General features: G+C 62.6%; 48 protein-coding genes, 1 tRNA gene and 1 pseudogene (2 of these 50 cut by a window edge). 11 read left to right on the top strand and 39 right to left on the bottom strand.

Annotated elements, in window-relative coordinates; genetic code table 11:
- Positions 1 to 104 carry the final stretch of a type II secretion system protein gene (locus MAIT1_RS06740; protein WP_085441530.1) on the top strand. It extends 550 nt beyond the left edge of the window, so 104 of the gene's 654 nt are visible here — the last part of the coding sequence; the start codon falls outside the window, past its left edge; it ends in the stop codon at positions 102 to 104.
- A 373-nt stretch (positions 105 to 477) separates the two neighbouring features.
- Here the strand turns inward: MAIT1_RS06740 and MAIT1_RS06735 are convergent, their stop codons facing one another.
- A complete protein-coding gene (locus MAIT1_RS06735) occupies positions 478 to 2,382 on the bottom strand; it encodes a lysophospholipid acyltransferase family protein (protein WP_085441529.1) in 1,905 nt (634 codons plus the stop codon).
- A 757-nt stretch (positions 2,383 to 3,139) separates the two neighbouring features.
- On the opposite strand from MAIT1_RS06735, the gene MAIT1_RS06730 reads away from it, so the two are divergent.
- Complete coding sequence (locus tag MAIT1_RS06730) at positions 3,140 to 3,661, top strand: helix-turn-helix domain-containing protein (RefSeq protein ID WP_085441528.1); 522 nt, start codon at positions 3,140 to 3,142, stop codon at positions 3,659 to 3,661.
- 26 nt (positions 3,662 to 3,687) lie between these two features.
- On the opposite strand, the gene MAIT1_RS06725 is transcribed toward MAIT1_RS06730, so the two are convergent.
- Positions 3,688 to 4,740: an RluA family pseudouridine synthase gene (locus tag MAIT1_RS06725; RefSeq protein WP_085441527.1), complete on the bottom strand. Its 1,053-nt coding sequence runs from the start codon at positions 4,738 to 4,740 to the stop codon at positions 3,688 to 3,690.
- Between MAIT1_RS06725 and MAIT1_RS06720 the strand changes: the two genes are divergently transcribed.
- Positions 4,741 to 5,049 (top strand): hypothetical protein, encoded by a 309-nt coding sequence (locus tag MAIT1_RS06720; RefSeq protein ID WP_085441526.1) that lies wholly within the window; start codon positions 4,741 to 4,743, stop codon positions 5,047 to 5,049.
- A 30-nt stretch (positions 5,050 to 5,079) separates the two neighbouring features.
- On the opposite strand, the gene ubiG is transcribed toward MAIT1_RS06720, so the two are convergent.
- Entirely contained in the window at positions 5,080 to 5,802 is a 723-nt protein-coding gene (gene ubiG / locus MAIT1_RS06715; RefSeq protein WP_085441525.1) for a bifunctional 2-polyprenyl-6-hydroxyphenol methylase/3-demethylubiquinol 3-O-methyltransferase UbiG, read from the bottom strand.
- 194 nt (positions 5,803 to 5,996) lie between these two features.
- On the opposite strand from ubiG, the gene MAIT1_RS06710 reads away from it, so the two are divergent.
- Complete coding sequence (locus MAIT1_RS06710) at positions 5,997 to 7,238, top strand: N-acetylmuramoyl-L-alanine amidase (protein WP_158089352.1); 1,242 nt, start codon at positions 5,997 to 5,999, stop codon at positions 7,236 to 7,238.
- 90 nt (positions 7,239 to 7,328) lie between these two features.
- On the opposite strand, the gene cobA is transcribed toward MAIT1_RS06710, so the two are convergent.
- From cobA to MAIT1_RS06690, 4 genes are all read right to left on the bottom strand, one after another.
- Positions 7,329 to 8,150 (bottom strand): uroporphyrinogen-III C-methyltransferase, encoded by an 822-nt coding sequence (gene cobA / locus MAIT1_RS06705; protein WP_241893427.1) that lies wholly within the window; start codon positions 8,148 to 8,150, stop codon positions 7,329 to 7,331.
- A gap of 139 nt (positions 8,151 to 8,289) precedes the next feature.
- Positions 8,290 to 9,255 carry an arginase family protein gene (locus MAIT1_RS06700; RefSeq protein WP_085441522.1) on the bottom strand — a complete coding sequence of 322 codons (966 nt, stop codon included), beginning with the start codon at positions 9,253 to 9,255 and terminating at the stop codon, positions 8,290 to 8,292.
- A 3-nt stretch (positions 9,256 to 9,258) separates the two neighbouring features.
- The gene (gene rquA / locus MAIT1_RS06695) at positions 9,259 to 10,023 is read right to left on the bottom strand and encodes a rhodoquinone biosynthesis methyltransferase RquA (RefSeq protein WP_085442012.1); all 765 of its coding nucleotides are present in this window, start codon (positions 10,021 to 10,023) and stop codon (positions 9,259 to 9,261) included.
- Between the two features lie 166 nt (positions 10,024 to 10,189).
- Entirely contained in the window at positions 10,190 to 10,666 is a 477-nt protein-coding gene (locus MAIT1_RS06690) for a cyclic nucleotide-binding domain-containing protein (RefSeq protein ID WP_085441521.1), read from the bottom strand.
- A 168-nt stretch (positions 10,667 to 10,834) separates the two neighbouring features.
- Here MAIT1_RS06690 and pgi point away from each other — a divergent pair, with 168 nt between their 5' ends.
- On the top strand, positions 10,835 to 12,511 hold the full coding sequence (gene pgi / locus MAIT1_RS06685; RefSeq protein WP_085441520.1) for a glucose-6-phosphate isomerase: 1,677 nt from the start codon (positions 10,835 to 10,837) through the stop codon (positions 12,509 to 12,511).
- A 73-nt stretch (positions 12,512 to 12,584) separates the two neighbouring features.
- Here pgi and MAIT1_RS06680 read toward each other — a convergent pair whose 3' ends face one another.
- Positions 12,585 to 12,794, bottom strand: a complete 210-nt coding sequence (locus MAIT1_RS06680; protein WP_085441519.1) for a cold-shock protein — start codon at positions 12,792 to 12,794, stop codon at positions 12,585 to 12,587.
- Between the two features lie 308 nt (positions 12,795 to 13,102).
- Here MAIT1_RS06680 and MAIT1_RS06675 point away from each other — a divergent pair, with 308 nt between their 5' ends.
- A complete protein-coding gene (locus MAIT1_RS06675) occupies positions 13,103 to 14,461 on the top strand; it encodes a GGDEF domain-containing protein (protein ID WP_085441518.1) in 1,359 nt (452 codons plus the stop codon).
- Between the two features lie 118 nt (positions 14,462 to 14,579).
- Complete coding sequence (locus tag MAIT1_RS06670; RefSeq protein WP_085441517.1) at positions 14,580 to 15,392, top strand: hypothetical protein; 813 nt, start codon at positions 14,580 to 14,582, stop codon at positions 15,390 to 15,392.
- A 101-nt stretch (positions 15,393 to 15,493) separates the two neighbouring features.
- Here the strand turns inward: MAIT1_RS06670 and rpsU are convergent.
- From rpsU to rpoE, 5 genes and pseudogenes are all read right to left on the bottom strand, one after another.
- Positions 15,494 to 15,691 (bottom strand): annotated as a pseudogene (gene rpsU, locus MAIT1_RS06665) (30S ribosomal protein S21); the annotation flags it as partial.
- 123 nt (positions 15,692 to 15,814) lie between these two features.
- A complete protein-coding gene (locus MAIT1_RS06660; RefSeq protein ID WP_085441516.1) occupies positions 15,815 to 17,248 on the bottom strand; it encodes a DegQ family serine endoprotease in 1,434 nt (477 codons plus the stop codon).
- Positions 17,249 to 17,311: 63 nt separating this feature from the next.
- Positions 17,312 to 17,791, bottom strand: coding sequence for a SoxR reducing system RseC family protein (locus MAIT1_RS06655; protein ID WP_085441515.1), 480 nt, complete (start codon positions 17,789 to 17,791; stop codon positions 17,312 to 17,314).
- Between the two features lie 6 nt (positions 17,792 to 17,797).
- Positions 17,798 to 18,196, bottom strand: a complete 399-nt coding sequence (locus MAIT1_RS06650) for an anti-sigma factor family protein (protein ID WP_158089351.1) — start codon at positions 18,194 to 18,196, stop codon at positions 17,798 to 17,800.
- Between the two features lie 105 nt (positions 18,197 to 18,301).
- Complete coding sequence (rpoE, locus tag MAIT1_RS06645) at positions 18,302 to 18,892, bottom strand: RNA polymerase sigma factor RpoE (RefSeq protein ID WP_085441513.1); 591 nt, start codon at positions 18,890 to 18,892, stop codon at positions 18,302 to 18,304.
- 273 nt (positions 18,893 to 19,165) lie between these two features.
- Between rpoE and nadB the strand changes: the two genes are divergently transcribed.
- Complete coding sequence (gene nadB / locus MAIT1_RS06640; RefSeq protein ID WP_085441512.1) at positions 19,166 to 20,794, top strand: L-aspartate oxidase; 1,629 nt, start codon at positions 19,166 to 19,168, stop codon at positions 20,792 to 20,794.
- 265 nt (positions 20,795 to 21,059) lie between these two features.
- Here the strand turns inward: nadB and MAIT1_RS06635 are convergent, their stop codons facing one another.
- The 12 genes from MAIT1_RS06635 to MAIT1_RS06580 form a co-directional block, all read right to left on the bottom strand.
- The gene (locus MAIT1_RS06635; RefSeq protein ID WP_085441511.1) at positions 21,060 to 21,938 is read right to left on the bottom strand and encodes a mechanosensitive ion channel family protein; all 879 of its coding nucleotides are present in this window, start codon (positions 21,936 to 21,938) and stop codon (positions 21,060 to 21,062) included.
- Positions 21,939 to 22,433: 495 nt separating this feature from the next.
- A tRNA-Met gene (locus MAIT1_RS06630) sits at positions 22,434 to 22,510 on the bottom strand.
- A 61-nt stretch (positions 22,511 to 22,571) separates the two neighbouring features.
- On the bottom strand, positions 22,572 to 23,402 hold the full coding sequence (locus MAIT1_RS06625; protein ID WP_158089350.1) for an SPOR domain-containing protein: 831 nt from the start codon (positions 23,400 to 23,402) through the stop codon (positions 22,572 to 22,574).
- A 68-nt stretch (positions 23,403 to 23,470) separates the two neighbouring features.
- The gene (locus MAIT1_RS06620) at positions 23,471 to 24,238 is read right to left on the bottom strand and encodes a type III pantothenate kinase (protein WP_085441509.1); all 768 of its coding nucleotides are present in this window, start codon (positions 24,236 to 24,238) and stop codon (positions 23,471 to 23,473) included.
- Positions 24,239 to 24,246: 8 nt separating this feature from the next.
- On the bottom strand, positions 24,247 to 25,236 hold the full coding sequence (locus MAIT1_RS06615; protein ID WP_085441508.1) for a biotin--[acetyl-CoA-carboxylase] ligase: 990 nt from the start codon (positions 25,234 to 25,236) through the stop codon (positions 24,247 to 24,249).
- Complete coding sequence (nadC, locus tag MAIT1_RS06610) at positions 25,223 to 26,053, bottom strand: carboxylating nicotinate-nucleotide diphosphorylase (RefSeq protein WP_143814755.1); 831 nt, start codon at positions 26,051 to 26,053, stop codon at positions 25,223 to 25,225. The genes MAIT1_RS06615 and nadC overlap by 14 nt, the downstream gene beginning before the upstream one ends.
- A 261-nt stretch (positions 26,054 to 26,314) precedes the next feature.
- On the bottom strand, positions 26,315 to 29,092 hold the full coding sequence (locus MAIT1_RS06605; protein WP_085442010.1) for a valine--tRNA ligase: 2,778 nt from the start codon (positions 29,090 to 29,092) through the stop codon (positions 26,315 to 26,317).
- A gap of 129 nt (positions 29,093 to 29,221) precedes the next feature.
- Positions 29,222 to 30,688 (bottom strand): hypothetical protein, encoded by a 1,467-nt coding sequence (locus MAIT1_RS06600; protein ID WP_085441506.1) that lies wholly within the window; start codon positions 30,686 to 30,688, stop codon positions 29,222 to 29,224.
- 93 nt (positions 30,689 to 30,781) lie between these two features.
- Complete coding sequence (bcp, locus tag MAIT1_RS06595) at positions 30,782 to 31,243, bottom strand: thioredoxin-dependent thiol peroxidase (protein ID WP_085441505.1); 462 nt, start codon at positions 31,241 to 31,243, stop codon at positions 30,782 to 30,784.
- A gap of 53 nt (positions 31,244 to 31,296) precedes the next feature.
- Complete coding sequence (locus MAIT1_RS06590; protein ID WP_158089349.1) at positions 31,297 to 32,430, bottom strand: D-alanyl-D-alanine carboxypeptidase family protein; 1,134 nt, start codon at positions 32,428 to 32,430, stop codon at positions 31,297 to 31,299.
- An 82-nt stretch (positions 32,431 to 32,512) separates the two neighbouring features.
- A complete protein-coding gene (locus tag MAIT1_RS22440) occupies positions 32,513 to 33,472 on the bottom strand; it encodes a septal ring lytic transglycosylase RlpA family protein (RefSeq protein ID WP_085441503.1) in 960 nt (319 codons plus the stop codon).
- Positions 33,473 to 33,570: 98 nt separating this feature from the next.
- Positions 33,571 to 34,563, bottom strand: coding sequence for a lytic murein transglycosylase (locus tag MAIT1_RS06580; RefSeq protein ID WP_085441502.1), 993 nt, complete (start codon positions 34,561 to 34,563; stop codon positions 33,571 to 33,573).
- Positions 34,564 to 34,691: 128 nt separating this feature from the next.
- Between MAIT1_RS06580 and MAIT1_RS06575 the strand changes: the two genes are divergently transcribed.
- The gene (locus tag MAIT1_RS06575) at positions 34,692 to 36,512 is read left to right on the top strand and encodes an ABC transporter ATP-binding protein (protein ID WP_085441501.1); all 1,821 of its coding nucleotides are present in this window, start codon (positions 34,692 to 34,694) and stop codon (positions 36,510 to 36,512) included.
- Positions 36,509 to 38,320 (top strand): ABC transporter ATP-binding protein, encoded by a 1,812-nt coding sequence (locus MAIT1_RS06570; protein WP_085441500.1) that lies wholly within the window; start codon positions 36,509 to 36,511, stop codon positions 38,318 to 38,320. The genes MAIT1_RS06575 and MAIT1_RS06570 overlap by 4 nt, the downstream gene beginning before the upstream one ends.
- A gap of 313 nt (positions 38,321 to 38,633) precedes the next feature.
- Here the strand turns inward: MAIT1_RS06570 and MAIT1_RS06565 are convergent, their stop codons facing one another.
- The 4 genes from MAIT1_RS06565 to MAIT1_RS06550 form a co-directional block, all read right to left on the bottom strand.
- Complete coding sequence (locus MAIT1_RS06565) at positions 38,634 to 40,619, bottom strand: bifunctional serine/threonine-protein kinase/formylglycine-generating enzyme family protein (protein ID WP_085441499.1); 1,986 nt, start codon at positions 40,617 to 40,619, stop codon at positions 38,634 to 38,636.
- A gap of 160 nt (positions 40,620 to 40,779) precedes the next feature.
- Positions 40,780 to 41,412 carry a hypothetical protein gene (locus MAIT1_RS06560; RefSeq protein WP_143814699.1) on the bottom strand — a complete coding sequence of 211 codons (633 nt, stop codon included), beginning with the start codon at positions 41,410 to 41,412 and terminating at the stop codon, positions 40,780 to 40,782.
- Positions 41,413 to 41,585: 173 nt separating this feature from the next.
- Positions 41,586 to 41,822: a hypothetical protein gene (locus tag MAIT1_RS06555; RefSeq protein ID WP_085441497.1), complete on the bottom strand. Its 237-nt coding sequence runs from the start codon at positions 41,820 to 41,822 to the stop codon at positions 41,586 to 41,588.
- 126 nt (positions 41,823 to 41,948) lie between these two features.
- Entirely contained in the window at positions 41,949 to 42,620 is a 672-nt protein-coding gene (locus MAIT1_RS06550; RefSeq protein ID WP_085441496.1) for a fumarylacetoacetate hydrolase family protein, read from the bottom strand.
- Between the two features lie 95 nt (positions 42,621 to 42,715).
- Here MAIT1_RS06550 and MAIT1_RS06545 point away from each other — a divergent pair, with 95 nt between their 5' ends.
- The gene (locus MAIT1_RS06545; protein ID WP_085441495.1) at positions 42,716 to 43,591 is read left to right on the top strand and encodes a tetratricopeptide repeat protein; all 876 of its coding nucleotides are present in this window, start codon (positions 42,716 to 42,718) and stop codon (positions 43,589 to 43,591) included.
- A gap of 22 nt (positions 43,592 to 43,613) precedes the next feature.
- Here MAIT1_RS06545 and MAIT1_RS06540 read toward each other — a convergent pair whose 3' ends face one another.
- The 10 genes from MAIT1_RS06540 to miaB all read right to left on the bottom strand — a co-directional run.
- The gene (locus tag MAIT1_RS06540; protein WP_158089348.1) at positions 43,614 to 44,759 is read right to left on the bottom strand and encodes a M14 family metallopeptidase; all 1,146 of its coding nucleotides are present in this window, start codon (positions 44,757 to 44,759) and stop codon (positions 43,614 to 43,616) included.
- Complete coding sequence (locus tag MAIT1_RS06535) at positions 44,752 to 46,245, bottom strand: RimK family protein (protein ID WP_085441493.1); 1,494 nt, start codon at positions 46,243 to 46,245, stop codon at positions 44,752 to 44,754. Before MAIT1_RS06535 ends, MAIT1_RS06540 begins: the two co-directional genes overlap by 8 nt.
- A 77-nt stretch (positions 46,246 to 46,322) precedes the next feature.
- Positions 46,323 to 47,444 carry a GNAT family N-acetyltransferase/peptidase C39 family protein gene (locus MAIT1_RS06530; RefSeq protein ID WP_085441492.1) on the bottom strand — a complete coding sequence of 374 codons (1,122 nt, stop codon included), beginning with the start codon at positions 47,442 to 47,444 and terminating at the stop codon, positions 46,323 to 46,325.
- A gap of 233 nt (positions 47,445 to 47,677) precedes the next feature.
- Entirely contained in the window at positions 47,678 to 49,774 is a 2,097-nt protein-coding gene (gene glyS / locus MAIT1_RS06525; protein WP_085441491.1) for a glycine--tRNA ligase subunit beta, read from the bottom strand.
- Between the two features lie 2 nt (positions 49,775 to 49,776).
- On the bottom strand, positions 49,777 to 50,664 hold the full coding sequence (locus MAIT1_RS06520) for a glycine--tRNA ligase subunit alpha (RefSeq protein ID WP_085441490.1): 888 nt from the start codon (positions 50,662 to 50,664) through the stop codon (positions 49,777 to 49,779).
- Between the two features lie 326 nt (positions 50,665 to 50,990).
- Positions 50,991 to 52,583 carry an apolipoprotein N-acyltransferase gene (gene lnt / locus MAIT1_RS06515; protein ID WP_085441489.1) on the bottom strand — a complete coding sequence of 531 codons (1,593 nt, stop codon included), beginning with the start codon at positions 52,581 to 52,583 and terminating at the stop codon, positions 50,991 to 50,993.
- Complete coding sequence (ybeY, locus tag MAIT1_RS06510; protein ID WP_085441488.1) at positions 52,576 to 53,094, bottom strand: rRNA maturation RNase YbeY; 519 nt, start codon at positions 53,092 to 53,094, stop codon at positions 52,576 to 52,578. Before ybeY ends, lnt begins: the two co-directional genes overlap by 8 nt.
- Positions 53,048 to 55,501 carry an HD family phosphohydrolase gene (locus tag MAIT1_RS06505; protein WP_158089347.1) on the bottom strand — a complete coding sequence of 818 codons (2,454 nt, stop codon included), beginning with the start codon at positions 55,499 to 55,501 and terminating at the stop codon, positions 53,048 to 53,050. The genes ybeY and MAIT1_RS06505 overlap by 47 nt, the downstream gene beginning before the upstream one ends.
- Positions 55,502 to 55,548: 47 nt before the next feature.
- The gene (locus MAIT1_RS06500; protein WP_241893426.1) at positions 55,549 to 56,556 is read right to left on the bottom strand and encodes a PhoH family protein; all 1,008 of its coding nucleotides are present in this window, start codon (positions 56,554 to 56,556) and stop codon (positions 55,549 to 55,551) included.
- Positions 56,553 to 57,671: the 3' portion of a tRNA (N6-isopentenyl adenosine(37)-C2)-methylthiotransferase MiaB gene (gene miaB, locus MAIT1_RS06495; protein ID WP_085441485.1), read on the bottom strand. It continues 213 nt past the right edge of the window; only the last 1,119 of its 1,332 coding nucleotides appear in the window; its start codon lies beyond the right edge, outside the window; the stop codon is at positions 56,553 to 56,555. The genes MAIT1_RS06500 and miaB overlap by 4 nt, the downstream gene beginning before the upstream one ends.

Here is a 57,671-nt window from a genome sequence, read left to right as displayed (position 1 = left end):
ACGCTGGCTCCACCGGCAACAACCAAACCGCCACCGACACCGGGCAAGGCGATGAAGCCGACGACGTGTCCACCACCACCTGCTGGTGGAAAATGCAGCAGTAATCTGACTGACCTGATCAGTTAGACGCAACACAAGAAGGGCCCCAGAATTTTCTGGGGCCCTTCTCTTTTGTTCAGCCTCAATCACACACTCTGACGCCTCCACACACCGCTGCGCGCATCTCCGTCGCGCCAACGCCTCGCCACTTAACTCTCTCTCCCAAAACCACGACTGACAGAGACGCGCAGAGGACGCCAAAGACCGCGTCTGCAAGAGAGATTTTTGCGCCGATGCGCTCTTTCTCAGTTCACTCAAGCAGTGACGTCGCGCTTGCCATACGTTGAATTCTGACAAAAAAAATCCCGCTCCAGTTTGCTGGAGCGTGATCAGAAATCGCTGTTGGCAGGTTCGTTGAACGCAGCCTAGCCAACCGGGTTAATGCATCACCTCACGCGAGGAGTCGACACCATGCTCCAGGGAGCCTTCTGCGCTGACCACCGGGGCATAGGCGTTACGCTGATGATAGGCGCGGAATTTCTCCGCCTCTTGCGCGCCCATATACTTAATCAACGTTTTCGGCTCGGTCTCCAACAGATCGACAAAGATCAAGCCGTCCAGAACATTGCTGAAAGCCGGGTCGATGTTGAACCCGGCCAGTTTGCCGCCCAGTTTCAGATATTGACGCAACAACACGGGAATCCCTTTGCCATCCTGCTCAATGGCGGTGACCACGCCGGACAGATCATCCAGATCACCCAACACACTGATGGCGGCGGGATCCACAATCCCTTTCACCCCTTTCAAGCGAAACGGCTTACGCGCCTTGATTAAACTGCGCGGCTGACCCAGGGTGCTGTTCCACTGCAGATAGTTAACGATCAACTCCCGCGACATGGGTGCGTACTCTGTGGTGATGCTCACCGGGCCAAACAGATAGCGATACTGCGGGTGTGCGGCCACATAGCGGCCGATCCCCTTCCACAACAGCATTAGCGGCGCATAGCTGCGTTGATACTCCGGACGCACGAAAGAGCGCCCCATCTCCAACGCAGGCCCCAAGGATTTCAGGAACCGTTTTTTGAATTTGAACAGCGTGCTGGTGTAGAGACGGCGCTTGCCGCCGCGCACGGCAATCAGTTCATCCAGCCGCCCCATGCGATAGGCCCCGACCACCTCACGCTTGTCGTCATTCCACACAAACAGATGCACGTAGTCGGCGTCAAAGCGGTCCAGATCAATGGAGAGTCCCGTGCCTTCCCCGACCTGGCGGAAGGTGACCTCGCGCAAGCGACCAATCTCTTGCAACAGCATCGGAATCTGTGCGGCATCAGCAAAGACCACACGCTGCGCGCCATTGCGAATCAGAGTGTTCTCTTCTGGCAGAGCGTTCACCTCATGCAGCAGAATCTCCGGATCCACCGCGGCGATGATGGGCTCGTGGGCCACATTCGCCTTACGCCCTTTTTTCAGCGCGCCCAGGTATTTTGGCTCCGCCACCCCGCGCTCATCGGCATCCAGCAAATAGGTGCGCAAACGCAGATAGCGGGTCGCCTCATCGTCATTGGCGTAGCGCGCCAAGCGCGTCGCCGGGATGGGCGCGCCAATGCGCAACGGAATCTCTTTATCGCCTTTATTGAGCATTTCGCGCGGCAGCAGCGCAGTGCGCAAACGGGGGTGAACCAACCCAGCCAACTGGAACAGTGGACCATTGGCGCCTTGGATCAAAATCGGCAGCACAGCAGCCCCGGTTTTGCGCGCCAAGCGCGCGGCGCCCACATCCCATTGCGGGTCGGAAACGCGCAGCGGTTTGAGCTGTAGATGGGAGACCTCCCCAGCCGGGAAGATCACCAGCATACCGCCCCCCTTAAGCCAACGCAGCGCCTCTTTGACCCCCTTTGTATTCTGTTTGACCGCCTCTTTGCCGCCAAATGGATTCACGGAGATCAGATAGTCCTGAAATTCAGGCAGGGCATTGAGAAACGAGTTGGCGAGAAACTTCACATCGGGACGCACGGCGCGCAGCAATACGGTCAGCAACAGCCCCTCAATGCCCCCGTAAGGGTGGTTGGCCACCACCACCACCGCGCCTTCACGCGGGATGCGCGCCAACTCCCCCTCACGTGTTTTGACCGATTTGGTCAACGCCTTGAGCGCCTTTTCCAGAAACTCTTCCGGCTGCGCGCTCTTGAGCAACTCGTGCCGTTTACGCTCGAACTTATTGATGGCCAGAATCGGCCCCAATGTTTTGGCCAGCCCCTTTGCCAGGGGTTTGGCCATCTTCTTACTCAATAGAGTATCCAGCGCGGTCAAGTCGCTCCCTTGCCCACTCTCCTCGTGCATTGTTCTTCTCCTGGTTATCTTTATGGCTGACAAAGGAGACGCAGCGCTGGAGGATTCTTACGATCCTCACGGCGCGCAATCCCAGCAGCATGTTGATAGCCCAGAGAGATGAATATGTGGTTGCGGGTTTTCGCATGATTTATGACAAGGTGGCAAACATCCTGTCTTGGTCCGCTCGCCGACCGACATCGACAGCATAAATATTCGCATATCCCAATCGCCAAATCTCTTCGTATTTGAGTTCGAATAAGTGTGACCACAGCTCCTTCAATGGCGATCCACTCTACGAACAAATGGGCGGATGATCATCCCATCATTGCTTCTTTTGCGCTCATCATGGCATTTCTTCGATCCCTATCAGAAAAGTGTCCTCTGTGCGAAAAAAGCACAGCACAGACAGAAACCCGACATCTTTATACTCTAACACCAGCTTTACTGAATAACATTTTAATACATACTTTCAATTGCTTGAGTGATTTATATCGCGCATTTTCGCGGCTTTGACGTTTTTTTTCATTTGCACGCAACAAGCGCTAAATATGTTCAACAGGCCACTGCCAGAGCGGCAATCCACGCACAGCGCAAGAATTTATTGCACATTTCTCCCAATATCATGTATATTTCTGTGCGAACCCGATTCTTGCGCACCACGCCGTATGAAGGTTTCGCCAGCAACCGGGACAAAACATAATAATATATTTCTGCGCGCATACTGCGCAGTAAATTCGACCACAGCACACACTCAAGACCGATCTTTATGAGTCTGGAAATCAAAGATATTTCGCAACTGCCAGAGCAGTATGCGAACCCGCTTCGCCAGTTCGCCGAGCGCCTCCGCGAGGCCATTGGCAACGAGAGCGTGCGCGGATTTGCACGCGAGTGCGGACTTTCTGAGGGCGTTCTGCGCAACTATCTTCGTGGCAGCACCTACCCCACTTTGGACCGCCTCGCCGCCATCGCCGCCGCCGCCAACGTGGATCTCTCCTGGCTCGCCACCGGAATTGGCGACTCCAGCCCACAAGCGGTCATCAGCGCGCCAGGCGGCGGCCTGCCGGACTATCCGGAGATCAATGCGGTGATGACGTTCCAAGCTTTGGCGGAACTGGAGAGCTATCTGGTGGAGAACGGCCTGGAGTTGGCGGCGGAGAAGAAGGCCGACACCCTGCGTCTGATGCTGGAGATGAACGTGGATCGCACCCGCGGCCAGGAGAACAAAGAGCCCAACGCCCCCGCCCTGGACCCGGCCATTATCAAACGGGTGCTCAAGCTGGTGTCGTAACCCTTCGCCGTATCACGCCCCTCTCTTCAGAGATTATCCAGCGCGCGAATGAGTGCGAGGAAATCGGCGGGCGGCGGCGTTTCAAAACGCAGCGCCTCCCTGCTTATGGGGTGGGTGAAACCCAGAACAGCGGCGTGCAGCGCTTGATGCGCAAACGCCTCAAGCGCCTCACGACTTGCATCGGGCCACGCTTTGGGCGCATGAAACGGACGCCCATAGAGCGAGTCGCCCAGCAGCGGATGGCCAATATGCGCCATGTGCACGCGAATCTGATGGGTGCGCCCGCTCTCCAGCTTGCACTGAATCAAACTCAGCCGCTCCCATGCTTTCAGGGTTTTATAGCGCGTGGCGGCGAACTTCCCCCCCGCCACCACCGCCATTTTCTTGCGCTGTACCGGGTGCCGTCCGATGGGCGCCTCCACCCGACCGCGCGCCGGTTGCGGCGCCCCCTGCACAATCGCCACATAAAAGCGCGTGAGCGTGCGCTGCTCGAACTGCTTGGCCAACCCCACATGGGCGGCGTCGTGCTTGGCCGCCACCATCACGCCGCTGGTCTCTTTATCCAAGCGGTGGACGATGCCCGGACGCACCGTACCGCCTATTCCCGATAGCCCACCATAGGGGTTATCCGGCGCGCCGCAGTGATGCAATAGCGCATTGACCAACGTTCCCTGGTTGATCCCCGCACCCGGATGCGTCACCATGCCGACGGGTTTGTTGATGACGATCAAATCATCATCTTCATACAGCACATCCAGAGGGATCGCTTCGGGCTCGAAGCGGCAGGGTTCCGGCGGCGGCAGTTCGACGCGCGCGTGCTGTCCGGCTTGGACTTTATGCGAGGCGGAAGTGATGGTCTGACCATTCAGAGCCACCCGCCCTTGTGTGATCAAGCGCTGTAAAGCGGCGCGACTGAGCTCCAGCGGCAACAGCAGCAGCGCCTTGTCCAGGCGCAGCCCTTGCGCCGCTGGCGGCAACGGCGCGGACACAACACGCACATCAGACGACTCCGCCGACTGCGCGTCGTCTTCATCGGCCTCCCACGGCGGGAGATCATCGGCGTCTGAGGAGCCGCTCATATGGATCTGAAGTTCATCAAGGGGTTTGTCATCATCGGCGGCATGGCGTTGATCATCGGCTCCACCCTGTTGATTATCAAAATGACCAACAAGGCGCGCTCCTCGGCTCCGCCCACCCAAAGCGCCGCGCCGCTGCCCACCGCTGATGTGGCGGTCTCCCTGCCGCATCAAGCCGAAGTGACGCAGATCGCCAGCCATGCGGGCGGCATCGACCTACTGGTGCGCCTGCCAGACGGCGAACGCTATGTGCAGCGGCTCAACGCCGCCGGACAGCCAGTGGGACGCCTGCGCTTCGTCTCCCAGCCCTGAAACGGAGCGCCCCAACTCGCACGGCGCAGATTACTCCGCCTGCGCTTTAACCGCGTAGCCCAGGTAGTTCACCGAGGTGTCCGCACACAGCTCCCAGTCATCACGCAGCATGGCGTAGCGCATGCCGCACACATCGCGCACCGGCGTGCGCAGCGCGCGCAGCGACTCCGACAGCTCCGATGGCTTGATGAATTTATCAAACTCATGGGTGCCCCGCGGCAGCCAGCGCAGAATGTTCTCCGCGCCGAAGATGGCCAACGCCCACGCCTTGGGGGTGCGGTTCAAGGTGGCGAAGAAGAGCGTTCCGCCCGGTTTCAGCAGGGTCACGCAGGCGCTGAGGAAATCGGTGACGTCAGGCACATGCTCGAGCACCTCCATCGCCATCACCACGTCATAGCTCTCCGGCGCATGCACCGCCAGATCCTGCGCCGACTGCACCCGGTAATCCACGCTCGAGCCGCTGTCGGCCTGATGCGCCCGCGCCACGCCGATGATCTTCTCCGAACGATCCAATCCCGTCACCTCGGCGCCCGCATCATGCAGCTCCTCTGACAGGATTCCGCCGCCGCAGCCGATATCGACAATTTTCAAACCCTCCAGAGAGGCGTACTCATCGCCGCGCAGCACCCGGCGCGCATACCCGGCGCGCAACGGATTGATCTGATGCAGCAGCTTGAACTTGCCGCTGGGATCCCACCATTCATGGGCCATGGACTCGAATTTGGCGATCTCTTGCTGGTCCACGTCGGACATGGGCGCCCCTCACTTCATGCATTCGATTGGTAAACGAAACGATCCCCGGCACGGCTCTTGCTCATTTCCAGGCAAAGCGCGAGCACATCATCGAATTTTTGACGATGCGCCCCCGCAATGACCCGGCTCACTATAGCGCCGATGGTCAGTGGAGAACACGGTTCATATCACAGAATCCAGCGATCCGAGCAGCCATGGACTTCGACCAACTGGACAATTTTGACCCTCAGGGCCACATGCAACCGATCAGCCGCCGCCTGCTATTGGGCGCCATGGCGATGACCGCCAGCGGATTGATCGTGCCAGCGCGCATGGCTGAGGCCAAACCGCGACCCAACCGCATCACCGATATTCGCATGTGGACCGCGCCAGACCATTCACGCATTGTGTTCGACCTGGAAAAACCGGTCAAACACACGCTGTTCCGGCTGAAAAATCCGGATCGCGTGGTGCTGGATATCCGCAACGCCAAACTGGCCCACGGCAACTCCGTGCTGCGCATCAGCGATCCGGTGGTCAAAGCGTTCCGCACCGGCATCCCCAAAGCCGGGGTGACGCGGGCGGTGTTCGAACTCAATCAAAGCGTGCGCCCGCGCTCGTTTGTGCTGCCCGCCTCGGGCAACAAGGGGCCGCGCCTGGTGGTGGATCTGTTCCGCAAGGAGTCGTTGGACGTCGCCGTGGCGCGGCAGACGCCGGAGCGTCCCATTGGGAGCAAGAAACCCAACCGCGGCAAGAGCGTGGTGGTGATCGATCCCGGCCATGGCGGCGAAGATCCCGGCGCCGTGGGCAAACAGGGCACCAGAGAGAAGGATGTCGCCCTCTCGGTCTCCCGTCGCTTGGCGGACCTGATCAATGGTCAAAAGGGGATGGAAGCGCACCTGACCCGCACCGGCGACTACTACGTGTCGCTGAAGAATCGGGTCTCCATCGCCCGCTCCCATGACGCCGACCTATTCATCAGCCTGCACGCCGACGCCTTCCGTCTGCGCAGCGCCCGCGGCATGTCGGTCTACGCCCTCTCCGAGAAGGGCAAACCCTCGCCGGACCGCGCCATTCGCTACCTGGAAGAGCGCGAGAACGACGCCGACCTCATCGGCGGCGTCAGCCTCGACAAGGTGGTGGACCGCGAAGTGGCGGGCATTCTCATGGATCTGAGCCAGCGCGACAGCATCAATCGCGGCCTCTCCCTGGGGCAGAATCTGCTCAGCTCGCTCAAACAGGTGCCCGGCGGCAAGCTGCACTACAAGAACGTCAAACAGGCGGGCTTTGCGGTGCTCAAAGCGCCAGACATCCCCTCGGTGCTGGTGGAGATGGCGTTCCTCTCCAACCCGCGTGAGGAGTGGATGCTGCGCAAACGCTCCTATCAGCACGCCATCGCGTCACAACTGTTTAAAGGCGCCAACCGCTTTGTCGAGTCTTCCCGCTACTTGGCGTAATCGCCATCTCAATACAGAAAAACGCCCGTTCGGCCCCAGCCGAGCGGGCGTTTTCTTTTTCATACCGCATATGACGCAGCCATCAGAGCGTTACTCTTCCAACGCGCACTGAATGCTCTTGTCATCGAACCACGCCAACTCCTGACGCATGCGCGCCACTTCGCCAATGACGATGATGGCGGGCGGACGCAGATCGCACTGGGCGATCTGCTTGGGCGCGTTCTCCAGGGTGGTGAGCAGAGTCTGCTGATTGGCGCGAGTGGCCCAGCGGATCACCGCCACCGGGGTCTCCGGCGAGCGCCCGCCCGCGATCAAACGTTGCGAAATGACGCCGAAATTCTTGATCGCCATATACAGCACGATCACCGGGAACGCGCCGCCCACCGCCTCCCAATCCACCGTAGAGGGGATGGAGTTGCCCTGGGTGCGATGGGGATCCTCATGGCCGGTGAGAAACGCCACATTGGCGTTGACGCCGCGATGGGTGATGGGAATGCCCGCATAGGCCGGCCCCGCCACCCCGGCGGTAATGCCCGGGGCCACGCGGAACGGCACCCCTTCGCTCACCAGCCGTAGCGCCTCTTCACCACCGCGGCCAAACACAAACGGATCGCCACCCTTCAGGCGCACCACCCGTTTGCCCTCTTTGGCCAAGCGCACCAACAGATCGTTGATCTCATCCTGCGGGGTGGAGGGTTTGCCGCCGCGCTTGCCGACAAAATGGCGCTCACACGAGGCGGGCGCCATCTCCAAAATCTCGTCGGAGACCAGGGCGTCATACACCAGCGCATCCGCCGCCAGGATGGCGCGCAGCGCGCCAACCGTCAGCAGGTCCGGATTACCCGGGCCTGCGCCCACCAAATAGACGGTTCCAGCAGGGATATCCGCCTTCTCCACCAACATCTCTCTCATTGGCGCATCCACTCCACAAATCCACGCCGCAACACGCGGTCGCGCACGCAACACGTTTATCAGGGAAGGCTGATATTAGGCGAAAAGCACGCAGGAGGGAAGGATTGTACGCAATCAGGCCGTCACAGAGTGGGCGGGCCTACTCGCCCAGCGCCGTCATGGGGGTCTCGATGAAGGCGCGCAGCACCGCACACCAGCCCTGGGCGATATTGCGCGGATTGTAGCCGCCGCCACCCAACCCCAGTACGCGGCCATGGCCCAACTCTTCGGCGATCTCACAAATGCGTCGGGCGCTGTAGGCGTGGGGCGAGACCGAGAAGTTCAGGCGGGTGATGGGATCATCGGCGATGCAGTCGGCGCCGGTCTGGAACAGGATGAACTCGGGCTTGTACTCGCGCAGCATCGCCTCCACTTGCGGCCACGCCTCGAAGAAAGCGTTGTCATCGGCGTGGGGCGGCAGCGGGATGTTCAGTTTACGCCCCTCGGCCTCCCCCTTGCCGGTCTCATCGGCGTGGCCGGTGCCCGGGAAGATGAAACGGCCATCTTCGTGCAGATCGGCGAAGATCACCTCGGGGTCGCTCTCATAGGCGTAGAACACGCCGTCGCCATGGTGGGCGTCGATATCCACATAGGCCACCCGCGTCACCCCGTGCGCGGCGCGCAGATGTTCAATCACCACCCCGGCGTCGTTGAACACACAGAAGCCGCTGGCGGTGTGGGGGTGGGCGTGGTGTAGCCCGGCGATGGGGATAAAGATGCGCCGTAATTCCGCCTTCATGATGCGGTCGGCGGCCTCAATGGCGGAGCCGCACACGTGCGCCGCCGCCTCATACACCCCGGCATAGGCCGGAGTGTCGCCGCGATCCAGAAAGCCTTCGCCGCTGACGGAGAGATCGCGCACTTTGCGCACATAGTCGGGCGAATGGAAGGCGTTGAGCTGCGCTTCCGAGGCCATCACCGGGTCCAGGTGCGAAACAAACAGCGACAGCGTCAAACGCTGCGCCTCGTCCCAGAAGTAGTCCTGACGCTTGTTGCTGAACGGGTGGTCATCGCCGAACCCGTAGCGCGCCAACTCCTCACCGTGATAGACGCCGACCTGACTCATGGCTCACCGCTCGCACACGACCAGTTGATACAGGCCGCCAAAGAAGGTTTGTTTGGTCACGCGCGCCGGTTGCAGATCCGCCGGGATCCAGTCGACGATCTCATGGCGCCACATATCCAGCGCAAACGGCTCCAGCCACGCCAGCAGCGGACGCATAAAGTAGCGCAACGGATGCCAAGGGCGCGGCAGATGATAGTCCACAAACACCACGCGCCCACCCGGCTTAGTCACCCGCAGCGCCTCGGCGATGGTCTGCTTGCGCGTCGCCTCCGGCTGCTCATGCAGCAGGAAGAACAGCAGCGTATTGTCCATCACCCCATCGGCGTAACCCAACTGGGTGGAGTCCTGCTGACGGATGGTCAGATTCTCCGGGGTCGCGCCCAGCTTCTGCCGCAAATTGCGCAACTGCACCGGCGCCACATCGATCACGTCCAGCGCGCCGGAGTCGGGCAGCATCGCCAGCAAACGTTGGGTAAAATCGCCATACACGCAGGCGATCTGCAGGCTGCGGCCATCCATGTGCGGCGCCATCACCGCCAGCGCCAGATCGCGCAAACGGGTGAAGTTGCCCCACAGGATCAGATTGACCAACCACTGACGTTCAAAGAACGTGACGGCGCGCGGATCGACGTAGGCCCACCAGTAGGTCTCTTGCAGATAGTCCGGAATCGGCAACTCTTTAGGCCCAGATGAAGAGGCGGAGTCCGAGGAGCGGGACGCGGCGGGGGCGGAAGCGGAGAGACGTGCGGAGACCTGCCCTTTTTGCATGAGACACCCAATTTTCAACCCGTGGCGGCCTATCAGACCGCGCATGGTAGCGCCTTGTCGCCGCGCCCCGACACAGGGCGCGGCGACATTTTGTATTTAAAATATTATTGATTGATAAAGCGCGATGACGCAAGGCGCGGCGTGGCTTTTGACGCCCTTGGCGCTCTTAGAACGAGAAGGAGAAGGCGTCTTTGGTCACCAACTGCTCGGTCAGATTGCAGGTGCGCTTGGCCAGCACCGAAGCGATCCGTTCCATGAGCATAAAGCCCAACTGGGGGTTCTCAGCGCAAAAGGAGTAGAATTTCTCACCATCGACGATCAAAAACCGACTGCGTCCTTTGCTCACCAGGCCGGCGGAGGGCTTGGTGCTGAGCAGCCAGGAGATCTCGCCATACAGCTCGGAGCCGATGGCGGAGATACCCACTTCACTGGCCCCCGGGGTCGGCAGCGCTTTTTTGCCCACCGCCACTTCGCCACTGATAATCAGGCGCAGATCCAGCCGCTTGGCCCCACCATTCTCCTCTAACACCCGCTCGCCGTCGGCGTAATCCTTGATCTCGCAGAACTCGGCGATTTGGCGACACTCCGTCTCCGACAGGCCCTCAAAAAACTTGGCGCGCTGCACCAGCGTCACGTTGACCATGATTGACGTCCTGATAATGAATGAATGGAAAGTGGATACCCACAGGCACAACCCGGAAAGGGGATGGCGTTCCGAGTTGTGTTAGCCTACCATCATCCCCGATGCGGACGCCATGGAGATTTCGCGCCGCAAAACGCCTCCTCCCACCGCCCACAAGCGAGACGATTGATGAGTGAGCAGACACACCCCATAGCGCCACTGGCTTCGCAATGCCCCACGTGGAGCGCGCTGCAGCGGCATGCACAGACGTTGGCCGACGTGCATATGCGCACCCTGTTTGAGGAGGATCCGCAGCGATTCGGCTTCTTCAGTCGCCGCCACGGCCCCATGCTATTGGACTTCTCCAAAAACCGCATAACCCGCGAAACGCTGCATCTGCTGGTGGGCCTGGCGCGGGCGCGCGGTTTGGATGCGGCGCGCGCCGCCATGTTCAACGGCGAGCACATCAATGTAACCGAAGGGCGCGCCGTGCTGCACACCGCCCTGCGCAATCGCTCCGATCGTCCGGTGATGGTCAAAGGCAAGGATGTGATGCCCGAAGTGCGCGCCGTGCTGGAGCGCATGCGCCGCTTCTCTGACGCGGTGCGCTCCGGCGACTGGACTGGCGCCAACGGCACCCCCATTCGCGATGTGGTCAACATCGGCATCGGCGGCTCGGACCTGGGCCCGGTGATGGTGTGCGAGGCGCTCAAACCCTTCGCGGGCAAAGGCCCGGCGGTGCACTTTGTCTCCAATGTGGACGCCACGCATATCACCGAGACACTGAAGAATCTGGATCCGGCCACGACTCTATTCCTGGTCGCCTCCAAAACTTTCACCACCCAGGAGACGCTGACCAACGCCCACACCGCCCGCGCCTGGCTGGTGGAGGAGCTGGGCGAACAGGCGGTGAGCCTGCACTTCGCCGCCCTCTCCACCAATGCCGACGCGGTGAGTCAATTCGGCATCGACCTGGAGAATATGTTCCCGTTCTGGGATTGGGTCGGCGGACGCTACAGCCTGTGGTCGGCCATCGGCCTCTCCATCGCCGTGGCCATCGGCTTTGAAAACTTTGAAACGCTGCTGGATGGCGCCCACGATATGGACGAGCACTATCGCACCGAGCCGCTGGAGGAGAATCTTCCCGTGCTCAAAGCGCTGGTGGGGATCTGGAACCAAAACTTCCTTGGCGCCCGCGCGTTGGCGGTGCTGCCGTATGATCAATACCTGCATCGCCTGCCCGCCTACCTGCAACAGGCGGATATGGAGTCCAACGGCAAGTCGGTCACCCTGGACGGCATGCCCGTGGATTACGCCACCGGCCCGCTGCTGTTCGGCGAGCCTGGCACCAATGGTCAGCACTCCTTCTATCAACTGCTGCACCAGGGGCCGGAGACCATTCCCGCCGACTTCATCGCCATCGCCCAGAGCCATAACGAGAGCGGCGAACATCACGACATTCTGCTCTCCAACGTGCTGGCCCAGGCCGAAGCGCTGATGCGCGGCAAGACCGCTGAGGAGGCGCGCGGCGAACTGGTCGCCCAGGGTCTGGAGGGCGAAGCGCTGGAAGCGTTGGTCCCGCACAAAGTCTTCCCCGGCAACCGCCCCTCCAATACGCTGGTGATCGAACGACTGGATCCGCGCGCGCTGGGAATGCTCATCGCGCTGTATGAACACGTTATTCACGCCCAAGGGGTGATCTGGGGAGTCAACAGCTACGACCAGTGGGGCGTGGAGCTGGGCAAGCAACTGGCGAAAAAGATTCTGCCGGAACTCACCGCCCCCGGCGCCGTGGCCGCACACGACTGCTCCACCAACGGCTTGATCAACCACTGCAAAACCCTGCGCGGCCGCACCGCCGAGTAAACGCAGGCGCAAAAAAATCCGCCCGGGCCAATGGCCCGGGCGGATCGTCAAGCTCAAAAACTTTAGCCAGGAATCAGACCGGCGTCACATTCTCGGCTTGAGGGCCTTTTTGACCTTGAGCGATGGTGAATTCCACCTGTTGGCCTTCAGCCAGGGTCTTGAAGCCGGGCATTTGGATCGCGCTGAAATGCACGAACACATCCGGGCCCTGCTCCTGGGTGATGAACCCGAAGCCTTTTTGCTCATTGAAGAATTTGACAGTACCGACAACACGTTCCGACATTCTAAGCACTCACTTTTCATAGAGAAAACGGATGGACTTTCCAGCCCTAATGAGCCTTCAGGAAAATCCATAAGACGCGACATAGTAGCACACTCTTTTGCGCCCTTGGCAAGCTTTTCTTGCATACAGGTCAAAATCTTATAAAAAAATCACCTCGATGTCACACCACCGCCAGGGATTGACCACCGCCGTGCGCGCGCTCATCATCTCCATGCCATTATATAATGTTCGGGAATAGTTTATATTGTTGGGTGAATGCTTTGCGCGTTCATCTCCCTGTGCACAAAATAGAATAGAGATTACGCCCCATGGCCAAAATTGACGAAGAGCGATTAGGACAGATCTACCTCGGCGACGAAAGCGCGCGCATCGCTCAGGTGGGCGCGCTGCTGCGCAGCCACTACCCGAATATCGTTGAAGCATTCTATAACACGCTCTCCCACCGGGAGGAGGCCAACCTGTTCCTCGATAGCGCCATGGTGGAGCAACGCCTGAAAGCCTCGCTGGAGAAGTGGCTGGACTCCCTGTTCCACACCCACGACGCCACCAGCCTCACACAGCTGTTCGCCACCCTGATCCAAGTGGGCCAAACCCACGCCCGCATCAATATCCCCCTGCACCTAGTGCTGGAGGGCGTACGCATCATTCGGCGCGAGATCAGCACCCTGCTCTCCCATTCCCAGGTCGAACGACTGGAGCTGGTCTCACTGGTGGTGATCGCCAACGAAGTGCTCGATCACGCCATGTCGATGATCAACGAGAGCTACGTGGCGCACTCTGTGGCCAATGAGCGCAACGTGCAGAGCCTGCGTCTGCAGATGCAACCCCACCTGCAGGCGCTGGAGTGCGAACGCATGAAGAGCGTGCTGCTGCGCTGGTTCGGCGAGTTATGGCGCGCTCGCGCCGATGAAGATCACTGCCGCGTCTCCAGCTTGCGTCGCTCCGAGTTTGGCCTGTGGGCGTTCCACAAAGCGCCGCTACTGTTCGCCAACCGCGATATGGTGCAGCGCCTGCTGGCGCAGTGCGAAACCGTGGATGCGCTGTTGGGTTCCGGCCATGACGGCATCACCGACCCCAAGGCGCTCAGTGAGCGCCGCCTGGAGGAGGTGGATAAAGCCAGCAAACGCCTGGAGGTGACCCTTAGCCTGATGCGCGAAGAGGCGCTGGATATGGAGATGGGGCGCGACCCCCTCACCCGTGTGTTCAACCGGCGTTTTCTGGCTACGGTGGTCAATCATGAGATGGGCATCAGCCTCAAGCATGAGATCCCCTTCGCCTTCCTGCTGTGCGACATCGACCACTTCAAATCCATCAATGACACCCACGGCCACGACGCCGGCGATGCGGTGCTGCGTCAATTCTCCGAACGCCTGCTGGGCCGGGTGCGCGCCAACGACTACATCTTCCGCTTTGGCGGCGAAGAGTTCCTCATCCTGCTGGGCGATATGAACAAGGCGCGTTTGGCTTCTCTGGCGGAGGCGTTCCGCAAAGAGGTGGCCGACGCCCCCTTTGCGCTGCCCAGCGGCGATCAACTGGTGGTCACCGCCAGCTTTGGCGGCGCGGTGCATGGCGGCCATCCCGACTACAACCGCTGCCTCAAGCAGGCCGACGAGGCCCTTTACGAGGCCAAACAGAGCGGGCGCAACCGCTACGTGCTGGCCGATTAATCCCATCCAGCTCGCTGCTTTCTCCAGCGTCGCGGGAACCGATTACGCCTCAGGGACTCCATAATTTGCGGCCCATAAGCCGCAATTCATCACAAATTATGCAGGAATGAGAGACTCCATGACGACCCTTGCGCCCTCCGACGCCAATCTGGAACCCCTTGCGCAACTCCTCAGCAAAATGCTGGGTGAGCCGCGCCATATGACCACCCGCATGGGCGGACTTCTGTGCGCGCGCTTTGAGACCGACCATCCGTTTGACGCCATCGAACAAGGCAGCCTGGAGACGTTGGAGGATTTTGAGGTCGAGCATCTGCTGGCGCGGCTGTTCACCCCCAGCAACGCCCAGCGCGAAGCGGCCGAAGCGTTTCTTCCCGACGCGGGCATCGACGCCCAATGGGAGCGCGACCAGGTGGGACGCTGGCGCGCAGAGGAGTTGAGCTGCGAGCTGATTTTCGGACAGCGCAGCATGCGCTTCATTATTCCAGAGGTGCTGCTGGAGCGTTTCCTCTCCGCCCTCAACGCCGACCGTCCCATCGATCCGGAGGTGGCGCGCACCCTCTCTGAGTTGGAGCCCGAACAGGGCCCGCGTGAACGCGCGCGCCGCGTGGGTCGCCTGCCGATCTGGGATGAGGCGCGTCGCCGCAACATTCTGCTGCCGTGGCTGCAGCGCATCGCCCAGGCCGCGCCGCGCCTGAATGTGGAGCGCATGGCGTTCCTCAGCGAGTTCGTGCGCAGCTATCGCCCGCTGGATGTTCCGGCGCTGGTTACGGCGCTACGCAACCTGGTGGACTCCTATGAAAATGGCGGCGACGGCGCCTACGCCAAAGGGGTGGAGGCGCATGAGTCTGGCTGCGCCCCCTCCAGCGGCTGCAGCGATGACGTCAAAAAGCACCGCCTGGCCATGGCTAAGGCGCTACTGACGGAGTTGTAATCCACACGCCTTCGCGCCTTACAGACGCCGCAAAACAAAACGCGCCCCATCCAGTCGGATGGGGCGCGTCTCATTTCACACAGCGCTTGGGGTAATCAGCCCAGACCCGCTGCCACTGCCCGACGCAATTTCTTGCGCAGACGGCGGACGGCCTCAGCCTTCTTACGGCGGCGTCGCTCGGAGGGTTTCTCGAAGAACTTCCGCTTCTTCATCTCACGGAACATCCCCTCGCGGTTCATCTTCTTCTTCAACACGCGGATCGCTTGATCCACATTATTGTCGTATACATCGACGCGCACGAATTTCACCCCCTTCCACTGTTTTCTCTGGAGTTGATCTGAAAGTAAGCCGCGCAGTCTACTCGGACTGCGCGGCTTAATCAACGCTCTTTTTTCATAAACGCCACTTTGGCGTCGCGCTTATCAATCTTTGGGCGTCTCCAACGCCACAAATGAAGGCTCTCCCTTGCGCAAGATATACAGCAGCGCGGTGTCGCCGCCCTTAAGCTTGCGGAACACATCACGCAACGCATCCGGGCTCTTGGCGGGTTTCTGGTCCACGCTGACGATCACGTCACCGGCGCGCAGCCCCGCATCGGCGGCGGCGCTATCGGGCGTCACCTTGGCGATCAGCACGCCGCCCACTGTCCCGGCGGGCACTTCCAACTGTTCGCGCAGGGCGTCGGTGAGCCCTTGCAGCACCAAACCCAACCGCTCATCGGAGGTCTTGCGCTCGGAGGCCGGGGAGCCGTCATCGGCCACCTTGGTCTCATCCAGTTTGGCGATCTTCACGTGCAGTGTCTTTTCGTCGCCATCGCGAATCACCACCACAGGGACCTTATCGCCCACCGGCGTATTGGCCACCATGGCGGGCAACTCATTCATCTTGTTCACTTCGCCGCCATTGAATTTGACGATGACATCGCCCGCTTCAATACCGCCCTGGGCCGCCGGACCTTCCGGCTCCACACTCACCACCAAAGCGCCGTGCGGCTTCTCCAACTTCAGCCCTTTGGCCAGGGTGGGCGTCACCGTTTGAATGCGCACGCCCAACCAGCCACGGGTCACATGGCCGTTCTCTTTGAGTTGATCCATCACCGTGCGCGCCAAATTCATGGGGATGGCGAAGCCGATGCCCATATTGCCGCCCGAGCGCGAGAAAATGGCGGTGTTGATGCCGATCACCTCGCCATCCAGATTGAACAGCGGACCGCCGGAGTTGCCCGGATTGATGGCCGCATCGGTCTGGATGAAGTTGTCATAGGGGCCGTTGCCGATCACCCGCCCCTTGGCGGAGATGATGCCGGCGGTGACGGTGGTGTCGAGACCGAAGGGGTTGCCGATGGCCACCACCCAGGAGCCCACTTCCGACTTGTCGGAGTCGCCCAGTTTGGCCACCGGCAGCGGACCATCCACTTTGATGCGGATCAGCGCCAGATCGGTCTTGGCGTCACGACCGACGATTTCGGCGTCGAACTCGCGCTCATCATTGAGCACCACGGTAATTTCGTTGGCGTCCTCCACCACATGATTGTTGGTAAGGATGTAACCATCAGCGCCGACGATCACCCCGGAGCCCAGCGAACGCGATTTGTGCGAGCGCTGCTTGGGCATCTGATCCATGAATTTCTTAAAGAAGTCCTCAAACAGTGGATTGCCCTTGAAGGCATGACCCGGCAGCCCCTCAGGGCCGGATTTCTCAATGGATGTGGTGCTGATGTTCACCACCACCGGCTTGAGTTGCTTAATGAGCGGGGGCAGGTTGGGCAGTTGTGCGGCATTGGCCAGGGAGACCCCGGCCAGGGCCACAACACAGATCATTGCGGACAAAATACGGGTACGGTGACGTGCGAACATCGGCTCTCTCTCCTTGATGATCGTTGCAGCCTGCACAGTAGATGGGGCGTCGTTCGCGCGGTTTCAAGTGCGGGTGAAGCTGATGGGCGAAATGGAGTCCGGCGCCGGACGGATCACCGGGTGCGCCTCCTCGCGGGCGGAAAGCCGGTCGTTGACCCGGCGCAGAGCGAGAAACACGCCGCCCAGCGCCAGCAGACCGCTGACGGCTCCCAGCCCTTCGGCGTCGTCAACCGCCACGCCGCTGGCCAGAGCCCAATACCGCACCGCCGCGCCGACCAACACCAGCGCCAGAACCGGCGCGGCATAGATCAGAAACGACGCGCGCAGGAACTGTCGTTCGGCGATCTCCAGAATCACGAAGTCGCCGACGCGGGCATTTTGCGGGTTCAACGCGCGGAACACCGATTTCCGTTGGCCGCCGCCAAAAGAGAGGGTGGAGCAGCTGGAATCACCGGTGCAGTTGCCGCACGCTTTTTTGCGCACGGTCTCCACCAGGGCGAATTTGCCCTCCAGCGACACCACGCGCCCCTCTTCCCGCAGCATGGCGCTTTACCGCTGTTGCGCTGACGCGCTGGTCGGCTGCGCCAGGGCGTTGGCGTCGGCGCGCAGGTCCAGCGCCGCCCAGCCGGCGGCCAGGGCCAACGCCAGCACCGCCGGCGCGCCAAAACGGGCCAGACGGGAGCTCAACGCGCCCTCAAGTTTATCCGAGGAGTCGGAGACGATTTCGTCCATGGAGGCACCGGTGATGCGCGCCATGATGGAGCGGGTCATCGCTTCGGGATCGGGCAGGATAAAGCGATCAAACAGCGCCGCGCGCAGCGCTGAGAGCTTGGCCAACAGAACACAGCAGCGCTCGCACTCCAGCAGATGCTCGGCCAGCGAACGACGGGTCTGATCATCCAGCTCGTCATCCAAAAACGCCGACACCATCTCCGGATTGCACTCCATGGCCAACTCCATAACATCCCCCCTTAGTTGCATGCATAAACAGAAATTCGACTTATTATGACACCCTTTTTGGCTGGGTGTTTGGATCTTGAACTCTTCAACGGCTCACGGTTCGTCAGGCATTGGCGCGCCGGAATCCATATAGCCTTTCAAACGACTCATGATCTCCTGACGACCGCGGAAGATGCGCGAGCGCACGGTGCCAATGGGGCAATCCATCGCCTCGGCGATCTCTTCGTAGGTCTTGCCTTCCAGATCCCGCAACTGAATCGCCAAGCGCATGGTCGGGGCCAGTTCGTCGATGGCGCGTTTGAGATTGTCCATCAACTCGCCGCGCAGCACCTGCCGCTCCGGGGTGTCGGAGTCGCGCAGTTGCGGCGCCAGGCGGTCGGCGTCATCCACGTCCACGTCGCTCATGGGGATGCCGCGATCCAGCGACATCAGATGATTCTTGGCGGTGTTGACCGCAATGCGATAGAGCCACGTATAGAACGCCGCATCGCCACGGAAGCTATGCAGGGCGCGATACGCCTTGAGAAACGCCTCCTGGGTCAGATCCTGCACCTTGGCCGGATCGGACACCGTGCGGGAGATCACCGAGGCGATGCGCCCTTGATACTTGCGCACCAGCACCTCATAGGCGCGGTTGTCGCCCTGCTTGGCCTGTTCGACCAATAATCGGTCCGCTTCGCTCACCGGATCACCTTGGCGCCATACAGCGCGATTGCGGGTTAGACAGATAGCGTGAAAAAAGTTTCCAATCGACGCCGCAAGGCGCCAAAATACGCAGTTACGTCACTGGCCACCAGTTAGGTGGCAGGGCCGGATAGGCATGCGCACAAGAGTCGAAAAAGGCGCTTGGCCGTTGGGTATTTAACTACCAAATCACCACTTTTTGCAACCCCTGGCCTGGATAAACCGCCGACAATACGGTTAACTGACCGAATCAGACGAAGGATTCCCAAGCTTATGACTCACCCTTCCGAGCAACGCCGTAAACTGTGCGACTTTTTGATTATCGGCGGCGGCATGGCCGGACTTGATCTGGCTTTACGCCTGGCCGAGCATGGCGAAACGGCGATTCTGACCAAAGCCCCGGCTGGGGAGTCCAACAGCATGTACGCCCAGGGCGGCATCGCCGCAGTGATGGACCCGGAAGATAGCGCCATCCTGCACTATGAGGACACCATGACCGCCGGCGCCGGGTTGAACAATCCGGAGAGCGTGCGCTTTGTGGTGGAGAACGGTCCGCGCGTTATCCAGCATCTGATCGATCTGGGCGCCCCCTTCGACAAGACCGAGCAGGGCTATCACCTCACCCGTGAAGGCGGCCACTCCCGCCGTCGCGTCATCCACGCCCGCGACGCCACCGGCCGTCGGGTGATGGAAACCCTCATGGCGCGCATCGACGAGCACCCCAATATCAAAGTGTATGAAAACCATGTCGCCATCGATGTGATCACCGCTCACAAACTGGGGCGCTACCAGCCGGGCCGTCAAGACCAGTGCCTGGGCGCCTATGCGCTCAATTCCGCCAGCGGCGAGATCATCACCTTCCAGGCCAACCACACCATTCTCGCCACCGGCGGCGCGGGCAAGGTCTACCTCTATACCTCCAATCCCGACACCGCCACCGGCGATGGCGTGGCCATGGCCTATCGCGCCGGATGTCAGGTGGCCAACATGGAGTTTATCCAGTTTCACCCCACCTGTCTGTTCCACCCCCAGGCCAAATCATTCCTGGTCTCCGAAGCGGTGCGCGGCGAAGGCGGCCATCTGCTGTTGAAAAACGGCGACCGCTTCATGCAGCGCCACCATGAGCGCGCCGAACTGGCCCCCCGTGATATCGTCGCCCGCGCCATCGACTTTGAGATGAAACGCACCGGCGATGAGTGTGTCTACCTGGACATCAGCCACAAGGGCGCCGAGTTCGTCAAAGACCACTTCCCCACCATCTACGAGAAGTGTCTGAGCTACGGCATCGACATGACTCGCGAACCGATCCCGGTGGTGCCCGCGGCCCACTACACCTGCGGCGGCGTGGTCACCGATCAGAGTGGGCGCACCGCCATCGGCAATCTCTACGCCATCGGCGAGGTGGCCCACACCGGCCTGCACGGGGCCAATCGCCTCGCCTCCAACAGCCTCCTGGAGTGCCTGGTCTTCGCCGAGTCGGCCTACCATGACATTGTCACCCGCCTGGACGCCACTAACGCCGATGACGCCGCGCCGCTGCTGCCGCTGTGGGACAGCTACGATGTCGGCCACTGCGAAGAGGCGGTGATGATCGCCCACAACTGGAACGAAATCCGCCGCTTCATGTGGGATTATGTAGGGATCGTGCGCTCCAACCACCGTCTGGCGCGGGCGCGCCGCCGCAGCGAGTTGATCAATCAGGAGATCAATGAGTACTACTGGAATTGCGCCATCACGCGGGACTTGATCGAACTGCGCAATCTGGCGCAGGTGGCGTCGTTGATCATCCGTTCGGCGCTACATCGCAAGGAGAGCCGGGGGCTGCACTACACCACCAACTACCCGGAGCGCAACGACGCCAACTGGCTCACCGATACGATTCTGCCCATCGACCAGTGGTAAGGCGTCGGGACGGTCACCGAGCGCTATACTCAGTCAAATTCGGAATTGGACATTGGCGGTTTTGGCGATGGAAGATATCGAGGGCTGCGCCCTCGAGCTCCCAACCACCAAACCGTGGGGCGCCGCCCCACACCCCGCTGGGGGCGCACCCCCCAGGCCCCGCCGCCGACCAGTCGGCGGCCAATAGTCAGCGCTGCCGGGACTATGTCACGCAAACATTGGACATTCTGTGCAGTTTTGGTTTTGATTAATGATATATGCGATCCTACCCCGCCGCCGGGCTCCCGCCTTGCGGTGGTTTTTGTTTGAGCCGTCGAATGGTCTTGAGTCCCGCATCCACCGCCGCCTGTTCAAACTCAATCGCCTTGGCGGTGGGCAGAAAGGCGGTAAAGGTGAGCTTCATGCGTCCGTCGGGCATCATGGTGATGCGGTGGTAAGGGTCGGCGTTGAGTAGATCCAAACCGGCGCGGCGCTCAATCATGCTCAGATAGCGATTGGCCAGATCGATCTGATCATGCATCGACTTCTTCAGCGATGTGGTGACGGCCTTCTCGACCGGCTGGTGGTCGATATCCACATCACAGATCAGGAAGAAGGTGTGGAACACAAAACGCTTGTGAAACTGGCTATTGCGCACAGAGGAGGTGAGAAACTGGCTGTTGGGAATCACCACCGTGCGCCCGGTGAAGGTGTAGATGGGGCCTTCAGCGTGCAGCTCCTGGATGGTCACCGCCATCAGGTTTTGATCGATCACCTCGCCGAACTGCCCACCCACCTCGATCCAGTCGCCTACGCTGAAGGCGTCGGCGGTGGTGCGCACGATGGCCCCGGTGATGCACAGAATCAGCTCCTTGGTGGCCACCACGATGGCCACCACAAAGGCGGTCAACGACAGCGCAAAAGTGCGCAGCGACGGCGCCCACACCAGCAGCAGCGCGAACAGGCCGAGGAAGAAAATTGCGTTCTTGACGTTGGTGATGAGCTTACGCCGGTCGTCACTGAGAAAGGCGGCGTTGCCGCGCATCAACCGCACCAGGATGAAACGCACGATGGCGAAGCCAACGATGAGCACCAGAGTAACGGCCACCTCGCGGGCGGGCAGGTTGGGGATAAAGCTGATCCAGCGTGTGAGGGTCTCAAGCATGGGACAGGACGTTTGGCGAGAGGAGACAGCGTGGGGACATCATGCAAAGATGCGCCGCAAGTTGCAATACCCTGTGGCGACGAAGCTGATTTCCAGCCAAAGGATTGCGCCGACAACAACCGACCAGGAACTTGTATAGTCACCGCAATTCGGAATTGCACAGGCTCCTCAATGTTTGTGTGACACAGGTAAAGCTTGCGCTGACTATTGGCCTCCGGCTGGCCGGAGGCGGGATTGATTCGGGCCATCCATGGCCCTCACCCTGCGGGCTCGCTGCGCGAGTCCGATTTGGCCATCCTGCCAAATCGTCATAGGGTCTGTGACCCTTAAGCGGGTGTGGGCGGAGCCCACGGTGTGGTTGTTGATCTTGGGAGCTCGAGGGCGGAGCCCTCGATATCTTCTCGCTTCAAATGTCTAATTCTCTTCTGCGGCGACTATACAAAGCCATAACAAAACAAGGGCCTGTTCGTGAATCGAACAGGCCCTTGTCTATTTTGGTAGCGAGGGGGGGACTTGAACCCCCGACACATGGATTATGAATCCACAGCTCTAACCAGCTGAGCTACCCCGCCATGTGGGAAGGACGCATTTTACTGATTTTCACTTCCCAGTCAACCGTTCTATTTTTCTGCGTCACTCTTTTTTCTTCCACGGCTGGGAGATCTCGCCATTGTCGCCGTCCCAGCGTTTGATCACCGGCGTTGCGACGCCCAGATCAGTCAAACGCGCGCTCAGATCATCGGCTGCTTTGCGATCCGCCACCGGCCCCAGCAGCACTTTATGCATGATGGCGGGGTTCTGCTTTTTCACCAGCCGCACCGGACGCACCGACAACCCTTCAGCCTGCTCCATCACTTGAATCGCCTGACCCAGGAAGGGGGACTGGGTGATGGTGAGGATAAAGCCTTCGTGGGTCTCCTCCACATGCCCGGGCAGCCCGCCGGCGCGCAGCTTGATCTCCGCCTCTTTGGCGGGCGCCAGCCCATCAAACGGTCCGGCCTGCACTTCGTTGACGCGCACCATCTCGGTGGTGGCGGCCACAAACGGCTCCAGTCCCGCCTCTTGCAGTCGCTTGACCAGACGGTCGGCGCCAAATTTGAGCGCATAGCTGCCCGCCTGCACGATCAGCCCCTGCGTGGCGGGCGGCGGCGCGGATTTGATCACCGGCTCCTGGGCCGCTTTGGGACGCAGAATCGGCTCCTCCGGGTCGGGCCCTTCCACCACCGCAGGTTGCGGTTGATCCTCAGGAGTCGCCACCGGCTCAGCCATCTGCTTGGGCGCGGGCGCAACCTCTTGTGCGGGCGCCTCCTGCTTGGGCTCAAGCACCGCCAACACCCGTTCAGGCAGCAACATCACTTTGTTTTCGCGCGGCTCGCCGGTCCAAACTTCGGTCTCCTCATCCGGCATGGACTGCAACCCGTCCCACACCACCCAGGCGTTGCCCACGCCCAGCAGTATCGCCACGGCCCACGGCAGCAGCCGATTTATCATGGGAGGAAGGGGAAGTGTGGGTATCGCCATGGCCATGAGTCTTACCGATTTCGTTCGTAGATCAGTCGTAGCCCTGTGAGCGTGAGAAATTCATCGACTTTTTCAATGCGGCGGCTCTCCAGCGCGATCAAGCGCGCCAGTCCGCCCGTGGCCAGCACCGACAGCGGCGCATAACCGGCCTCCGCCTCCATGCGGTCAATCAAACCGTCCACCATGGAGACATAGCCCCAATACAGACCCGAGCGCATGGCGCCTTCGGTGTTGCGACCGATCACCGTATCCGGTCGGCCCAACTCAATGCGCGGCAGTTTGGCGGTCTTCTCAAACAGCGCATCCAGCGACGAGCCCGGCCCCGGCGCAATAACGCCGCCCATATAGGCGCCGTCGGGGGCGATCACATCAAAGGTCGTGGCGGTGCCGAAGTCCACCACAATGGCCGCCTGCTTGACCTGGTCAAACGCAGCCACCGCGTTGACGATGCGGTCGGCGCCCACCTCGCGCGGATTGTCATAGCGAATGGGCGCGCCAGTCTTCAGTCCCGGCCCCACCGTTAGCGGGGTCAATCCGGCATAACGCCGCAACGCGCGCACCAGCGCCGACTGAATCGGCGGCACCACGCTGGCGATGATCACGCCGCCCACATCGGAGAGTTCCGCATCGGACAACTTCAACAGGTTGGCAATAAGTATGCCGTATTCGTCGCCGGTTCGCTCCACCCGGGTGGCGATGCGCCAGTGGTGCAGCAGCTTGTCCTCTTCATACAACCCCAACACGATGTTGGTGTTGCCCACGTCGATCACCAGCAGCATGGCCTACATCACTCACTCAAAAGGTTCACATCACCAGCCAGCACGCGCCGCGCGACCTGCTCGCCATCGGCGATCACCAGGAGGAATCCATCCGCATCCAGATCCGTAGCGCAGCCTGTAAAAGAGCCACTCTCCAGATGAATGGCAACCCGTTTACCGCAGATCTGCGAACGCGCCAACCAGGGTTCTCGAATCGCAGCAAAGCCCCCATCCGCATAGCGCTGATCCCAGCGCGCTATCGCCCGCACAATGGCCGCCAGCAACTCAGCGCGGTCCCAGCGTCGCCCTGTGTGTTCATCCAGGGTTGCGGGGGGCACATTGAGGCCAGCGGGAAAATCCGCCGCGCCGCCGTGCACATTGACGCCGACGCCCACGATCACATGGTCCACCCGCTCCGGCTGGGCGGCCATTTCCGTCAAAATCCCGGCGACTTTGCGCCCATCCAACAGAATATCATTGGGCCACTTGATGGCCAATCCCGTAACGCCCAAATCGTTCAGCGCCTCGCCAATGGCGAGCCCGGCCATGAGGGTCAACTGCGCGGCGTAGCGCGGAGATATGGCTGGTCGCAGCACAGCCGAGAAGTAGAGATGGCGCCCTGGCGGCGAGATCCACCGGCGATCCAACCGACCGCGCCCGGCGCTCTGGGCGTCGGCGCAGCAGAGGGTTCCCGCTGGCGCGCCCGCCCGCGCCAGTCGCGCAGCTTCGGCGTTGGTGGAGTCTATGGTGGGAAAATAGTAATAGCGCTGCGGCAAAAACGGCCCGGCCTCGCGCAGCAATTCCGCCATGCGCGACGCCGTAGGGGCGTCGGCTTCGCGCAATAAGCGATAGCCGCGCCCGGGTAGGGATTCGATCTCAAACCCGGCCCCGCGCAGACGCTCAATGCGCTTCCACACCGCCGCGCGGCTCACGCCCAGCTGGTCGCCGATGCGCGCGCCGGAGAGGGGACCCTCCGCCGCGCGCAACGCCGCCAGCAGATCGGGATCAGAAGCGCACAAGCAGCGATACGTCCTTGTTGCCTGCGCTGTGGGTCAATGCGCCAATGGAGACCAAATCTACGCCGGTTTCGGCCACATCGCGCACATTGTCCAGATTGACATTGCCGCTGGCCTCCAGCAGCGCCTTGCCGCCGGCAATGGCCACCGCCTCGCGCATCATCTCCAGGCTCATATTGTCGAGCATGATGATGTGCGCCCCCGCCTCCAGCGCTTCACGCACTTGGGCAATGGTCTCGGTCTCAACCTCCACCCGGTGCAGGTGGGTCAACGCCGAGCGCATGGACTCCACCGCATTGGTGATGCTTCCGGCCAGGGCGATGTGATTCTCTTTGATCAGCACGCCGTCATCCAGCCCCATGCGGTGGTTGTGACCGCCGCCCACGCGCACCGCATACTTCTGCAACAGGCGCATGCCCGGGGTGGTCTTGCGCGTATCGACAATGCGGCAATCGAGGCCGTCGACGCGCTCCACATACTGGCTGGTGAGGCTGGCCACCGCCGACAGATTCTGGAAGAAGTTCAGCGCCACCCGCTCGCCGGTGAGGATGCCCCGCGCCGGGCCTTGGATGTTGCAGATGACGTTGCCCGCATGCACCCCAGCGCCGTCGGAGGCCTCCGGCAGAATGCGGATGCGCTCGTCGATCTGGCGAAACACCTCGCGCACCACCGGCAGTCCGCAGACCACCATATCCTCTTTGGCCACCAGCACCGCCTCGGCCTCGGCCCCGGCGGGCACGAAGGTGTTGGTGGTGATGTCGCCGCGCCCGATATCCTCAGCCAACGCGTTTTGCACAAAATCTGACCAGGGGGGAATCATGTTCATCTCACTCCACTCTCGAGGTCACCGTTAGGATCTTTGTCTCATATTATCAGACATCTGCATGGGGTTGGATAATGAAAGATATCGAGGGCTTTGCCCTCGAGCTCCCAACAACCAAACCGTGGGCTCCGCCCACACCCGCTGGGGGCGCGGCCCCCAGCCCCCGGAAAATCCCGCCATAAATGTCGGGATTTTCCACCTTTCTAATTGTACGGGATCACACGGCTGCGCACACATTAAGATAGCGTTGCTTATCACCTAGCTTCTGGCCGCATTGATGCGCGCCAACGCCTCGGAGACGCCTTCGGCCTTCTGCGCCAACTCCGCCTCCTTGGCGCGCTCCTTTTCCACCACTTCGGGCTTGGCCTTGTCCAGGAAGCTCGCATTGCCCAGCTTCTTGCGCACTTTAGCCAGATCGCCCTCCAGCTTGCCCAGCGCCTTCTCCAGACGCCCCGCTTCGGCGTCCAAGTCGATCAGACCCTTGAGGGGGATGAACAGACGCAACTCGTCCACCACCCCCGCCGCACAGCCATCCGGGGCCTCGCCTTGCAGCACCTCCCACTCGCCCACCTTGGCCAACGCCTTGAGCAGCGCCTCATGCTTGCGGATGCGCGCAAGAGCCTGCTCGGAACCGCTCACCAGCAGAGAGACCGGCTTGGAGGGGGGCACATCCATTTCGCCGCGAATGTTGCGCACGGCGGTGATCAACCCCTGCATCCAACCCACTTCGGCTTCCACCGCAGCATCGACGCTGCCCATGTCGGCCTCGGGCCAGGGGGCGAGCATGATGCTGGGGCCGTGCTTGCCCGCCAGGGGCGCCACCTTCTGCCACAGCTCCTCGGTGATGTAGGGCATCAGCGGATGCAGCAGACGCAGCGCCGCCTCCAGCACCCCCACCATGGTGTGGCGCGCGGCGGCCTTGTGCGCTTCGGAGATGCTCTCATCATAGAGCGGAATTTTGCACATCTCCAGATACCAGTCGCAGTACGTGCCCCACAGGAACTGATACACCGTGTTGGCGGCGTCGCTGAAGCGGTAGGCGTCGATGGCCTCGGCGGTCTCTTTGGCGGCGCGCTGGAACTGCGAGTGAATCCATTGATCGGTGGGCGAGAGAGGCAGATCGGTGGTCTCCAGGCCGCAATCCTTGCCTTCGGCGTTCATCAGCACAAAGCGGGTGGCGTTCCACAGCTTGTTGCAGAAGTTGCGATACCCCTCGATGCGCCCCAGGTCGAACTTGATGTCCCGCCCTTGAGTGGCGAGGCTGGCCATGGTGAAGCGCAGCGCATCCGTGCCAAAGGCGGGGATGCCATCGGGGAACTTGTCGCGGGTCTGCTTTTCGATCTTGGCGGCCAGTTGCGGCTGCATCATGTCGCGGGTGCGTTTGGTCACCAGCGACTCCAGGTCGATGCCGTCGATCAGATCCAGGGGATCCAAAATATTGCCCTTGGACTTGGACATCTTCTCGCCGTTTTCATCCCGCACCAGACCGGTGATGTAGACCGTGTGGAACGGGACTTCGCCGGTGAATTTGAGCCCCATCATGATCATGCGGGCGACCCAGAAGAAGATGATGTCAAACCCGGTCACCAGCACGTTGGTGGGGTGGAACTCCGCCAGCTCCGGGGTCTTCTCCGGCCAGCCCAGAGTGGAGAAGGTCCACAGCGCCGAGGAGAACCAGGTGTCCAGCACGTCGGGGTCGCGGGTGAGCTGCACCGGCTTGCCATATTTTTCCGCCGCCTGTTCGTAGGCCTCCTCTTCGCTGCGGGCCACGAACAGCGCGCCGTCGGGACCGTACCACGCCGGGGCTTGGTGGCCCCACCAGATCTGCCGCGAGATGCACCAATCCTGAATATTGCGCATCCACTCGAAGTAGGTTTTGGCCCAGTTCTCAGGCACGAACTTGATGCGGCCATCCTCCACGCACTTGATCGCCTCTTCGGCCAACGGCGCGGTTTTGACGAACCACTGGTCGGTCAGATAGGGCTCCACCACCGCTTTTGTGCGGTCGCCGCGGGGGACCATGAGTTTGTGGTCCTGGATCTTCTCCAGCAGCCCCATGGCGTCCAGATCTGCGACGATGCGCTTGCGCGCCTCATAGCGATCCATGCCCCGGAACGGCTCGGGCACGGTGTCGTTGAGGCTGGCGTCCACGGTGAAGATGTTGTGCATGGGCAGACCGTGACGCAGGCCCATTTCGTAGTCGTTGAAGTCGTGGGCCGGGGTGATCTTCACACAGCCGGAACCGAATTCGGGGTCGACATAGTCGTCGGCGATGATGGGGATTTTGCGGTCGGTGAGCGGCAGCGCGATCTCCTTGCCGACCAGATCCTTATAGCGTTCATCTTCGGGGTGCACCGCCACCGCCGAGTCGCCCAGCATGGTCTCGGGACGGGTGGTGGCCACCACCAGATGGCCGGAGCCGTCGGCGAAGGGATAGCGCATATGCCACATATGGCCGTTCTCCTCCTCGGAGATCACCTCCAGATCGGAGACGGCGGTGTGCAGCACGGGGTCCCAGTTAACCAGACGCTTGCCGCGATAGATCAGCCCCTCTTCATACAACTGAACAAACACCTCGGTGACGGCGTGGGAGAGTCCCTCGTCCATGGTGAAGCGTTCACGGCTCCAGTCGCACGAGGCGCCCAGACGGCGCAGCTGCCGCACGATTGTGCCGCCGGAGCTCTCTTTCCACTCCCACACCTTTTTGATGAAATCCTCGCGCCCGAGGTCGTGGCGGGTTTTGCCCTGCGCCTCCAGTTGGCGCTCCACCACCATCTGGGTGGCGATGCCCGCGTGGTCGGTGCCGGTCTGCCACAGGGTTTTGCGCCCCAGCATGCGGTGGTAGCGGATCAGGGCGTCCATGATGGTGTCCTGGAACGCATGGCCCATGTGCAGACTGCCGGTCACATTGGGCGGCGGAATCATGATGCAGTACGGATGCGAGGTGGCCTGATCGCTGGCGGCGAAATAGCCGGCGTTCTCCCAGGTTTCGTACCAGCGGCGCTCGACGTTGGCGGCGTCGTAGGTTTTCGGCAGAGTCGGTTCAGACATGGCGCGTACTCGATTTCGTGGTGGCGTCAATCACCGCCATCATGGCGGCGGGCGCAAAGGCAAAGGGCGCTCCCTTGGGGCGCCCTTTGCTGTGAAACGATACAGTGCTTGCGTTCAGGGCGCGTTGAGGATCTTATCCAGCTCCTCGCGTACGATGCGCTCCAACAGCTCCGGCAGCTGTTCGCGGATCATCTCTGTGGCCACGTCACGGGCCATTTCGAGGATCTGCGCCTGCTGTTCGTCGGTCAAATCCGCCGCTGATTCAGAGGCCTCTTCGGCTTCTTCCCCAGCTTCCGCTTCCGGCTCGGACTCTTCCTCGGCTTCCGCTTCCGGCTCGGACTCTTCCGCTTCCGGCTCGGACTCTTCCTCAGCTTCCGCTTCCGGCTCGGACTCTTCCTCAGCTTCCGCTTCCGGCTCGGACTCTTCGGCTTCCGCTTCAGGCTCGGACTCTTCGGCTTCCGCTTCAGGCTCGGACTCTTCCTCAGCTTCCGCTTCCGGCTCGGACTCTTCCGCTTCCGGCTCGGACTCTTCCGCTTCCGGCTCGGACTCTTCCGCTTCCGGCTCGGACTCTTCCGCTTCCGGCTCGGACTCTTCCGCTTCCGGCTCGGACTCTTCCGCTTCCGGCTCGGACTCTTCCGCTTCAGGCTCGGACTCTTCCGCTTCCGGCTCGGACTCTTCCGCTTCAGGCTCAGACTCTTCCGCTTCAGGCTCGGACTCTTCCGCTTCAGGCTCGGACTCTTCCGCTTCAGGCTCGGACTCTTCCGCTTCAGGCTCGGACTCTTCCGCTTCAGGCTCGGACTCTTCCGCTTCAGGCTCAGACTCTTCCGCTTCCGGCTCAGACTCTTCCTCAGCTTCCGGCTCGGACTCTTCCTCGGCTTCCGCTTCAGGCTCAGACTCTTCCTCGGCTTCCGCTTCCGGCTCAGACTCTTCCTCGGCTTCCGCTTCCGGCTCAGACTCTTCCTCAGCTTCCGCTTCCGGCTCAGACTCTTCCTCGGCTTCCGCTTCCGGCTCAGACTCTTCCTCGGCTTCCGCTTCAAGCTCGGACTCTTCCGCTTCCGCTTCCGGCTCAGACTCTTCCTCGGCTTCCGCTTCCGGCTCAGACTCTTCCTCGGCTTCCGCTTCCGGCTCAGACTCTTCCTCGGCTTCCGCTTCAGGCTCGGACTCTTCCGCTTCCGGCTCAGACTCTTCCTCGGCTTCCGCTTCCGGCTCAGACTCTTCCTCGGCTTCCGCTTCAGGCTCAGACTCTTCCTCGGCTTCCGCTTCCGGCTCAGACTCTTCCTCGGCTTCCGCTTCCGGCTCAGACTCTTCCTCGGCTTCCGCTTCAGGCTCGGGCTCTTCCTCGGCTTCCGCAGCAGCCGCTTCCTGCGCCGACTCCATACCCGACAGGTCCACCACTGCATCTACCGCAGCGGGCGCCTCTTCAGCAGGCGTCACAGGCGGTTCAACATCCCCCTCCTCCGCAGCGCCTTCAGAAGCCGCCGCGCGATAGGGCTCAAGCTCTTCGTCCTCTTCCGCCTCGTCGAGAATCTCCTCCAACGAAGCGAGAATCTCCTCCATGGTGGGGGTATGCTCTTCGGCCACCAGAATCCCCTTTCACGCCAGAATCAGAAACCAGTCGCCACGCACGCGCATCGCACGCTACGTCGCGCCCCCCAAACCGCCAACTTCTCAAGCTTACGCGTCCAGATCCGCCAACACCGCCTGCGCGTGCTCTTTCACCTTCACCTTGGGATAGACCTTAGCCACTTTCCCCGCGGCGTCCACCACGAAGGTGGTGCGCACGATGCCCATATAGGTCTTACCGTAGTTCTTCTTCTCCTGCCACACGCCGAAGGCCTGACACATATCGGTCTCCACGTCGGCCAGCAGGGTGAAGGTCAACCCCTTCTTGACGCGGAAATTGGTGTGGGATTTGGACGAATCCTTGGAGATCCCCACCACGCTATAGCCACGCTTTTCGAACTCCGGCAGCAGCGCTTGAAAATCCATGGACTCGGTGGTGCAACCGGGGGTGTTGTCCTTGGGGTAGAAGTAGAACACCGCCCCCTTCTCTCCCAGCAGATCTGTCAACGCCCACTCCTTGCCGTCTTGATCGGGCAAGCTCATCTGCGGCAATGCGTCTCCCACGTCCAACATCGTGCTCTCCTGTCAGGATGATCCACTCATGATAGCGAAATCAATGGGCGTTTTCACCAGCCCAACTGCAAACGCACCGCATCGAGCAGTTGCGTCACCAGTCCGCCCTCCTCCACCGCCGTGGCGGCCACCACCGGACGCTCCACCACCGACTCGCTGCCCAGCTTCACCACCAGACTGCCCAACTGGGCGTACTGCGGCACCGGCGCGACGATGGGATCGTCGTAACGCAAGCCCACCTCCAGCGAACCGCGCTGCTTGCGCGGAATGGTCACCACCACCGAATCGCGGATAACGCCGTTAACAGTCTGCTCGGCGCCTTTCCACACCCGCAGACTGCGCACCGGCTGCCCGGCTTCGAACAGACGCAGGGTTTCGAAGGTGCGGTTGCCGTACTGCAACAGACGCAACGCCTCCTCCTCGCGCACGCGGCTGCTCTCGGCGCCCATGATCACCGACGCCAGCCGCTGACCGTCTTTTTCGTTGGTGGCGATGAGGCAGTAACCGGCGCTGTCGGTGTGGCCGGTCTTCAAACCGGTGATGGTGGGATCGCGCCACAGCAGTTTGTTGCGGTTGCGCTGGGTGATGCCCGCGTAGGTGAACTCCTTGAGCTGGGAGTAGCGCTCCAGATCCGGGAAGTTGGCCACGAACGCGCTGGAGAGTTTGAGCATATCCCGTGCGGTGGTGTAGTGGTTGGGCGCCGGGAAGCCCGAGGCGTTGGCGAAGTGGCTCTGGCTCATGCCCAGCTGCATCGCCTTGGCGTTCATCAGGTCGGCGAAACCGGCCTCGGAACCGGCGATGTGCTCGGCCACCACGATGCTGGCGTCATTGCCGCTCTGCACCGCGATGCCGCGAATCAGATCCTCCACCCGCACCCGATCGCCCACTTTCACGAAGGTCTTGGAGCCCTTCATCTTCCAGGCTTTCTTGCTCACCATCATGGTGGAGTCGAGGGTCAAATCGCCATTGGTGATGGCCTCGTAGAGAATATAGAGGGTCATCACCTTGGTCAGGGAGGCGGGCGCGGCGACCTCGTCGGCGTTCTGCTCGAACAGAATCGCGCCGGAGTCCACGTCGCCGAGAATCGCCGACTTGGCGCGCACGGTGAAGGGTTGCGCCAGGGCGCTTTGCGCCAGCAGCAGGGAAATTGTCAGGGCGCTCAGCGCCAGACGCAGGGGATTGCTCATAAAAGAGATCATGACTCACACTTGTTTGGAATCGGGTGTTCGCAATCAGCCGCCGAGGCCGCAACGCGGCCTGCCAGACGACTCACTCGTTGAAGAGCACGCGCCCTTCGGGAAAACCCTTCTTGACCAGCGTTTGTACCATGTCGTCGGCTTTGGCGACAGTGGCGAAGGGGCCCATGCGGACCACATAGAGACGTTTGCCGTTTTGATCGCGCGCCAACACATGGGCGCGCCCAACATCCACCAGCTTGCGCGCCAACCGTTCGGCGTTACTGCGCGCCAGGAATGCGCCCACCTGGACAAAAGCGCCCGACGCGTTGGCCAGATCCGCCGAGGCCGGTTGCGGCGTCGGCGCCACCCGCGCGACCCGCTGCGCACTCTGTGCGCGCTTTAGCGGTTGCGCCTGTTGCGCGGCCATGGCGCGCTCTTTGGCGGTGGCTGGACGCCGCACGATCACCTGGGTCTGCGGACGGGTGGCCGCCGTGGCCGGACGCGGAGCCAGCGACGCCTGCGCCGTGGGTCGCCGCACCTGCCGCGCAGCGCCCACATGGCTCTGCGCCTCACGTTTGAGCGCTTCGATGTCGGCGTCCTTGGGCAGCGCCTCCACCCGCACTTTGGCGGTGCCCTTGACCGCATACCCCAGCAGCTTGGCCGCCGCATAGGAGAGGTCGATTTCACGATCCTTCACAAACGGACCGCGATCGTTGACCCGCACGATCAACTGGCGACCATTCTCCAGATTGGTGACCCGCACCCATACCGGCAGCGGCAGGGTTTTATGCGCGGCGCTGACCTGATGCATGTCAAAGCGCTCGCCAATGGCGGTGGGCTTGCCATCGAAATTGGGCCCATACCAGGAGGCCACGCCCACATTGACATAGCCTTCGGCGTCCTTGATGGGGCGATAGGTCACCCCATTGATCTCATAGGGCCGGGTTTTATCCGGCGGATAGCGCGGCTCTTTGGGCACGAGACTGCAACCGGCCAACACGGCGCCCAGCAGCCCGATCCCCACCACAATACGCGCGGCGCGGAAGATCATGCGTCGCTCCCTTTTCCCTGGCAAATTGCAGAGCGTTATGCGCTCTGCTGTTTTGGCCGCCGGTTATTGTTATATGGCGACTCTTGACCTGATTGCGCCTACTGGGCGCCGATGCGGCTGGCCAGCTCATGCGCGACCATGGCGAAACGGCGCGATCGGTTCCACGCCATCACCGTGGTGAAATTGTTAAAGACGACATGATAACGGGGCGCGCCGCGCTCCGCCAGTTTGATCAATGCGCTGGGCGTCGAATCGGGCAGAGACACCCCCGCTTCGGCCAGTTGCGCCCCGCGCCCGCGCCAGTGGCTCCAGGCAGTCAGTTTCTTCGGCGCGCTCACCACCAGAGCGTCCAGCTTGCGGTCGGCTTTCAGCGGCAACGTATAGAGTCCGCCGCGCTTCCAGCCATGGCTGCTCAAGTAATTGGCGATACTGGCCAGCACGTCGGGGGTGGAGTGGAACACATCCCGATGACCGTCGCCGTCGAAGTCCACCGCGTAGCGCCGCAGGGTGCCGGGAATCATCTGCGCCTGGGACATGGCCCCGGCGTAGGAGCCCATGGGCTCACGGGGATTCCACCCCTCTTCATGGCACAGGATGAGGAACTCATGGAGTTGTTTGCGAAAGAATGTCTGGCGACGTTCGTAGGTTTGCGACAGGGAGAACAGCACGCGTAGCACCGGATGGCGACCGGTATTGCCGCCAAAACGGCTTTCGATGCCCCACAGCGCCACCACCACTTCCGCCGGGACGCCATACTTGCCCTGAATTTTATTCAGCAGCGCGCGATGCTCGCGCAAGCGCGCGCGGCCTTTGCGGACCACGGCGTCGTTGATAAAGAGATTGCGGTATTCCCAGTAGGGCTTGGCTTCGGCCTGCCGGTCCATCAGACGGGCGGCTTTGGGGTAGGGTTTGAGTCCGCTGAGGGTCTGATTCAACCACGCGCGGGTGATGCCGTGTTTGCCGATCCACGGTTTGAGCCACGGGTTGTCGTCGACCACGTCGGCGCGCGCCTGAGGAACCAAAATGACGCTGAACAGTCCGAGTAAAATTGCGCAGATTCCGCCGCGCCAACCGCGCTGTGGTGTCGACATGAACGATCCCTGTTCCGTTGCAACGCCTTGACGTCACGCCCTTTCGGGCCAACCATGGGGGTTTCCGAGGGCGGCCAGATCCATCCGCCGCGCTCTTCAGACTCACCCCACACCATGCCGTATCCGCCATGGCCGCACAACCGTTTCTCCATCGTATTCGCCATTTGCTGCCCTATTACCGGCAGCATCGCTGGTCGTTTGCGTTCGGATTCCTGCTCCTGGCCGCCACCAGCATCACCGCGGCGGGAGTGCCCTATCTGCTCAAACTGGCCACCGAGGCGTTCGAAGCCGGCGCCGATGGTCAGATCATGCTGCCCTATGCCGCCGGCATGGCGGGACTGGCGCTGCTGCATGCCGGACTGCGCATCGCCGCGCGGCTGCGCATCTTCGGCGTTGGCCGCGAAGTCGAATACGCCGTGCGCGACGACTACCACGCCAAACTGCAAGAGTTGGACGCCCCCTTCTTCGCCAAGGAGCGGGTGGGCGATCTGGTCTCCCGCGGCACCAATGACATCACCGCCCTGCGCATGTTCATGGGCCCGGGCTTTCTGCAGGTCTCCAACGCCGCCATGGCTTATACGGTGACCCTGCCGCTGATGCTCGCGCTGGACCCCATGATGACGCTGATGGCGCTGGCGCCGTTTCCACTGGTGCTGTTCTCGGCGCGCAAACTGACACAGAAGCTTTATCGCCTAAGCCGCGCGGTGGCCGACCGCTTCGGCGATCTTTCGGCATTCGTGCAGGAGAGCGTGGCCGGAGCGGCGGTGGTGCGCGCCCACGCCCAGGAGGCCAGTTGGCGCAATCAATTCGCCGAGCAGTCGGAAATTCTCTATCAGAGCCATCTGGAACATGCGCGCTTGCAGGGGCTGTTCCAGCCCATGGTGATGTTCTCCGGCGGCGTGGGCGGCTGGATCATCCTCGCCTACGGCGGCCACCGAGTGGCGGCGGGCACCCTGACCATCGGTGATTTCGTCGCCTTCACCGGCTATCTGGTGCTGTTGATTCAGCCCACGGTGGGGTTGGGTTGGATTCTCACCGTGATGCAGCGGGGCTTGGCCGCCATCGACCGCATCAGTCTGGTGCTGAACAGCCACCCCACCATTCTGCCGCCCCAGAGCGCGCAGTCGCATAAGGACGCCCCCTTGCCCAAGCAAGCGGCGATTTCAGTACGGGCGCTGAATTTCGCCTACCCCAGCGCGCCGAACAAGGACGCCGACGCGCAGAGTGACGCCGCCCCCATCGATCCGCCCCACGCTCTGCGCGAGATCAATTTGGAGATCCCCGCCGGGGCTTTTGTGGGCTTGGCCGGGCGCGTGGGTTCGGGCAAATCCACCCTACTCAAATGCATGGCGCGGCTGCTGCCCAGCGCGCGCGACGCCATCGCCATAGACGGCTCCCCGCTGCTCGATATCCCCGAAGCGCGGCTGCGCAAACTGCTCACCATGACCCCGCAGGAGAGCTTCCTGTTCTCCAAAAGCGTGCGCGAGAATCTGCTCTATGGCGCCCCCGGGGCGCGTGAGGAGCTGGCGTGGCGGGTGGCTGAAGAGGCTGCCTTTGACGACGAAATCCGCCAATTCCCCGATGGCATCGAATCCCTGGTGGGCGAGCGCGGCATCACCCTCTCCGGCGGACAGCGGCAGCGCGCGGCGCTGGCGCGGGCGCTGGTCATGGACGCGCCGATTCTGCTGCTGGATGACGTCTTCTCCAGCGTCGACGCCCACACCGAGGAGTTGATCCTCAACAAACTGCAAGAACAGGCGGGGCAGCGCACCATCGTCATGGTGTGTCAGCGGGTGGCGGCGCTGCACCGCGCCGACGTGATTCACCTGATGGAGCATGGCCGCATCGTGGACTCCGGCCCCCATAGCGAACTGATGGCGCGCAGCGCGCTGTATCGCGATCTGCACCTGCAACTGGAGCGGGTGGAAGCGTTGGAGGCGTTGCGATGAGTCCCAAACCCGTTGCTGGCGTCACCGACGAGACCCGCTATGGCGCGGTGCTGGATCTGCGTCTGATGGGTCGATTCCTGGCCTACGCCATGCCGCACAAACGCTGGATCGCCCTGGCGCTGCTGCTGCTGCCGTTCGGCGCGCTGTTCCAGGTGGCGCAGCCGCTGCTGATCAAGATCGCCGTGGACGACCACTTGGCGGCGGGCCAGATGCAGGGCTTCAGCATGCTGCTGGCGGGGCTGGCGGGATTGATCCTGCTGCAGGCGGGGGCGGGCTATCTGATCTCGGTGGTCAACGCGCTGCTGGGACAACGGGTGGTGCGCGATCTGCGCCGCGCGCTGTTCGACCACCTCACGCAGATGGACGCCGGATTCTACAACAAGAGCGCCAGCGGTCGGCTCACCAACCGCATCACCAACGACACCGAAGCGGTGAGCCAGATGGTCAGCGCCGGGGTGATCCACCTCATCGGCGATCTGGCGCTGCTGGCGGCCATTGGCATCGCCATGCTGATGCTCTCGCCGCAGCTCACTATCGCCCTGTTCATCGCCACGCCGGTGTTGATCGTCGGCACCATCGTCGCTGCGCGCAATCTCCGCAAACACCAGCGCCGTGGACGTCTGCTGCAGGCGCAGATGGCCGGGCAATTCACTGAGGAGATCGAGGGCGGCGACGTGGTGCGTCTGTTCCAGCGCCAGCCCCACAACCGCAAGGACTTCGACAAGCTCAACCAGGGCTATAAGGAGGCCGCGCTGGTGAGCAATTTCTGGGAGGCGTTCCAGTTCAGTTTTGTGGAGACCATCTCCACCATCACCATCGCCGCCATCTTCCTCTACGCCGCCTACCTGACCGTGGACGACGCCGTCACCATCGGCGTGGTGGTGGCGTTTATCGACTACGTGCGGCGCATCTTCTTTCCCATTCGCGACCTGGCCTCCAAATTCACCACCATGCAGGCCGCCATGACCGCGCTGGAGCGCATTTTCGACCTGCTCGACGCCAAGCCCGCCATTGAATCGCCCGCCACTCCAGCCAGCGTTCCGCAGAGCATGCGCGGCCACGTGCGGTTGGAGGGTATCCACTTCGGCTATGATCCCAAAGTCCCGATTCTGCAGGGCATCGACCTGGAGATCCCCGCCGGAAGCTCCCTGGCCATCGTCGGCCCCACCGGCGCAGGCAAGAGCAGTCTGATCAAGCTGATCAACCGCATCTACGACCCGCAACAGGGGCGAGTGCTCATCGACGATGTGGACGTGCGCGACTACCCCTTGGAGGCGCTGCGGCGGCAGATCGGCGTGGTGCAGCAGGAGACCTTTCTCTTCTCCGGCGCTCTGGCCGACAACATCGGTTTGCGCGACCCAGCCATCTCCCGCGAACGCATCATCGACAGCGCCAAACGCACCGGCGCCCATGCGTTCATCAGCCAACTCCCCGATGGCTACGACACCCATCTGGACGAGCGCGGCGGCAACCTCTCCTCCGGTCAGCGCCAACTGTTGGGCATCACCCGCGTGTTGGCGTTCGACCCGCGCATTCTCATCCTCGACGAAGCCACCAGCTCGGTGGACGCCATCAGCGAGCGGCTCATCCAGCATGCGGTGGAGGAGCTGCTCAAAGAGCGCACCGCCATCATTATCGCCCACCGCCTCTCCACCATTCTTGACGCCGACTCCGTGGCGGCGCTATCGCGCGGGCGCATCGTCGAGCAAGGCGCCCACGCCGAACTCATGGCTCAGGATGGGCTCTACGCCCAGCTCTGCCGCTTGCAGTTCCAGTCTTTGCTGGGGCAAGCTGTTGATGCAAATTAAACGCTGAAATACACGGTTGGACCTTGCCGATTTTGGCGATGAAAGATATCGAGGGCTGCGCCCTCGAGCTCCCAAGATCAACAACCACACCTTGGGGCTCCGCCCCAAACCCCGCTGGGGGCGCGGCCCCCAGACCCCGCCGCCGACCAGTCGGCGGCCAATAGTCAGCGCAAGCCGGGCCTACGTCACGCAAACATTTTTACGTTCCGTGCAAGTTTGATCTGCATGGCGAGAACAAACTGAAAAGATTGAAAATCAGAGAAAATCAGACAGGAAGGTTCACGCTTGGAGCCGCGCGTGAGGCGTCAGACGTTCAGCCGCCCAGGCCGTCGTCTTCGCGCACCAGGCGGAAGCCCAGCGCGTCGCTCTGCGCCTGCGCCGCCACGCGATTGCGGTGCGCCACGCGGCAGGCGTTCACATGGCTGCGCCAGCTACCGCCACGGCAGAGTCGAATCTCGCCGTAAGCAGCGCCGCGCGGATTGCGGACCCCTTTGGCGCACTTCTCGTAGTAGCTCTCGTTGTACCAGTCCTCCACCCACTCCCACACGTTGCCCACCAGATCGTGCAGGCCCCAGGGATTGGGCGGCTTGCCGCCCACCGGATGGGTGTGACCGTTGGAGTTCTGCGCAAACCACGCATGCTCCGGCGCCATGGTGGGGTTGTCGCCAAACGGAAACACCGTCTGCGTCCCCGCCCGCGCCACATACTCCCACTCCGCCTCAGTAGGCAGACGGAAACGGTAGTTCTGCCCCGCCATGCGGATCAAGTTGCGGATAAACTGCTGGGTATCCTCCCACGAGACCTTCTCCACCGGACACTCGGCCTTGGTCTGGGAGAACTGACTGGTGGTGTTGCCCATCACCGCATACCAGCGCTGCCAGGTGACCGGGTACTTGGCCACCCACAACCCGGCGATCTCCACCTGGTGCACCGGCCCCTCGTCGGCGCGCCGACCGGGCACGCCGCGCGGGCTGCCCATCCAGAAGCGTCCGCCGGGCATCCATAGGAACTCCATGCGGGTGGCCGGTTCGATCCATACGTCGCCACGCTGACGATCCTTGGCCTCTTTCACAGGCTCCGGTGCTGGCGTCGCTGCGGCGGGCGCAGCGGCGGCGGGCTTTGCCTCAGGCTCTGGCGCCGGTTCCGGCTCGGGAGCAGGCGCAGGTTCTGGCGCTGGCGCGGCCGCCGGTTCCGGGGCCTTGGCGGCGGGCTTCTCCTCATCCTGCGCGCCAAATTCATTGATAGAGGAGATAAAGCTGCGCCAGGAGCTCTTTTTCTTCTTCGGCGGCGCCGGTTTGCGGCTGGTGCGCGGCTGGGTGTCCGAAGGCGCGCTGTCGCTCGACGTCTCCGCACTGCGCACCGGACGACGCGTGGTCGGCTCGGCCACGCCGCTATCCGGCCCCATGATCAACGGGCGCCATGCGGCGATGCTCTGCGGACGATCGGTCTCCATCACCTCAAGGCCGCGATCAATGGCTTTGAGGAAGCCCGGCGAGAAGCGCCCTTTGGCCGCCTCTTCAGCGGAGGGCATGGGGTCGGCTTCACTGCGCAGTTTGGCGGAGATGCGCAAGGCCGCATCCACCGGCTTGCGACCGGTCACACAGTGATACAGCACCCCGGCCATGGCGTAGATATCCGACCACGGGCCCTGGCGGTTGCCGCTGCTCTCGTACTGTTCAAACGGCGAGTAGCCCAGGGAGAGCAAGCTGGTCATCTGCTCGCCGGAGTTGGGCAGGGATTGCCGCGCGGAGCCGAAGTCGAGGATGACCGGGCTGTTATCCTCCTTGCGAATGAGGATGTTGGGCGGCTTGATATCGCGGTGAATGATGTTCTTTTTGTGCAGGGTTTCGATGCCCGAAAGCAGCGGCGGCAGGAGCTTTTTCAGCTCCACTTCCGGCAGAATCTTGCGCCGTTTGAGGTAGCTATCCAGCCCCTCGCCCTCGGCGAACTCCATCACCATATAGGCGGTGTTGGCGCTCTCAAAAAAGCTCATCACACGCACGATATTATCGTGGCGGAACTGCGCCAGAGTGCGCGCTTCAATGATGAAGCGCTCCAAGCCCCACTTGAAGGTCTTGTCATCTTCGGGCGAGTTGGCGCGCACGGCACCCGACCCATCAGCGGCGCGCGAAGCGTAGCCGGTAGGCAAGTACTCCTTAATGGCCACCGGCTGGTCGAGATTGGTGTCACGGGCCAAGTAGGTGATGCCGAAGCCCCCCTTGCCCAACACCTTGATGATCTCGTACCACAGCAGCCTCGCCCCGGCGGGGAGCGCGTCACTGAACTTTTTTGAACTCATATACCTTCAACAGATGCTCTTCGTCGCAATTCGCCAAACTTAGCGACTGATTCCCATTATGGCGTTGGCGACAAAACGTCCGCCGTTTGAATCAATTTGCCTGATTCAGGAGCGGACCTCAGCCCTCTCCACGGCCTATCGCCCTAACGGGCAAGCCACCTTACTCATTCTTTTTATTGATAACGCCCTCTTCAGCCAGGCGTTGCAGCGCGGCCGCCTGGTCCACCAACTCCTCTTCGGGCAAGTCCTGTTCCTCCTCCCCCAAAGAGACAATTTTGGCATTTTCAATGCTTTCTTGCAATGCCAACGCTTCGCTATCCAACTCAATTTCTTCATCATCGGGCTCATCGCCCAATCCATCCGGCAGCACGGGATCGTAATCGTCTCCATCATCCCAAGCGGCCAGCTCGTCGTCACTCCACTCCACCTCTTCATAATCGGCTTCTGCTGGCTGAGACTGAGCAAAAAGTACGCTCCAGGCCGCATGCAGACCATTTCTCGCCGCCAAATAGGTTCCCACCACCACCATGGCCCCACCGGAGAGCGCCGCCATGATCCATGACGGGGCATCGCCGCCGCCTTGCCAACTGGGGTCCACCAAGCGATTGGCGGAGGCTGGACCTGTCTTGCGCGCAGTGGCCGAGGCGTGATCGCGGGCGATGCGACGCACCTTCGACTCCGCGCGCGGGGCCACGCGCTGATTGGAGAGCGAGGAGCCCTGACGCTTCTTCTGGTAAGGCTTGGCGGCTTTGAGTCCGCCTTTGAGCCCTTTTTGGAGATTGTCCAGAGACATGGCCACGTCCGCGGTGTCGAGTCGAATCACGGGAATCGGCGCGCCATGACCGTGCGCGCGAACGCCCGGCAGACATGGTGAGCCAGTATCAGGCTTACATGCTCACACACCAGCCCGCAAGGTTTTGTCGCGTGATTATCGCGCCGACTTTCGCCCCGCGTCGCGCTCGGCGCTCAGGCGTAGATATCCAGGCGCTTGACCGCCTCGGAACTGGTGGGCTGTTGTGGGGCCTGGGCGGACTGCGTGGATTGCGCGGCCTGGGCGCTGCTGGCGTGGGAAACGCCCACCGCCTGCGCCTTCTGCAAGCTGGAGCCGTTTTGCGCCGGCGCCTGCTGATTGCTGGGCTGCTGGCGCTGAACCTGGCGCGCAGAGGTGGTCGAGGAGAGAGTGGAAACGCTGGAAATCGCCATAATACAACGCTCCTACAGAAGTGACGCGCGCACCGCGCGCCATTTGAACCACTGACTCTAAGATTAGCATAACCCTGAACGCACAAGCGAATTTTCCCTGCACGCCGCCTCCGCCATACGCCAAGCTCAATCCGTCACACGGGTCTCAAAACGGGCGATGTCGCCCAGACTCAGCGTCAACTGGTCACCAGGGTTCAGTGGCCCCACACCGGCGGGCGAGCCGGTCAGGAACACATCGCCTGGATTGAGGGTGAACACCTGCGAGGCCGCGCTCAGCGCCTCCCAGAGCCCCCAAAGCATCAGAGCCTGGTCCCCCTCCTGCCGGGTTTGACCATTGATCTGCAGGGAGAATTTCAGCGCCTCCGGCGCCGCCACCCGATCCGCCGGGATGAACGGCGCCAGCGGACAGGCGCCGTCAAACGCTTTGGCGCGCTCCCACGGCAGCCCCTTGTCTTTTAATTTGGACTGCACCTCGCGCAGGGTCAGGTCTAGCGCCAAGCCATAGCCGATCACCGCCGCCCGCGCCTGTTCTGGCGTCGCTTTGGCGAGCGGCGCGCCGATCAATAGCGCCAGTTCGATCTCATGCTGACACTCGCCCACTCCTTGGGGCAGCGCGATGGGGTCGCGCATGGTCACAAAGCTCTCGCGGGGTTTCATAAACAGCACTGGTTCGCTGGGCCGCTCATTGCCCAGCTCTTCAATGTGCGCGGCGTAGTTGCGGCCAATACAGACCGCCTTGCCCGGCGCGGGCGGCGCGGGTTGCTGCGGGGCGTCCAACCAAGCGTGCGCATAAACCATGACGATGCCTTTCGACTCTGCTAGGATTTTTTGCTTTCTTCCTCCGTGCGCCCATGCTCAGGCGGCGTATCTTAAAGTGAGTGTGAGACCCCGCCATGTCCAGACATTTCAAACGCAGCGCCAAAAAGGCCAAAGACAAGCAGTCCCGCAATCAGGAAGGCGCGCCCAGCAACAAGCAGACCCGCGCCCGCGCCGCCGCGCTGGCGCAAGGGGTGATGCTGCACCGGGAGGGGGATCTGGCCCAGGCCGAGCCGTTCTATGAACATGTGCTCAGTGAAGAGCCGCAGCACCCGGAGGCCAACCACCTGATGGGGCTGCTCAAGTACCAGACCGACCGCATCGAGCAAGCGGTGGGGCATCTGCGCGCGGCGGTGGAGGCCAAGCCGGAGCTGGCGGGCTACCGTATGAACTATGGCCGCGCGTTGAGCAAAAACGGCGAATTGGAGGCGGCGCTGGCGCAGTATGAGGAGGCCGCGCGCCTGGAGCCCAGCCTCCCCGAAGCGCGCCTACAGCAGGCCCTGACTCTCTACGACATGGATCGCCACGCCGACGCCATTGAGCGTTTCGACGCCATTCTGGCCGCCGCCCCCAATGATCCTGATGCGCTGGATGGCAAGGGCATGGCCTTGGCCCACCTGGGCCGCTTTGACGACGCCATCGACTGCTTCCGCCTCGCCGCTGAAACCCAACCCGGGGACATCGATGCGCAACTGCATCTGGCCAGCGCCCTGCGTGAAGCCGAGCGATTTGAAGAGGCCCTGAGGGCGTATGATACGGCGCTGGCCATCAACGACCAGTTGCCGCTGGCGCACCATCGACGCGGCGTCTGTTTGCAGGCGTTGGGACGACATGAGGAGGCGCAGCAGGCGCGCGCCCGCGGCGAGGAACTGGATCGCGCCCAGGCCCCGGAAGGGGTCTCCAACGCCTGGGATGACGTCCCCAACCCCAGCGCGCCAGGGTCAGAAGCGTAATCGTTTCAGCACAGCGCAAAGATCACAAGGATGCCGCCACGCCCTGGAGCGTCTGCCGCAACACCTGGCGCCCGCGCCAGAGGGTCATCTCGCGCCAGGCTGGCGAAGGCGGGTTGAAAAAGCGCTGCAACTGCTCCCGCGCGGCGACCATCTGCGGATCATCCGCTGCCAGCTCCAGGGCGTGGCACACATGGTCGGCGCGCAGCGCGGCCAGCAGATCCACAAACGGTCCGGTGCCGAACTCCAGGGTCAGGAAACTCAGCCGATCATCAAACGCCGCCAGCCAGCCGTAATCGGAGAGCCCCGAGCGCGCGCCAGAGACCGAATCCCCCAGCGCAGGATGGGTCACCGATTCCCCATGCCAGCGCAGCGCCCGCCGCGATCCAGGCCCGCCCGGCGGCAGATCGCAAATTAGCTCCCCATAGCCGTGCGGACCGATGCCGGTGTGCAGATCCAGCACCGCCACCAGACGCCGCTTGGCCAAGCCCCAGTCAAGCCAGAGCTGCTCCAGGGTTTGCCGTGACCAACTGGGCGCGTCGCCGCCGTAGAACAGTCCATGCCGGTGGCGATACTGTCCCCCGGCCACCGCCACGTCGTAGGCGATCTCGCCATGCTGTTTGCGATAGGCGGCCAGGCGCGCATCGGCGCGGCGGATGGCGTCGGGCTCCAACGAGGTGGGGACCAAGGCGTCGCTCAGAGCGTCATAGCCGGGGTTGGACGGCGGCTCGGCGGAAAAATCCACAAAATTACGATTCAGGTCCACCCCGTCTTCATTGGCGCGCCGCCCCCAGGAGTAGCCGTAGGGGTTGACCCCATGCACCACGATCAACTCCACGCCGCCAGGCAGCGCATTCAAATCGGCGTGGCGCAGCAGGTCCAGTTGAATCGCCGAGCCCACCGGCCCCTCCACCCCATGGGTGGCGGAGAGGACCACCACACTGGCCAGGGCGTTATCCGAGCCCCAGCGCGCCACATCCATGGCCAGCTCCTCCCCCTGCAATCCGACAGGAGGATTCACATAGCTGGCCTGTGCGCCGCCCGCCGCTTTGGCCGTCTGCACAAACGCCGCCCGCGCCGCGGCGTAACCGCCCTCAGGGAACAACGCATCGCAGATCTGTGCCGGGTCCGGCGCATCAGCGAAAAGCGGTAACGGAGCGGGACTATCCATGGGTGGCCTCAATGCGGCGGATGAACTCTTTGAGCACGGCGGCGTACAGATCCCCTTTGAGAATCTTGTCCTCCACGCCGTAGTCGATATTGGGGTTGTCATTCACTTCGATCACGAATACCCCGTTTTGGTTCTGCTTTAAATCAACGCCATACAGCCCATCGCCCATGAGAGCGGCGGCGCGGCGCGCGGTCTCCACCACTTCTGCGGGGGCGCCATCCACGGACAGAGTGCGAAAATCGCCCTCGTCCACGCCGCCATCCTCGCGATGGTGATAGATCTGCCAATGGTTGGGCGACATCATATATTGGCTGGCGAACAGGGGTTTGCCGCCCAGCACGCCGATGCGCCAGTCGGACTCAGTGTACATGAACTCCTGCGCCAGCAGCAGTCGGGAGTGGACAAACAGCTTCTGCGCCCCGACCAGCAGATCACTCACACTCTGGGCTTTGATCATCCCGCGCGAGAATGAGCCGTCGGGAATCTTCAGGACGATGGGCAGCCCCAAGCGCTCGGCCAGACGTTTGGCCTCAGCCTCGTCGAAGCGATAACGGTCCAGCACCTCCGAACGCGGCGTGGGAATTTTGTGCGCATGCAGCAGTTCGTGCAAGAACGCCTTATTGGTGCAGCGCACGATGGAGCCGGCGTCATCGATCACCGGCAGCCCCTCCTGCTCGGCTTTGCGGGCGAAGCGGAAGGTGTGGTGGTGGGTGGCGGTGGTCTCGCGGATAAACAGCGCATCGAACGCCGGGATGCGGTGAAACGCCTTGGCGGTGATCAACTCCACGCGCATGCGCAGCGCCTGCCCGGCCTTGATGAACGCCTCCAACGCTGCGGGGTTGGAGGGCGGCAGATCCTCCTTTGGATCATACAGAATCGCCAGATCGTACAACGGGTTATTGCGGCTGGGTTTGCGCCGGACTGGCAGACCGGTGAAGCGCAGCAGACTGGCTTCGAACAGCGCGCGTTCGCTCTTGCGCACTTGATGCAGCCCCATGGGCTTGAGCCCGCTGACGCGCAGCCGGTCGCCTTTGCGCTGCGCGCTCACGCGCATGAGCGGATAGCGAAACACTTCGAACAAACGCCGCCCCAGCGCTGAAAATACGCTCAGCTCGGTTTGGCCGAACATCACCGGGATGGTCAGGCTTTTGGCTGCGGTCTGCGACTCATCCAGCGCCGCCCCGGACAGCGCCTCATCCAGCTCCGGCAGCAGGAAAGCGTAGAGCGATTTGTGCGACAGATCCAGAATATCCGCCATGGAGGGCAGCGCGATCTCCTTGCGCGCCTCGGCGAACAGCGAGCAGTAGTAGCCGCCGCTGAGCGCCTGATAGTGGCGGCACAGATTGATGACGCGCCCGGCGCCCTTGCGCCGTTTGGGTTTTTCGCCTCGCGCCAGGTAATCCTGCACTGTCAGCAACTCCAAGCCATGGTCGGACCACTTCCAGTCCTCCATCTGGTCCAGCACCACCGTATAGCGTTGCGCCATCGCCTATGACTCCAACTTGCCCAACCAATTCATGAAAGAGGGGATCTCACCGCGAGCGCCCCCGTTGCCAAACCTGCTTATACAGACCTTCGTGGCCGCAGGAACAGCGCCGCCTGTTGTCTGGCGCGGCCGTAGCGCATCATGCGGGCGAAATCCTCGCGGGGAATCGGGATGCCCATGCAATCGGTGGCGGTCAGACTGTGCGCCGGATCCATGTCCGGCTCATGCACATAGACATAGCGTTCGTCGATGGCCGCCAACGTCACCCAGTGCGGCGCCTTGCCGCCGGAGAGGCGATAGGCGCTCACCAGCACCAACCCCGCCCACCCGGCGCGCAACGCCGCCTCCAACTCCTCAACCGTCAGCGGCGCATCGTCCACCGACGCCCCCGCCTGCGCCAGCTCCGCCAGGAAGCTCTCCTCCACCAGCCGGATGACCGCTTTCTTGTCGGCGTCGCGCACCGAGTCGGCAAACAGCCCCTCGGCGCCGCCGCCCACCGCACGCACCCGCGCCTCAAACCCGCGCGCCAGCGCCGCCACCGCCAACCCGTGGGGACCACAGCCGCCGTGGCCGGAGGTCATATAGATGGTGGTGGCTTCGCGCCACAGACGCAGCTCCAAAGCGCGGTCCAGGCTCATCCCCACATCGAAACCGCCCATGGCCATCATCAGCGCCGCCGGACCGCAGGTAAACGGCAACGTTTGCGCATAGTAGGGCCACGGCGTCTCTTCCGGCGACAGGTGGCGCAGCAGGGACTTCTGCAGACGCAGCGCCTCAGTGTGGTCTTCGTAGTAGTCCGGGTAGTGGTCGAACACGCGGTAACCCTGGGCCTGATACAGCCCGATGGCGCCGACGTTATCGGCGCGCACCTCCAGCCGCATCCACGCCGCGCCCTGCCCCAGCGCGCGCGCCTCCAGGGCCGCCAGCAGGCGCTTGCCCAGCCCCTGCCCGCGGGCGTTGGGGGAGACCGCGATGGAGTAGATGCGCGCCAGCCGCGCGCCGCGTCGATAGAGGGTCAGGCCGTACCCAAGGATGGCGTCACCTTGTGCGCTGTCGTCGGCGACGTCGACCAGAAACTCCACATGGCCATGTTGCAGGAAGTGACGAAAACTGCGACGGCTGAGTCTGTCGCTGGAGAAACAGACGTTCTCCAACGCTGCCAGGGCGTCGAGATCGGCAAGGATCGCCGGTCGGATCACGGGGCATACAGGGGAAGGAACATCTCCGGCGCCGCCTTATTCATTCAGGAGGAGAGCGACCGCGCCAGCGCATCGCGCCGGTGCGAAAACCGCCGCAGAATGCGCCTGTTGCACGCAGGATTCAATACAAAAATCCACATGGGAATTGACCCCATAAAAAAACGTCCCGCCAATTGTGCGCAGGACGTTTTCAATATGCAATGCAGGCAAATAACAGCGCTTCGGTGGTGATATTACTCCGCCACCACCAAACAGCTGATGTCGGCAACCTGGAAGAAGGCGGCGGAGACCCCAGCCAGCAGCGCCTGACGATTGGCGCGCACCGCCTCGTCGTCGGCCATCACCATGACTTTGTCGAAGAACAGATCCACCGTCTCGCGCAGCCCGGCCAGATGGCCCATGGCGTCGGCGTAAGCGCCGTCGGCCACACACTGGGAGACTTTGGGGGCCACATTGGAGAGCGCCTCGAACAGCCCGCTCTCCTCGGCGTCCAGGAACAGACTGGGATTGACCGCTGGAAGCTGCGCGCGGTCGATGCCCGCCTTATCGAGAATGTTGCCGATGCGCTTGTTGGCCGCCACCAGACTCTGATAGGCGGGCTCGCTGCGGAAGCCGTCCAAGGCGCGCACGCGCTGCGCCACATCAAACAGATCATCCAGCCCCAACGCCTGCACCGCATCAATGAGGTCATACTCCAGACCGTCGGCCTTGAGATACGCCTGCAGACGGCCATAGAAGAAATTGAGCAGATCGTCGATGGTCTCCGCTTCGCCGCGCTTCAGACCGATCTCGGCGTAGAGTTGATACGCCTCGCGGCACGCTGCGCGCAGCGACAGACGCACGCCGTCGCCATCCAGCAGCATGCGGATGATGCCCAATGCGGCGCGACGCAGGCCGAACGGATCCTTGGCCCCGCTGGGGGTGATGCCCATACCGAAGCAGCCCACCAGGGTGTCGAGCTTGTCGGCGATGGAGACCGCGCGCCCAGCGGGGGTGGTCGGCAGGTCGTCATTGGCTCCGGCGGGCATGTAGTGCTCGCTGATGGCCAGCGCCACTGCTTCATCTTCCGGCTGGTTGCGCGGCAGGTAGTAGCCGCCCATCACCCCTTGCAGCTCAGGGAATTCGAACACCATGCCGGTGACCAGATCGCACTTGCCATACAGGCCGGCGCGCTCGGCCACCCCGGCCACGGCGGAATCCACCGCATTGGCGATACTGGCGCCCAGCACGCCCATGCGTTGGGACTTCTGGAACAGCGAGCCCAAGCCCGCCTGCCACACCACCTGATGCAACTCCGACAGACGATCGGTCAGGGGCGTTTTGCGATCCTCGTTCCAGTAGAACGCGGCGTCCTCCAGGCGCGCTTTGAGCACGCGCTGATACCCCTTCACCAGCACTGATTGATCCGGCGTGAGCATGTTGGCCACAGCGATGAAGTGGGGCAGCAACCGGCCTTGGGCGTCCACCACCGGGAAGTACTTCTGGTGGCTCTTCATGGAGGTGGTGAGCACCTCCGGCGGAATCTCCAGATAGACCGGATCGAACGCGCCCAGCAGCGGAATCGGCCACTCGGTGAGAGAGGCGTTCTCGGAGATCAAGCCCTCATCCAGCACCGCTTCGCCGCCCGCTTCCGCCGCGCACGCCTTGGCCCCATCGCGAATCGCCTCCATGCGCTCGTGCAGGTTCAGCATCACGCGGTTATCGGCCAGAGTCGCCTTGTAGTGCGTCACGCCGCTCACTTTGTGCGGACCGCGCGCATTCATAAAGCGGTGTCCCTGCACGGTGTCGCCGCTGGTCACGCCCTCCACCTCAAAGGCCAGGGTCTGACCATTGAGCAGGGCGCAGAAGCCCTGCACCGGACGCACAAAACGGGTCTCGCCATCGCCCCAACGCATGGACTTGGGCCACGGCAGACCGTTGAAGGTCTTATCCATCGCCTCGGGCAGCACCTCAACAGCGGCCTTGCCGGGCTGCTGAATGGTGTAGGCCAGATATTCGCCCTTGGGGGTATCCAACCGCTGCAGCTCCTCCACGGTGACGCCACACCCTTTGGCGAACCCTTCGGCGGCCTTGGTGGGGGAGCCATCAGGGGCGAACGACGCCTTTACCGGCGGTCCGCGACGCTCTTCGGAGCGGTCGGCCTGCTTATCCGCCAGACCGGCCACACTGAGCATCAGACGGCGCGGCGTGCCGTGGCTCTCGACGCGCTCAAAGCCCAACTCCAGCTCTTTGAGCGCCTCTTCAAACAGCTTGCCAAAGGTGGCGATGGCGCCCGGCAGCATACGCGCCGGAATCTCTTCAACGGCGATTTCCCACAGAAACTCAGACATGATCAGGCTCCCTCCCCGCTACCGTCCTTAATCAACGGATGACCCAGCGCCTCGCGTTGGGCCACGTACGCCTCGGCCACGCTCTTGGCCAGATTGCGCACCCGGCCAATGTAGCGTTGGCGCTCGGTGACGCTGATGGCGCCGCGGGCGTCGAGCAGGTTGAAGTAGTGCGAGCTTTTGATCACCTGGTCATAGGCGGGCATGGGGCGGCCCAGTTCGGCCAGACGCAGCGCCTCCTGTTCGTGCATGGTGAACAGCTCGAACAGTTTGGCGGTGTCGGCGTCGTTGAAATTGTAGTGCGAGTAGTCCACCTCGTTCTGCTGGTAGACGTCGCCATAGGTGAGCTTGCCGTTCCAATCCAGGTCGTAGACGTTCTCCACCCCCTGGATGTACATGGCCAGACGCTCCAGGCCATAGGTGATCTCGCCGGAAACCGGCTTCAGGTCGATGCCGCCCACCTGCTGGAAGTAGGTGAACTGGGTCACCTCCATGCCGTCCAGCCACACCTCCCAGCCCAGCCCCCACGCGCCCAGGGTGGGCGACTCCCAGTCATCCTCCACAAAGCGGATATCGTGGGCGTTGACGTCGATGCCGATGGCCGCCAGCGACTGCAGATAGAGGTCCTGAATATCCGGCGGCGACGGCTTGAGGATCACCTGAAACTGGAAGTAGTGCTGCAGGCGGTTGGGGTTCTCGCCATAGCGGCCATCGGTGGGACGGCGCGACGGCTGCACATAGGCGGTGTTCCACGGCTCCGGCCCCAGCACCCGCAGGAAGGTGGCCGGGTGGAATGTGCCCGCGCCCATCTCCATGTCATACGGCTGGTGCAACACGCAGCCCTTGTCGGCCCAGAACTTCTGTAAGGCGAGAATTAAATCCTGAAAAGTCACCCTGCCCTCCCACTGGCGGTGATTTTGCGGGCGCAATGTATACGGCTAACGACGGGGAAATAAAAGATATTGAGGGCTGCGCCCTCAAACTCCCCTAAAGGTCAAAAGCCAAACCGTGGGGCTCCGCCCCACACCCCGCTGGGGTCGCGGACCCCAGACCCCGAAAAATCGGGCCATAAATGTCCCGATTTTCCACCTTTTTGTCCGTGCAAGTTCACGCAATGGTTCCGGTCGGGAAGTCCCGCTATAACGCATCGCTTTGGGAACTTGGCAAATCCCGCAGAGGGTAGCATACACAGGCCGCTAAAGGAGGGGAAATTCCGGTCTTACGCCCGTCGCCGTGCGCGCAGAATCACCCATCCGCCCCATAACAGCGCCAGCACGCTCCAGATCCCCACCTGCCACGGCGCCGTACGCACAAACAGCGATTGCCCTGTCCCTGGCGCGACCAACGCCTGGGCGCTGCCGCGCAGATTGGCGTCCACCCGGGTCAATTCGCGCCCGGTGGCGTCAAAGATGGCGGAGATGCCGGTGTTGGCGGCGCGAATCATCGGCAAGCGCGTCTCCACCGCGCGCAGCCGCGCCATGGCCAGGTGCTGATGCTGCGCCGCGTGACCAAACCAGCCATCGTTGGTGACATTGACCAGCCACTGCGCCCCATTCACCGCCATCTGGCGCACATAGAGCGGGAAGATGGTCTCATAGCAGACCAACCCGCCCACCCCCATGCCGCGCCAATTCATCGGCTCGGCCCCAGGACCCGGGGTGAAATCCTTGGCCCCGGCGGTGAGCTTTTGCACCGAGTCCGGCAGCAGCCAACGGAAGGGAATGTACTCCCCAAACGGCACCAGCAGATGCTTGTGATAGCGCGACTCCCACAAACCGTCGGGGCCGAGAATCACCATGCTGTTGGCATATTGCCAGGGGCGCACGCCGCGACTGTCCGGCTCGCCCGTGCGAGTGGCGGTGGGCACGCCGGTCAGAATGGGGGTTCCGGTGTCATTGACCAGTTTGGCCAACAGCTTGCGCTGATCCGAGTAGGCTTGCAGGAAGAACGCCAGCGCCGTCTCCGGCCACACCGCCAGATCCACCGGCGGATCGAGGCGGCGGGTGAGCGCCATGTAGATCTCCAGATGGGTCCAACGTTGGGAGCGATCCCACTTGGCCCACTGCGGCACATTGCCCTGCGCCACGGCGATGGCGCGTTTGGGCGTGGTCTCGGCCTGGGCGTCCAGTTGCGCCACCCGCGCCTCTCCATACAGCGCGGCGACCAGCACCAGCGCCGCCGCCCACAGCATCCAGGCGGCGCTCACCCGCAACGAGCGTTTGAGCGCAAGCACGCCCAGCGCCAGCACGGCGGCCAAGTGCAGCGTCAACGCCGACAGCCCCCACACCCCGCCCACATCGGCCAATTGGCGCAATGTGGCGTCGTCACTCCAGACGTAGCCGATCAGATTCCAGGGAAAGCCGCTAAAGGCCCAGCCGCGCAGGAGCTCACCACCGACCCAGAAGAGCGGCGCCGACAGCGCCAGCAGCCACGTCGGGCGCGCCGACAGCGCCATCAAGCCGCCCGCCAACGCGCCATAGGCCGCCATCACCAGCGCCAGCAGGAAGACCACCGCATAGGCCCCCAGCAGCGGGAACCCACCGTGGGTGTGCAGACTGACGGTGAGCCAGGAGAATCCGATGGCGTGGTGAATCAGGCTGAAAACCAGCCCCAGCCAGGCGCCGCGTTTGAAGGTTTGATGGCGCAGCAGGAGGATCAGCAGGGCGAAGCCGGTGAGAGTGAGCCAGGGTTGCCCATACGGCGGCAGCCCCAGCACCGCCAAACCGCCGCCCAATGCCGCCAAGGCGGTTTCGCCCAGGGGGTGACGATGCAGCGCGGCGAACCACGGCCCAAGAATGGTGGGATCACGCATAGGGGTCCGGCAGCCCCATGGTAGCAAGCACAGTGCGCTCCCAGTTCTCCTGCTCTTCAGCTTCAGCGTCGCTGCGTTCGTGATCGAGCCCCAGCAAGTGCAGAGTTCCGTGCACCACCAGATGGCGCGTATGCGCCTCCAAGGTGATGCCGCGCTCTTCAGCCTCCCGCGCCACGGTCTCATAGGCCAGGATGATGTCGCCCAAGGGGAAATCCTCCCCCGGCAGCTCGGGGAAGTCTTCCAGCATCTCCTCCTCGCCATCGTCCATGGCGAAGGAGAGCACATTGGTGGATTTGTCCTTGCCGCGATACTCGGCGTTGAGCGCGCGCACTTCGGCGTCATCGGAGAGCGCCACGCTCACCTCCCGCCCCTCAATGGCGCGCGTGGAGGCCCCTTGGGCCGTCAGCGCTTCGCCCCACACCGCCAGCGTCGCCGCCACACACTGGACGGCGACCTCTTCAAACTCAGGCGGCCATGCTGGATGGACGCGGCTTACCAGCGTTTGCGCCATTGCGCGACTCCTCAGCGGTGGACGGGACCTTCTTCACTTGGTCCGGATAGGCGATGCGGCGGTGGTAGAAGCCCAGCGTCAGCACACGCACAAAAGCGTCCTCCACCTGCGCCAATTCGCGCAGGGTCAGATGGCAATCATCCAACTGACCATCGGCGATTTTGCTATCGATGAGGCGCTTGACCAACGCCGCAATCTGCGCCGGAGCCGGATTTTTGAGGGTGCGCGCCGCCGCCTCCACCGAATCGGCGATCATCAGGATGCCCGCTTCGCGGCTCTGCGGCAGCGGCCCGGGGTAACGATAATCCTCCGGCGAGACGTTATCGCCGCGCTTGGAGGCTTCGTTCAAGGCCTTGTTGTAGAAAAACTGCAACACCGTGTTGCCCTGGTGGGTGGTGATCGCTTCAATAATGTGGTCGCCCAGTTTGTATTGGCGCGCCAACTCCACGCCATCCTTGACGTGGCCCATGATGATCTTGGCCGACATCGACGGCGCCAGATGATCATGGCGATTCTCGCCGGACTGGTTCTCCACGAAGTACTGCGGCTTACTCATTTTGCCAACGTCGTGGTAGAGCGCCATCACCCGCGCCAGCAGCGGATTAGCGCCGATGCTCTCGGCGGCGGCTTCGGCCAGGTTGCCCATCATCACGCTGTGGTGATAGGTGCCCGGGGTGCGCAGGGAGAGCTGCTTGAGCAGCGGATGGTCGCCGGAGGCCAGCTCCATCAAGCGCGAATCGGTGGCCACGCGGAACAGCGACTCAAACAGCGGAATCAGCGCCAGCGCCAGCAGTCCCACCAGCAGACCGCTCACCAGCGCCATGCCCATGCCCAACAGCCAATCGAGGCTGGGGGCGTGTCCCGCCAGCGCTTCCACAGCGGGGATCGCCGCCATCTGCGCAAAGCCGATGGTGGCCCCGGCGCGCAACACGTCAAAACGGTGTCGACTGGAACGCAGACAAGTGCCCCCCACCAGCGAGCCGATGAGGAAATAGAGGAACAGCGGCAAGCCGCCCTCCGACGCCAGGGCGGTGAGGAAGGAGAGCGCCGTGCCCACCACCAGCGCGCCGCCGGGCAGACCGGAGCGCGCGCCCACCATCAATGAAGCCATGGCCGCGCCCAGGGCGACGGGCGGCATGTAGTTGATCATGCGCTCGTTCCACAGGAACAGCCCCGCCACCCCCTGCCCCACGGCGTGGGACACCGCGCCCGCCAATGCGGTGATGGCCAACAGTCCGCCCAGCAGATAGACGGTCTTCTTGTCATGGGGGAATTTGGGCGAGGTGCGCAACAGGAAGGAGCGCCCCAGCCACAGGAACATGGCCAGCGCCAGCGCCAAACCGCCAATGCGCAGCAGCAGCCCCACATTCCAGCGCTCGGCGTTGAGGGCCTGCACTTTGCGGTAGGCGTCTTCGGTGACCAGTTCACCTTCGCGCAGCACCATCTGCCCGCGGCGCACGCTCAGATAGACCGGCTCCACCGCCTCCACCGCCTGTTTGCGGCGATTTTTGGTCTCCGCCAGGTTGGCGTTGAGGTTGGGCCGCGCCAGGCTCTGCGCTTCGGTCAGAATCCATTTGCGCAGCGCGCCGGGCATATCGTTGAAGTGCTCATTGGCCGAGCGCGCCAACTGCTCGCGGAACGCCTGGAGATCGATTACCCCTTCACCGGCCACCAGCTTCTCTTCAGGGCCGCCATCCAGCGGAATCGCCACACTCTCATGGCGTTGCACATCCTTGATCGTCTCAGGCCCGCTGACGATCTTCTGCCGCGCCAGCGGTTTGAGCCAATTGAGCAGACGTTGCCGCAAAGTGGCGAAACCCGGATTCAGCGCCGTGGCCAGCACCGCATCCGCGCCCACCGACTGCGGCGGCTGATCGGGGACTTTCGCCGTCTCGCCCGGCGTCAGTTCGCGCATCAGCCCGCCCATCTCCATCAGGGCGTTAAAGGCGGCCAGAGAGATGGGGCGGTCGCGGCCCTGGTTGAACTTGGCGCGTACGCTCTCGCGGCTCTCATCGGCATCGGCGGCGCGGGCCAGCTTCTCCAGCGCCACCAACGCGCCCTGGAAACGGTTGGCCAGCATCTCGGCCATGCCTGGATCCCAGTCGAACACCGGGCGCACGCTGTGGAACGCCTGCTGACGGCGCTGCGCTGTGGCGATGTAGTCCTCCAGCAGCAACTCGCGGTCGGCCTTGATGTTGCGCGCGGAAACCTCGCCCACTTCCGGCTGATAGTTGGGGCGCAGCGCCAGGGGCGAATAGATGATGGTCAGGACCGCGACCAGCAGCAGGAAGAACAGTGGATCGGGCTTGCGCGAACGCGCAATCCAGGCGCGCACGCCGCCCAGCGGATCCCACTGACGTTGCCCACGGCCGCTCAAATGGCCGACATTGCGTTCATGCGTTGTCATGACGTCGCTCTCCATGGTGCATATGCGTCATCATGCGGTTGACTCCGTTATCCCTTACCGCCCTTGCCGGAGCGGCTGGAGGAGCTATCGGCCTCGTAGGCGCGCACGATCTTCTCCACCAGACCGTGGCGCACCACGTCGCGGGCGGTGAACACGGCGGTGCGGATATCCTTCACCCCTTTGAGCACCGCCAGCGCCTGCACCAGACCAGACATCTGCCCGGCGGGCAGGTCGATCTGGGTGACGTCGCCGGAGATCACCATTTTCGAGCCCTCGCCCAGACGGGTGAGGAACATCTTCATCTGCTCGGGGGTGGTGTTCTGGCCTTCGTCGAGGATGATGAACGCCTCCTCCAGGGTGCGCCCGCGCATGTAGGCCAGCGGCGCGATCTCCAACACCCCCTGGGCGGTGAGCTTCTCCACCTTCTCGCCGCCCAGCATGTCATACAGGGCGTCGTAGAGGGGGCGCAGATAGGGGTCGACTTTGGCTTGCAGGTCGCCGGGCAGGAAACCCAGCCGCTCGCCCGCCTCCACCGCCGGACGGGTGAGAATGATGCGCCCCACGCGCCCCTCCAGGTAGGCCGACACCGCCGCCGCCACCGCCAGATAGGTCTTGCCGGTGCCCGCCGGACCGATGGCGAAGGTCATATCGGCGGTGAGGATCGACTCGATGTAGGCCGCCTGACGGGCGTTGCGCGGATAGATATTGCGCTTGGGGGTCTTGATCAGCAGCTCCGAGGCGTAGACGTCGCCCAGGTCGGTCTCTTCGGTCATCGCCTTGAGGCCATCCTCCACCCGGTGCAGATCCACCGTCTCGCCGCGCTCGAGCATGGCGTAGAGTTCGGTGAGCAGCTGACGCGTCTTTTTGATGGCGGACTTGCGCCCGGTGAGCGCCAGGGCGTTGCCGCGCGGGCTGATCACCACCCCCAGTTGATGCTCGATCAGACGCAGATGCGCATCCGCTTCGCCAAACAGAACAATGGCCAAGCCATTATCCGGGAAACTCAATTTTTCTGAATGGGGCTGTTTGGCCATACTGTCCTTCGTTTCGCTCACGCCGCCGCATCCTCTGCGATGCGGCCTTTGAGACTGTTGGGCAAGCCTTCGGTAATGGTCACCGCCACGGTTTGACCGATCCACTCGGCGCGGCCCGGGAAGTTGACCCGGCGCAGACCCGAGGTGCGTCCGGAGAGTTCGCCTTCGCCGCGCTTGGACCACCCTTCCACCAAAACGTTCTCCACGCGCCCGATCTGCGCGCGATTATTCTCCAGTTGAATCTGGTTCAGGCGCGCTTGCAACCGCGCCAGCCGCTCTTCCTTCACCGCTTCGGGCAATTGATCGGGCAATTGCGCGGCGGGTGTGCCGGGGCGGGCGGAGTATTTGAACGAATAGGCGTGGTCATAGCGCACCCGTTCGGCCAGCTCCAAGGTCTGCTCGAACTGCGCTTCGGTCTCGCCGGGGAAGCCGACGATCAGATCGGTGGCGATGGCGATATCGGGGCGCGCGGCGCGCAATTTGGCGATCCAGGCTTCATACTCGGCCACCGTGTGGCCGCGCTCCATCGCCTCCAGCACCGCATCGGAACCGCTCTGAATGGGCAGGTGCAGATAGGAGCAGAGTTGCGGGACGTCGGCGAACACCTCCACCAGATCGTCGTTCATATCCGCCGGGTGGGAGGTGACGAAGCGGATGCGCTCGATGCCGTCGATGAGGGCCACGCGGCGGATCAGCAGCGCCAGGTCGTGGCTCACGCCGTCGGCGTCATCGGCCTCATAGGCGTTGACGTTCTGCCCCAGCAGGAGGATCTCACGCACGCCTTGAGCGGCGAGGGATTCGGTTTCGGCGAGCACGTCGGCCACCGGACGCGACCACTCGCGTCCGCGGGTGTAGGGCACCACGCAGAAGGTGCAGAATTTGTCGCACCCCTCCTGCACCGCCACCGAGGCGGCCACGCCGTGGGCCTGGGCGCCGGGTAGATTATCGAATTTGTCCACTGCGGGGATATCGTCGGCCAGGATGCGCTGTTCCCCCGCTTCGGCGCGGGCCAGCATCTGCGGCAGCTTGTGATAGTTCTGCGGGCCGAACACCATGCGCACGTAGGGGGCGCGTTTGAAGATCTCCGCGCCGGCGGCCTGCCCCACGCAACCGCCCACGGCGATGATGGCGCCGCG

Origin of the sequence: Magnetofaba australis IT-1 (genome assembly GCF_002109495.1) — a bacterium.
In the GTDB taxonomy this organism is placed as follows: Bacteria; Pseudomonadota; Magnetococcia; order Magnetococcales; family Magnetococcaceae; genus Magnetofaba; species Magnetofaba australis.
Note: the sequence above shows the minus strand (reverse complement) of the source record. Positions and strands in the feature narration are given on the sequence as shown.

Bases quoted from the DNA above. Each gene is read 5' to 3' on its own strand.
- MAIT1_RS06735 (WP_085441529.1), bottom strand. From the start codon at position 2,382: ATGCACGAGGAGAGTGGGCAAGGGAGCGACTTGACCGCGCTGGATACT.
- MAIT1_RS06730 (WP_085441528.1), top strand. From the start codon at position 3,140: ATGAGTCTGGAAATCAAAGATATTTCGCAACTGCCAGAGCAGTATGCG.
- MAIT1_RS06725 (WP_085441527.1), bottom strand. From the start codon at position 4,740: ATGAGCGGCTCCTCAGACGCCGATGATCTCCCGCCGTGGGAGGCCGAT.
- MAIT1_RS06720 (WP_085441526.1), top strand. From the start codon at position 4,741: ATGGATCTGAAGTTCATCAAGGGGTTTGTCATCATCGGCGGCATGGCG.
- ubiG (WP_085441525.1), bottom strand. From the start codon at position 5,802: ATGTCCGACGTGGACCAGCAAGAGATCGCCAAATTCGAGTCCATGGCC.
- MAIT1_RS06710 (WP_158089352.1), top strand. From the start codon at position 5,997: ATGGACTTCGACCAACTGGACAATTTTGACCCTCAGGGCCACATGCAA.
- cobA (WP_241893427.1), bottom strand. From the start codon at position 8,150: ATGAGAGAGATGTTGGTGGAGAAGGCGGATATCCCTGCTGGAACCGTC.
- MAIT1_RS06700 (WP_085441522.1), bottom strand. From the start codon at position 9,255: ATGAGTCAGGTCGGCGTCTATCACGGTGAGGAGTTGGCGCGCTACGGG.
- rquA (WP_085442012.1), bottom strand. From the start codon at position 10,023: ATGCAAAAAGGGCAGGTCTCCGCACGTCTCTCCGCTTCCGCCCCCGCC.
- MAIT1_RS06690 (WP_085441521.1), bottom strand. From the start codon at position 10,666: ATGGTCAACGTGACGCTGGTGCAGCGCGCCAAGTTTTTTGAGGGCCTG.
- pgi (WP_085441520.1), top strand. From the start codon at position 10,835: ATGAGTGAGCAGACACACCCCATAGCGCCACTGGCTTCGCAATGCCCC.
- MAIT1_RS06680 (WP_085441519.1), bottom strand. From the start codon at position 12,794: ATGTCGGAACGTGTTGTCGGTACTGTCAAATTCTTCAATGAGCAAAAA.
- MAIT1_RS06675 (WP_085441518.1), top strand. From the start codon at position 13,103: ATGGCCAAAATTGACGAAGAGCGATTAGGACAGATCTACCTCGGCGAC.
- MAIT1_RS06670 (WP_085441517.1), top strand. From the start codon at position 14,580: ATGACGACCCTTGCGCCCTCCGACGCCAATCTGGAACCCCTTGCGCAA.
- MAIT1_RS06660 (WP_085441516.1), bottom strand. From the start codon at position 17,248: ATGTTCGCACGTCACCGTACCCGTATTTTGTCCGCAATGATCTGTGTT.
- MAIT1_RS06655 (WP_085441515.1), bottom strand. From the start codon at position 17,791: ATGCTGCGGGAAGAGGGGCGCGTGGTGTCGCTGGAGGGCAAATTCGCC.
- MAIT1_RS06650 (WP_158089351.1), bottom strand. From the start codon at position 18,196: ATGGAGTGCAATCCGGAGATGGTGTCGGCGTTTTTGGATGACGAGCTG.
- nadB (WP_085441512.1), top strand. From the start codon at position 19,166: ATGACTCACCCTTCCGAGCAACGCCGTAAACTGTGCGACTTTTTGATT.
- MAIT1_RS06635 (WP_085441511.1), bottom strand. From the start codon at position 21,938: ATGCTTGAGACCCTCACACGCTGGATCAGCTTTATCCCCAACCTGCCC.
- MAIT1_RS06620 (WP_085441509.1), bottom strand. From the start codon at position 24,238: ATGCTGCTGGTGATCGACGTGGGCAACACCAACATCGTGTTGGGGTTG.
- nadC (WP_143814755.1), bottom strand. From the start codon at position 26,053: ATGATTCCCCCCTGGTCAGATTTTGTGCAAAACGCGTTGGCTGAGGAT.
- bcp (WP_085441505.1), bottom strand. From the start codon at position 31,243: ATGTTGGACGTGGGAGACGCATTGCCGCAGATGAGCTTGCCCGATCAA.
- MAIT1_RS06590 (WP_158089349.1), bottom strand. From the start codon at position 32,430: ATGAGCAATCCCCTGCGTCTGGCGCTGAGCGCCCTGACAATTTCCCTG.
- MAIT1_RS22440 (WP_085441503.1), bottom strand. From the start codon at position 33,472: ATGATCTTCCGCGCCGCGCGTATTGTGGTGGGGATCGGGCTGCTGGGC.
- MAIT1_RS06580 (WP_085441502.1), bottom strand. From the start codon at position 34,563: ATGTCGACACCACAGCGCGGTTGGCGCGGCGGAATCTGCGCAATTTTA.
- MAIT1_RS06575 (WP_085441501.1), top strand. From the start codon at position 34,692: ATGGCCGCACAACCGTTTCTCCATCGTATTCGCCATTTGCTGCCCTAT.
- MAIT1_RS06570 (WP_085441500.1), top strand. From the start codon at position 36,509: ATGAGTCCCAAACCCGTTGCTGGCGTCACCGACGAGACCCGCTATGGC.
- MAIT1_RS06565 (WP_085441499.1), bottom strand. From the start codon at position 40,619: ATGAGTTCAAAAAAGTTCAGTGACGCGCTCCCCGCCGGGGCGAGGCTG.
- MAIT1_RS06560 (WP_143814699.1), bottom strand. From the start codon at position 41,412: ATGTCTCTGGACAATCTCCAAAAAGGGCTCAAAGGCGGACTCAAAGCC.
- MAIT1_RS06555 (WP_085441497.1), bottom strand. From the start codon at position 41,822: ATGGCGATTTCCAGCGTTTCCACTCTCTCCTCGACCACCTCTGCGCGC.
- MAIT1_RS06550 (WP_085441496.1), bottom strand. From the start codon at position 42,620: ATGGTTTATGCGCACGCTTGGTTGGACGCCCCGCAGCAACCCGCGCCG.
- MAIT1_RS06545 (WP_085441495.1), top strand. From the start codon at position 42,716: ATGTCCAGACATTTCAAACGCAGCGCCAAAAAGGCCAAAGACAAGCAG.
- MAIT1_RS06540 (WP_158089348.1), bottom strand. From the start codon at position 44,759: ATGGATAGTCCCGCTCCGTTACCGCTTTTCGCTGATGCGCCGGACCCG.
- MAIT1_RS06535 (WP_085441493.1), bottom strand. From the start codon at position 46,245: ATGGCGCAACGCTATACGGTGGTGCTGGACCAGATGGAGGACTGGAAG.
- glyS (WP_085441491.1), bottom strand. From the start codon at position 49,774: ATGTCTGAGTTTCTGTGGGAAATCGCCGTTGAAGAGATTCCGGCGCGT.
- lnt (WP_085441489.1), bottom strand. From the start codon at position 52,583: ATGCGTGATCCCACCATTCTTGGGCCGTGGTTCGCCGCGCTGCATCGT.
- ybeY (WP_085441488.1), bottom strand. From the start codon at position 53,094: ATGGCGCAAACGCTGGTAAGCCGCGTCCATCCAGCATGGCCGCCTGAG.
- MAIT1_RS06505 (WP_158089347.1), bottom strand. From the start codon at position 55,501: ATGACAACGCATGAACGCAATGTCGGCCATTTGAGCGGCCGTGGGCAA.